Origin of the sequence: Pseudalkalibacillus sp. JSM 102089 (assembly GCF_041366475.1) — a bacterium.
In the GTDB taxonomy this organism is placed as follows: domain Bacteria; phylum Bacillota; class Bacilli; order Bacillales; family Guptibacillaceae; genus Guptibacillus; species Guptibacillus hwajinpoensis_B.
Map to the genome: position 1 here is coordinate 346030 of NZ_JBEWYW010000001.1, position 57671 is coordinate 403700.

The following is a 57671-nucleotide window of genomic DNA, read 5'->3' on the forward strand; positions in this document are numbered from 1 at the left end:
TCTAGCTCTTCACTTAAGTTAATTTTCATCGAATTTGGACTTGGTGTCGGTTCGATTGAAACAATCTTCATGCAATCGCCCCCTTCTAATCGTGATTTTATCATATGTAACAGCGCTGTACCATTACATTGAATTAAGGATCTAACTTCACTACAGAAACATTTTCTCTGTATTCTTTATAAAATGAAAGCACCTCATCCACATACTCATCACTCTGATTATAAGCGAATAAGGCACTCCTCAGTCTACCCTCACTTGCACCATTAACAGATAAGTAGCTAGCGGCAGTATAAGCAGCATCCGTCAGATTATATGGATCTGCCTTACCATCACCATTCCCGTCTTTCCCATACCCACCGTACTTTTGAATAAGATCTAAATTTGTAATATCAACTAGATCATCCTTATCCAGTTCTCCAAGACGACTACCACCATAGCTCCACCCAATCCAGGTTAATGGCATAAAGTAGAGTAAGAACCCAGCGCCTTATCATGTTTCCATGACAGGTTTCCGAGAACTCCTCCCCGAACCGTACGTACACCTCTCGATGTATACGGCTCTCCACTTATCAATCTAGTTTACCGTTATGCAAATCGACGTGGCAGGTCGTGCACAATGCTATGGTTTTGCGATTTCGTTCAATCATTCGCTTTTCCCATCGCTTCCTGCCTTTTAGGTCTTTTAGCTTTTTAATGTGATGGATTTCGAGTGGCGTATTTTTGGTACCGCACCACTCACATTCACTTGCTAATAACCTCTCGATTAAACTCGTCCTGCTGTAAATATTATTTCGTTCCGTAGGGATGATATCAAGCTCACTCCGCCTATTGAGGGAGCGACTTTTCTTAAAACCATCTTTATAGAAAAATGATACTTTAGAACCTTTAGAAGTGTTGTATCTAACTCCAAAATGACCATTTATCTTGTATTTTCGTAATATCTTTCTAACGCTGGATTTATATTTGTTAGCGAAAGTTTTGTACATGCTATATTCCATGATGTGTTTAAAGCCATCAAGTTTATAGACGTTATTCGCTAACTTATAATAATTATATAAACCTCTTATCTCTGCGTTATATGTTGATAGAATTTCAAGATCATCATTTTGAAGAAGATGAGCACGGTGTGTCGATTTCCATTCTCCAGTATGTGGGTCTATTTTTAACGCCTTGTAATCTAATAGCTTATTCCGCCAGATATCATGCGGTAGAAGTAGCTCACAGCTCATGGTTCTAGTTCTTTGCTTATGCCCACTTGCTGTAACTTTTGTAGTCAGATTATCATGACTGATTTTAACGTCATATCCGAGAAATCTAGCTCGGTCTCCCGAGTGAGTGATTAATGTTTTTTCTTGAGATAATTCGATTTTTAATTCACTTTGAAGGAAATTCGTTAAATCATCCTTAATCTTTCTACAATCCTCCTTACTACCGATAACTCCTATCAAAAAATCATCCGCATATCTTGTATATTGAATTCTTTTATATGTTTCATCCATCGGGTCTTTGTATGGTAGCTCCATCATGTGAGTCTTCAAAGCTTTTACTTCTTGTTTAGCTTCATTCTTTTCCATATCAGACATCTCAGACCAGATTTCCTTATAACCTTTTTTGGCTCTAAAGAGTCTTCTTTCCCTAGTTCTATACTCCTTAAGTCTGTGGCGAGACTCTCCTTTATCAAAATGTTTTTTGTATTTTAGGACATAGTTGTCAAATTCATTAAGATAAATATTTGAAAGAACTGGACTAATGATGCCCCCCTGAGGTGTTCCACTGAAAGTTGTATGATATTTCCAACCTTCCATGTAGCCAGCTTTTAAAAATTTCCAAATGAGATTAATAAAAGCTTCGTCGTCAATTTTTCGCTTCAAAATATTGATTAGGACATGGTGGTCTATATTATCAAAGAAACCTTTGATGTCTCCTTCAATAAACCATTTAGCACCTGTGAAGCGTTCCTTGACCTGGAAAAGAGCTGTATGACAACTTTTTTGCGGTCGAAAACCATGGGAAACATTGGAAAAGGTATTCTCAAAGATTCCTTCAAGGACTAGTCTTACAACTTCCTGTAAAAGCTTGTCTTCAAATGATGGAATCCCTAATGGACGTTTCTTTCCATTTTTCTTAGGAATATAGACCCTTTTTGATGGTTGCGGTTGATAACTTTGATCTTTCAGACGTTCTATTAGGTTTTCAATGCGTTTTAGACTCATACCATCTATCGTATTGCCGTCAACACCTTGTGTCATATTGCCTTCTTTGGCATATATCTTTGAATAGGCTAGAAGGTAAAATTCCACATTATACAGATTTCTATAGATTCTACGGAACTTATAGTTTTGACGAGTTGTCTGTTTCGCTAGATTGTCTAACACTATTTTTGGACTTCTCATAGAGCCTCACGCTCCTTTCCAATTTGATGTCAGACGAGATAAGCTGTTCCCCTTCGCCATGTGGCAAGCTTTCCTTGCCTCGGACTACTACGAGAACTCCGTTACCCTATTGGATATTCAAGCACCGAGTGCTATAGCTTTATAGCTTTCCAACTTAGGTAATCACCATTTAGTTACATATAAGAACCGGCGTGTTGTAATATCGGATACGACTTTCGTCCTTTTCCCCTTATTGGGAACGGTCAGCCTTTAGACCACCTGAATACTGTCTACCAGTTAAACAGTATCCAATAAAAGAAAGCTTTCAATTAACTTCCTTTCTTTAGCTGTATAGCGTTCACAACTACCTTCCGCTATAGATGGACGATTAATCCCCTTGGACTATCGTTCAAGCAGTTTAGCTTTTATCCTTGTTTACAACTTTTCATCTTGCCATTCAGTCGTATCGTGGTAACTCGATAACTTATGGCTTTCTCAACATGCTACACTCCCCGATATCGGTTTCCCTCACGGATAAGTTGAGTGATGACAAGCGATTGTGGTCTGGCTTGCTTCCTTGCCAAAGGAAGATTTCTTATATGACCTTATGGTCGCACCTGGTAATGTCCTATGGCACCCTTAGGACTTTCTAATGTTGACATCGTCGAGAATTTTGTTTCAACGCGATGTACCGCTGCTAAAAGCTCCCATTGAACGTCATATTCTTCAGCAGCTTCTCTGTAAAGGTCGATATATTCCTCTGGAACTTCAGATTTTTTCAGCGGTTGGGAAAAAGAATCTGGTGTTTTCTGAAGAAATATACCTATTAACACACTAATAAAGATTGTTATGATAATTAAGCTTCCTAATCGCTTCACTTCCGTTCTTCCTTCCTACCGTCTTTCCTCTGGATCTATGAATTCTTCACTAGGAAGATGGATCCATTTACTTAAATATCCGTGATCATATAACGCTTTAATGAGAATGAGCAAAATCGGTGATAATACGACTCCCGCAATTCCAAAAAGTGAAAGAGAAATAATCATAAATGAAAGAATTGTAAACGCTGATACACCTAGTGAATCTCCCGTAATTTTCGGCTCCATGATTTGTCTCACTAGCATAACCACCCCAAGTAGAATCAATAAGGATACTGCGAGAGAAGTTTGCCCAACCGCAAATAGATAGATTGCCCATGGTATGAAGATCGCCGAAACGCCAAGAAGCGGAAGAAGATCGAAAAAAGCAGATAAAAGCGCGAGTGTGAATGCATTATCCACTCTTAATATCCATAACCCGCATAGAACGAGTACAAATGTGATCGTAATAAGCTTTAGCTGCGCTTTTAAATACGCTCCGATTCCGCTTAACACGTTTTCCTTCAGGAAAAAATAAGCCGTCTTAAATGTATTTGGTGTTCGCTTCGCCGCAATTCGCTTCCACATTTCAATCTCAATACTTAAGAAATACGCGAGAACAATTCCAATAATGAAATTAATCACAAGCGTTGGAATGGACGTCACAAAAGCAAACACGCTATTTAATAAAGTCGTCAACATAATGGATGCTTTCTCAACGAGCGTTAGTGAAAAATCTTGCGCCTTCTCTAGTACATCTGGAGGTAAGGCGTTTAACTGGAGCTGCCCCCAATGCACATAGTTCATAATTTGATCCTGGAATTTCGCAACGTATCCAGGAATAAGGCTGATTAAGTTTTGCAATTGAAGAACAAAAATCGCGCCTGCTAGAAAGACTACGCTCACCACGATTAATACGAAAACAAGCGTGGAAATAGTAGTTGCAGCTGTTTTGCCTATTCCCTTCCGATTTAGAAACCGAGCGAAAGGTTCGATAACTAGAAAAATAATGTACCCTACGATAATCGGTGCCGCAATTTCAAATAAGAAACTCGAGACAAGCATAATTAAAAAAACCGTTAAAACGATAAGTCCAATATCAAAAGCTGTTCGCGCATAACGCCGATAAAAAGTTAGCATCCTGTCACCTCAATTTAGTAATCTTTCGTAAGCATATCGGTTTTGAGAAGAAATTTCCATAAGAAAAAGAAGGGAAACCCCTTCTTTTAATATTAAACTTGTATTGAATTAATTGGTCGTTCAGCAGGACGCCCAAAATAATAGCCTTGTCCAAGCGGTATTCCCATTTGCCTACAAAAATCAGCTTCTTCTTTACGTTCAATTCCTTCCGCGAGTAACGTAATCCCCTCTTCCTTTGATAGATAAATCATTTCGCTCAGTTTCTCTTGTTTTTCAGAATCTTGATCGCAATGAGAAATAACACTGCGGTCAATCTTCGCATAGTCGGGCTTCAACTGAAGGAGCATTTCTTTCGTAGCGTATCCAGTGCCTACATCATCTAGCGCCATTTTCATTCCTTCTTGCTGATATGTGCGAAAGATTTGTTTTAAATGATCTACTTCGTCAATCTTCTCAGTTTCTACTACTTCAAATACTAAATCTCTTGGATCAAGATTGTACGCTTCAACAGCTCGGAATGTTGTTCGTAAGCAATGAGCTGGATCATAAATCGAAGAAGGGAGAAAATTAATGAAGCGTTTAACGCCTTTTGAAAGATGCGACGCACTAATTTTAATAGAAGCAATTCGTGCAGCGCTGTCAAGAAAGGCTTGAAGACCAGATTGTCTAGCCATATCAAATAATTCATTTGGATAAAAAGGATAGCGCTCATTAGTCGGCCGCATCAAGAATTCATACCCTGTAATATCATTATTATCAAGTGTGATAATGGGCTGCATATGGCTAGTAAAGAGAGAATTCCTCATAACCTCTATAAAATCTGGATGTTTGAGCCTTGAATAAAATTGAGGAAACGAAAGAACTGAGCTCCTCTTTATTTCATCCACTGTTCCCGTTCCACAAAAAAACATTTGTTTTGCCGCATCATTAAAATGAGAACTGATGCGATGACAAATTTCAAGCAGGGATTCCGAATTTTCATAGGAGACTGTAAGAGAATTTAAAGATTCACTTTGGAATATCAATTCATTTAAACTTTGTCGAAGCTGCGGCACAGCTGTAACGATTTCTAAATAACCAGAAGAAGGGATATCTGGTATCACGTTGCATTTTGAGCATGTAAACATAAGGCTCTTTCTCCTATCTAAGTCATAATCTGTCTATGTAATAGCTAGTAATAACCATCGTGAATTTACACGTTTTGCCTCGTTCAAATGACTCATCAATTAAGCCAGGTCACTTTCTGAATCAAAAATGAAGCAGAGGAATAATTCCCCTGCTTCTCTTATCGGAATATATGAGCATTACTTTAATAGATTATTGTACAAATTCATGTATTTCGCTGATGAAGCTTCCCATGAGTAATTAAGACGCATCGCTCGTACGACTAATTTTCTCCAAGTGATTTCATTATGATGATAAAGGTCTAGAGCAAGATTAATTGTATCTAGCATTTCGTGAGCATTGTAGTTCGCAAAACTAAATCCATGTCCTTCACCGGTGAATTGGTTATAAGGTAGTACGGTATCTTTTAACCCGCCTGTTTCTCGAACGATCGGTAGACTACCGTATCTTAGAGCGATCAGCTGACTGATTCCGCATGGCTCAAATTGAGAAGGCATTAGGAATAAATCAGAGGCAGCATAAAGCTGTCTAGCAAACCCGTCATCGAAATAGATATTCGCGCTGAACCTGCCTGGGTAACGAGCTTCAGCCTCTCGTAGCATATGCTCGTAGTGCTCATCACCTGTTCCAAGAACGACAACCTGAACCTTTTCCTCCATAATTTGAGGAAGAACTCTAAAGAAAAGATCGATTCCTTTTTGTTCTACGAGTCTTGTGATAAGAGCCAGGACAGGTATTCCTTCTCCTACTTGTAAACCCAGCTTTTTCTGAAGATCTGTTTTGTTTTTATCTTTAAGTAAGTGTGTTGCGTGATAGGAATAACGAAGTGCTGCATCTTTAGCAGGATCATAAAGGTCTGTATCAATTCCATTAATAATCCCAACAAATTTATCTTCTCTTTTTCTCATAACGCCATCCAAGTATTCACCAAAGTAAGGTTGCTTAATTTCTTCCGCATAGGCAGGACTTACCGTTGTAATATAATCGGCATAAAGCAGTCCGCCTTTCATGAAGCTGACGTTCCCATGAAATTCCACACCTTCATTATTGAAGTGGAGTTCACTTAAGTCGAGCAAATCATGAAGGATTGTTTTTGGAAACACTCCCTGGTAACGAAGGTTATGGATGGTATATACCACTTTCATCCCTTCATAATAAGGATGATTTCGGTAATGAGCTTTTTTCAAAACAGGAATCATCCCTGTTTGCCAATCATGACAATGAAGAATGTCCGGTTGCTCTTCTAAATACGGAATGGCTTCTAATACAGCCTTACAGAAGAATGAAAAGCGTTCTCCATCATCAAAATAACCATAGCTACCGCTACGCTTAAAATAATACTCATTGTCAATGAAATAATAGGTAATTCCATCAAGCTTAAGCATTTCAATTCCGCAATACTTATCGCGCCAACCTACAGAAACTGTGATTGCTTCTTTCAGTTCAAGCTGACTTTTGTACGTTTCATTCATATCTTGATATTTAGGTAAAATTACGGATACATTCGCTCCCTGCTTTTGAAGGGCCTTTGGAAGGGCGCCTATAACATCGCCCAACCCCCCTGTTTTGATAAAGGGATGACCTTCAGAAGCGGCAAATAATACATTCATTTCAACTTCCTCCTACTAGATGACGGTGGATTTAGCAATAACTCTCGGCTGATCTTCAGAAGTCACTGTCTCATTAGGCGAAACGGAAACGTCTTTATCAAGAATCACATTCTCGATAACGGCTCCTTCACCAATTTCACACTTTTGCATGATAATGCTATTTCGAATCACAGCCCCTTTTCCAACGCGGATACCTCTAAATAAAATACTATTTTCGACTGTCCCTGATATCGTACAACCGTTTGCAATTAATGAGTTCGATACGGTGGAGCTTTCAAGGTATTTAGCCGGTGATTCGTGTTTTACCTTCGTATAAATCGGGCCCGTATTATAAAATAGTTCCTGCGTCACGTTTGGATCAAGCATCTCCATGCTATAGCGATAGTAGCTTTCAACACTATCAATAAATGTTACATATCCACCGAAATGGTGCGCATGCACATGATAGCGATCCAGACTTGCGGCAATTGCTTCATTAATTGATTGATGCTTACCTGATTCAATACTATCTTCCACGAGGGAAATGAGAAGAGAAGATTTCATCAGAAAAGTGTTTAAATAAACGTTATCTCCTGGAAGAGGCTCAACCCCAAGGTTTAAGCGATCAACGCGCTCATCATCGTTTGTATAAAGCACATTGTAATGACTTCCGCTCGTATAAGGATCATCACACGGCTTGTAGACAACAGTGATATCGGCGTTCTGAGATTCATGTTCTTCAATAATCTGATCGAAATCAACATTCCAAACGAGCTGACCATTTGTTACGAGAACGTAATGGGAAAGGCTTCTTTTGAAAAAGGAAAGGTTTTCATGAAAAGAGTGAATATCTCCCGTGCTTCTGCGCTCTTCATCTGCTGGAGGCTGAAAGAAAAGACCTCCTTGATGACGATCTAGATCCCACTCGCGTCCGGATCCTAAATGGTCAAATAAAGAACGGTATTTTTCACGAGTGAATACGGCAACTGTATTCACTCCTGCGTTTGTTAAATTCGATAATGAGAAATCAATGAGTCGATACCGCCCTGCAAATGGAACAGAGGCAAAGCTCCGATGATTGGTTAACTCACTCAGCGTGTTTTTTTCATCTACGAGGTTAATAACTCCTACTACTTTTTTCATCGTTTCATCCCCCTACTCTATTTTGGTACCGATACAATTTCGCCATCTGCAATTAACGAGATCGAACCATCGCTTGATCCGAGTGTCATGCCATCTTCTACTACCGTTCCACTTTCTACGATAGCGTTCTCAATCGTTACATTCGCGCCAATTTTCACATTTGGCATTATAATCGAATTTTTAATTGTGCTTCCAAGGCCAACATGAACACCATAGAACAATACGGAACGATACACTTCTCCATATACAACACATCCTTCATTGACAAGAGAACGCGTTACCTTTGCTTGAGGTGCGATATATTGAGGTGGTTGGTTCGGGTTAACCGAATAAATTTTCCAAGCAGGATCATTTAGAATTAAGCTTGGATCATCATCAAGTAAGTCCATATTGGCTTCCCATAAACTTTGTAACGTACCAACGTCTTTCCAATAACCGTTGAACGAATATGCGAAAACGTTCTTTTCATCTTCAATCATAGCCGGAATGATATCTTTACCAAAGTCATTTGATGAATCTGACTTTTGCTCATCTTCGGTTAAATATTTCTCAAGCGCTTTCCAGTTGAAAATGTAAATCCCCATAGAGGCAAGGTTAGTTTTCGGTTCAGCAGGCTTTTCTTGAAACTCGACAATACGATCTTCATCATCAGTGTTCATGATTCCGAAGCGACTTGCTTCATGCCATGGTACTTCAAGCACAGCAATTGTGGCATCTGCATTGCGCTGTTCATGGTAATCCAACATTTCAGAGTAGTCCATTTTATAGATGTGATCACCTGAAATAACTAAAACATACTCAGGATCATATTGTTTAATGTAGTACATGTTCTGGTAAATCGCATTCGCTGTGCCGCGATACCATTCGCCACCTTTTTGACCCATATATGGTGGTAGAACAGATACACCTCCATTTTTTCGATCAAGGTCCCAAGAACTCCCGATTCCAATATACGAATTCAATATGTAAGGCTGATATTGCGTCAGAACCCCTACCGTATCAATTCCTGAATTACTACAGTTACTGAGGGTGAAATCAATAATACGATATTTCCCTCCGAACGGGACTGCTGGCTTAGCAAGACGAGTTGTTAACTTTCCAAGTCTTGTCCCTTGACCTCCTGCAAGTAGCATAGCGACACAACGCTTTTTAGACATAGCGATTTCTCCTTTCAAGGTTGCTTTTATTTTTTTTGCCGAGAATAACAATTCCAAGTGGTGGCACTTTAAGCATTAGACTACAAGGCTGATTGTGATACGGTTTTTTATCGCTTTGTAAGATTTCTGCGTTAAGTTGACCTGAACCACCATACTTTTCTTGATCGCTATTAAACATTTCGATATAAGTACCGGAAGATGGAACACCAATGCGATAATCATAGTAAACATTAGGAGAAAAATTAATGATGGCGATATCACAATCGCCCTTCGCTTTTCCTTTTCTCATAAACGTTAGCACAGACTGTGAGTTATCGTTCGCATCAATCCATTCAAATCCTTCTGATTCATGATCAATTCGCCACATGGCCCTTGAATCCAGGTAAAAGTGGTTCAAATCTTTTACATAGGCATTCACCTTACTATGCATGTCATAGTCCAAAACCATCCAGTCTAGTTCAGATAAATCTTTCCATTCATCGTACTGACCAAATTCTCCACCCATAAAAAGCAGTTTCTTTCCTGGATGAGCCATCATGTACCCATAAAGTGTACGAAGATTGGCAAATTTCTGCCAATAATCACCTGGCATTTTATTTAACAATGACTTCTTCCCATGTACGACCTCATCATGAGAAAGAGGAAGAAGATAATTCTCTGAAAAAGCGTAAAAAAACGAAAAAGTTAATAAATTGTGATGATGCTTTCGATCATCCATATGGAGCTCCATATACTTCAGGACGTCATTCATCCATCCCATGTTCCATTTATAATTGAATCCGAGCCCACCTTCATGGATCGGAGCACTTACAAGCGGGTAGTCGGTTGATTCTTCTGCCATCATCAGCACATTCGGGTATTGTTCAAATACCGTACGATTTAGTTTCTGAATGAATTCCTTGGCTGCAGAGTTCTCGCCTTCAACGCCACCACTTTCATGGTCATGATGATAAAGTAACATCTGTGATACAGCATCCACTCTTAAACCATCTATATGGTAGTAGTCAAACCAGAACAACGCATTTGAAATAAGAAAACTGACAACTTCTGGTTTACTATAATCAAAATTATACGTTCCCCAATTATGTCGCTCAGCACGAGCAGGATCTGATGGCTCAAAAACAGGACCTCCATCAAATTGACCTAGTCCATGCGCATCTTTGCAAAAATGAGCAGGTACCCAATCAAGCAGTACACCGATGTCTTCTTGGTGACATCGATCAATAAATGCTTTTAAATCATCCGGTTGTCCAAACCGGCTTGTTACAGAAAAATAGCCGGTAATCTGATATCCCCAAGATCGATCAAAAGGATGCTCCATAACGGGCATTAGTTCAATGTGCGTGTAACCGAGTTCCTTTACGTAAGGAATGAGCTCCTCCATAAGATCCCGATAAGAATAATAGGAGCCGTCCTCTTTTCTACGCCAGGACCCTGGATGAACTTCATAAATCGACAGCGGGCTATCATAAGGAGCCGTTTTCTTTCTTTTGTTCATCCATTTTGCATCTTGCCAATCATACTCATCGACTTTTTTAACAATAGATGCTGTTTTCGGTTTTAACTCTGAATAAAATGCATACGGATCAGATTTCATTAGAATCTCGCCTGCACCTGTTTCGACAGCATACTTGTAGAGTTCGTCTTCTGATAGATCTTCTACAAATAACGACCAGAGACCGGACTCTTCGATTTTCTCCATTCGATGCGATGTGGGATCCCATTGATTAAAATTCCCTGTTACAGATACGGCTGCAGCGTGAGGAGCCCAGACTGTAAACCTGACTCCAAATCGTCCGTCTTCTTCCCTTAAATGGGCGCCCATTGAACGATAAGCCTGAAATAAATTTCCCTGATGAAATAAATACCGATCGTAATCTGTCGGCATCGATACAGTCATTGCGGCACCTCGCTCTCATTGATAAATATAGGGATTCCACCATAGTTATCCTCTACATCCTAAAGATTCGACATGTAATATGGTCATTCCTTCAAAAAAAATATTTGTCGAAAAATACATGCTTTTTTCGACAAATAACGGAATAATATTTCACAAAAAGGCTTTTTTGTATAATAGCCTATAAAAAAAAGGTTGCGGATAAACCGCAACCTTTTGAATGGAAAAGTTAATAAACGTTTCAATTGAATGAGCCACAATATAAACTAACATAGCTTTTCGAAAAAACTTTTTAGTTATGATACATTCTCTTGCATTTCGTTCATTCGAACCTGTAGCTGGTATGCCATCGAAATAGACCATGCAAGTGGAGTGTTTTTATTTGGAATATTAGTACCACCAATATAAAGTTCTGGAATTTTACCACTTTCAGGTGTAATGCTCATAGTTTTCGTCCAATATTCATTCATTTTATCTAGTTCACCTAGCTGCTCATAACATAAACCGAGCCAAGGAAATCCGAAGCACCACTCTGCTTCACTACCTTCATTGTAATAAACATCGTTTTCATAACGAATAACTCCGCGTTTTCGCTCGAGTTGTCCCGTGATACGATCTACAATTTGAATGGCTTGTTCTCTTGTTACAACATTTAAAGGATAAATTAAGGATAATAGCGCTAAATCAGCTTCTTTCGTTTCACTCTCACAAGGTAGAAGGTCATTTAGGACTTCCTGACCCTTTTCAATCATATAAGAGGGAACATTAACGAGCGTCTTTACTGCTTGTAATCCCGCAACACATGCTCCAACACTTGATGCATGAACTTCTACATTTTCTTCCCACATGCCGTTATCTGGACTTTTCCAGTATTCTAGACATTCTAAGTAGTCGACAAGCTTCTGAACGATGCGATGATCAACTTTGTCCCTTAGCATCGGCTTTCCGTTTTGAATTCCTTGTCCTATACCAAACAGCAATATTCCTACTGCATCATTTTGTGCATGACCCCATTCAACAGGAATTTCTTCAAGATCTCTTGTGTATCTGGCATGAATGTATTCATGTAAGTATTGTGGTTTCTGCTCCGTATGAATATCGATTTTCCATTCATACTTTCTCAATAATGTGAGAAGCGCATGATAAGCTTTTTCATATCGTGAACACTTTGAATTTAAATATGGCATAACCGCATAGCATACATCTCTGATCCAAACGTAGTCGTAATCATCGGATGTACTTGCAACATAAGCTCCATTAGGTAATCGCATGCTTTCAAGTACACTGTGCAGCTGCTGTTGATTCATATTTCTCACCTGCTCCTTATTTTTTACTACAATTATACCCTATTCGACAATTTTAAACCTTTTTAAGCCACAAAAAAACTGACCCGGGTAGTTTAGGGTCAGTCAAAAGTCTGATTTATTGCTGTCATATCGCTCATATCAGGTTCCATTCGATACACATAGTCTATATAGGTAAGAAGTGTGTCTCGTGCTTCTTTCACCTTCAAAAATTCAGTTTCACGTATAAACGCATGAACAAAATGCTCAATTCGCTTCGAAAGAATATCGTCTTCTGTCTTCATCATCAGAATACTTAATTCAATACAAGCACAATGATGTGTGTAATATAGAGCTTTGTCATAGTCAGTAATGTCCAATGACATGCCCCCTTTCTAGGAGCTTACGTATAGTATCCGCTCGTAAGCGCCCATTACACGAAGAAAAAGATGTCATATTACGTTCTAAGGAACGTTACTCCGTCTTTTTGTTCAATTTTCTTTTCTTTAATAAGTTTCCCCATAGCTCGCTTAAAAGCAGCTTTACTGATGTTAAACTCACTCTTTATGGCTTCTGGATTACTTTTGTCTGTAAATGGCATCTGATTGTCACGCTCTTGCATATAAGCAACTAAACGTTCAGAATCCTCAAGTCTTGCTTCTTTCACAAGTGGTCTTGTGGATACATTTACACGTCCATCTTCTCTTACAAACGTGATCCTCACTGTAAGACGCTGGCCAAGTCTCACTTGATCCTTCATCTCATCCTTATGAAGATAAGCAAGGTATCCTTCATTGGTTAAAATTGAAACACCGTCTTCAAGGAAGCGAAAAACCAGGCCTTCTACTTCATCATTTTTACATTCTGCCGGTGCTGATTTAGAAAGCTCCTGTATTTCTTCAAATTTACTTAAATCTGCAAACAGGCGCTGCTTTTTATCGAGCTTTAATCCGCAATACAATTCATCACCAATTGCTGGCCAAGTTGCCCAATCATAAGGTAGATCATCTTTTGATAACAGCATGTCCTTTTGAATACCAATATCAACAAAAACACCAAGGCTTCTTTTCACTTCTACGACCTTTAGAATCGAGAATGAATCAACTGTAACAGATGGTATTGTTTCAGTTGCTGAAAGTCTCCCCTGATGATCATGGTACAAAAATACCTCAACTTCATCATTTTCTTCATAGTTATTTTTAGCTTCTTTTTTATGAAGCATAACGTCTTCGAATCCATTTGTTAGAAAATATCCGTATTCTTGTATACGTGCGACACGTAGCGTCGCCATTTCTCCTGCATATAATTCACTTGCCAACTTGATTCACGCCTTTCTTTTTGCTTGTCTTAGTATATCACTTCCACACCCGGAATTTCCCCTTGTTTCTCATAAAAGTGTCTTTCCTGTCAATACTAATCGTGACCAATTACGAAAAGGAGATGTGCACATTGTCCACATACCGAAAACTAGAAGAAATGTTAAAAAACGCTCACGAGCTTGTTGAATTTGCCGACGAACAGCTTCAACTTGCTACCAAACAGCAATCAGCCATTACTGATAATAGCTATACTGAAACACAGCAATTACTTGAGCAAATGTCCGGAGAATTAGATAAAATGATTCACAGCGCAAATCCTGAACAGCGTGACGCCCTTAATCGAGCGCAACAGCAAATTCAGGATCGGCAAAACAATTTTATTCTCGGGTTTGAAACATGAGATCTGCATATTTGCAGATCTTTTTTAGCTATGTTTAACGTAGTTCATTTTTAGCTCATTCATGCTCTTTGATAACCATTCGATTGAGACAATAATCGATAATCAACAATTTAAGCTAACGTAGGTTATTTCTTAAGAAAATGAACCAAATTCACTGGCTAATGTTTGCGAGTGTTTTCTCCTCGCTTTTCTTGCTTTCATACGCTCTAATCCACCATCATTCACAAATCTCTCTTCTTCTGTCTCAGGCATTGCTTCAGGCACTCTTGCAGGTATACTCTCTTCATCTAGAGCAACGAAAGTTAAGAAGGACGTGGCGCACACTTTCTTTCTTCCTGTTAACACATTTTCTGCAAATATTTTCACAAACACTTCCATTGAAGTATTGTGTGTCCAACTTACATAGGCCTCTAAGCTGACTACTTCACCTTCACGAATAGGACTAAGGAAATCAATTGAGTCAGCTGATGCAGTAACTACTGCTGATCTAGCGTGCTTAGATGCAGCTATGGCAGCAATATCATCTATGTATGACATTAGCTTTCCACCAAACAAGGTTCCATGAGTATTTGTGTCAGAAGGTAGTACGAAGCTTGATTTGGTCGTTCTTGAATCACGTATTAATTTTTTTGTTAAAGCTGTATTCGACATCATATATCCACTCTTTCTAGAAAAGCCCAATTGCTGTTCCGTCTTCAGAAACATCCATGTTAAGGGCCGCTGGTTTTTTAGGTAATCCAGGCATCGTCATTACGTTCCCGGTTAATGCTACGATAAATCCGGCTCCAATGGAAGGACGGAATTCGCGAATGGTTATCGTAAAGCCAGAAGGTCTTCCGAGTAACGAAGGGTCATCCGAAAGAGAATATTGTGTTTTCGCCATACAAACAGGAAGTTTCCCCCAACCATTTTCTTCGAATTCTTTCATTTGTTTCTTAGCTTTAGAGGACAATTCTATCCCCGAAGCACCGTAAATTTCTTTAGCGATCGTTTCGATTTTCTCTGTAATTGAACAATCAAGGTCATATAGAGGCTTAAACTGATTTTCAGTTCGTTCCATTTCGTTTAATAACGTTTCTGCGAGCTCTACGCCGCCTTCTCCTCCTCGGGCCCATACATCTGTTAGCGCTACAGGGATACCATTTTCTTTACACCATTCTAAGAGAGTATTCACTTCTAAGTCCGTGTCTGTTAGAAACCGATTAATGGCGACAACATATGGTACACCAAATTTTTTAATTGAAGAGACATGCTGTGCCAGATTTGATAGCCCAGCTTCTAGCGCACCAACATCTTCTTTTTTTAGGTTATCTTTTGGTACTCCGCCATGCATTTTAAGAGCTCGAATGGTTGCTACAATTACGGTTGCTGCAGGATCAATATTGCCAGCTCTAGTTTTAATATCGAAAAACTTTTCAGCTCCGAGATCAGCCCCAAATCCTGCTTCAGTAATCACATAGTCAGAAAGCTTTTGCGCCATTTTGGTTGCTGCCACGCTGTTACATCCATGAGCAATATTAGCAAAAGGGCCACCGTGGATCAGGGCTGGAGTATTCTCCAACGTTTGAACAAGGTTCGGATTCATCGCATCTTTTAAAAGAAGTGTAATCGCTCCCTCCACACCTAAATCCCCAACAGTAATCGGTTCTTTTGACATGCTATACCCTACTACAATTGAAGAAAGACGCTTCTTTAAATCAGTTAGGTCTGAAGCAAGACATAGAATCGCCATGATTTCAGATGCTACTGTAATATCAAACCCATCTTCACGAGGTACACCTTGTGTAGGGCCTCCTAGACCTACAATGACATTACGTAATGCTCGGTCATTTAAATCCACAACGCGCTTCCAAGTGACGCGCCTTGTATCAAAACCAATTTCATTTCCTTGATGAATATGGTTATCGATAAGGGCAGATAAAGCATTATGTGCAGAAGTTATTGCATGTAAATCTCCAGTAAAATGGAGGTTAATATCTTCCATCGGCATCACTTGCGAATAACCACCTCCTGCTGCACCTCCTTTAATCCCCATACTTGGACCAAGTGAAGGTTCCCTCATAGCAACAATGGCTTTTTCACCGATTCGATTTAGTGCCTGCGCTAAACCAACTGTTACAGTGCTTTTCCCTTCCCCTGCAGGAGTAGGATTGATCGCTGTTACAAGTACGACTTTTCCAGAGGGCTTTTCATTTAAACGCTTCATCGCATTTAATGAAATCTTTGCTTTATAATGACCATAAGGTTCCCATTCATCTTCATATAATCCTAGCTGCTCGGCAATTGAAGTGATGCGAGTCATCTTAGATTCCTGTGCAATATCAATATCACTTTTGAATTTTACTTCCGGCTTCATAGAACCCCTCCATATGTAAGAATGCATCTTTCCAATTTCCATCTTACCCAACTTTATTCTTCCCGTTAAGGATTATGTTCTAATCAGTTGATAGTCTTGACATTTTTCTAATGAGACGTTATATTGTAGTTAACCATTTATCACATAGGATATTTGATTGAGACTTTGATTTCGATTTTTCGTGCACTAATCTCGTACACATCGAATATCTCTTATTCAACATCCAGTGAATGGTTGAATTTTAAAGTGCACAAAGATTGTGCTAAGCTTTTAGGAGGAACAAACATGCAAAACGGTAAAGTAAAATGGTTTAATGCAGAAAAAGGATTCGGTTTCATCGAAATCGACGGAGCTGACGATGTATTCGTACACTTCTCAGCAATCAATGATGAAGGTTTCAAAACACTTGAAGAAGGCCAAGACGTTTCTTTCGAAATCGTTGAAGGAAATCGCGGACCTCAAGCTGCTAACGTAAACAAACTCTAAAAATATAACTTTCAAAAGGAACTGATGAAATCATCAGTTCCTTTTTTTTACGTCATTTTCCGATGATCTAGAACTCTGGAGCTTGATAAACCCTATGGTTTAAAAAGCATCCTCATGGTCATACTATTCTTGAATGAAACGTAAAGGTGGGATAGTATGTCAGAACCATATTCTGATTTGCAACAAATTGAAATGTCCATTAAATCAGCTCAGCATCTCGTCGGCCAGGCAACGAAAAGCATGAATGGTAACCAGTTACAAGCGGCACAAGATGCGATTAATCAAGCGAAAGAACAGTTCCAACAAGCGCTCTCACATAAATCGGGAACGAATGAACAGTTCTATGAATTTTCTAGTGAATTAATCGAAAAATGTGAAACGCAGTTAAGAGAAGCAAACGAATAAGAGAAGCAGCACTGCGCTGCTTCTCTTATTCGTTATCAACTTCAATGGAACTACTAATTTCTGTACCCTTAAGCGCTTGTTTGGCTAATCGATGCGCCTCTTTATTCTCTTCGCGAGAAATATGCTTGTACACCGGTTGAAGTCTAAGATCACGTAGCGTATCTTCAATGCGATCCATCCATCTCGTTAAAAGTGGTTCATACACGGCCCATTCTCCTCCAAGCTGGTTAATCACCACCTGGGAATCACCTTTAATGAGGATCTCTGTATCCTCAACATCGATTGATTTTATTTCTTGAAGACCTAACCATAACGATGCATATTCGGCCTCATTATTATTTTCAAGAAAATCCATCGCTTTATTTATTCGTATGCGTTTTCTCTGCCTACCCTCATAATAATAAATAACCGCTCCGCATCCAGCCTTCTTTGTTTCTTTATCAAAACTACCGTCGAAAATAACCTCAATTGAAGCTGGTCGTTCTTGTTTTTTGGTCATGTATGTTTCCAATTCCTTAACAGACCATTTCGTTCCCCTATTATCAAGAAAGTAAAGGTCGATGGATCGACCCGTTTTAGCAATATCACGTGCCAAAAGAAGCGCTTCATTAAATGGCACTTCGTCTGACGTCATCCAGGAGGAAAGGCCTCTTGGCGTTTTGTATTTCCATTTCACAATAACATCCATGTCTATGCCCTCCCTATGTCAAATGTTTACCTAATTGCTTCAATTCTTCTCCAACTGTACATTCAGTAATACAAAACCTTTGGGCATGACATTTACCGTAATCATGTTGATTGACTCTTTTGAGCAAGCAATCCTGACAATATGTATCTAGGATTAACCCTACTTCCATCATGACTTCTTTCTTTTTCATACTTTTCACTCCTAAACACAGTCCCTTCTTAACAGTTTTCTCCTTTTACCTTAAATGTATGTCTTCTCTCTACGAACATGATTATGATAAAATACAACAAGACCAGCCCACAGGGGAGGAAAGGCACATGATTGAAGTGTATGTAGATGGAGCAAGCGCAGGTAACCCTGGTCCCTCTGGAGCAGGTGTTTTCATTAAAGCAGAAGGAAGTGTCATTCGATCTTCTCTCCCGCTTGGCACGCTCACAAACCATGAAGCAGAATTCGAAGCGTTAATTCACGCTCTTACGCTTTGTATAGATAAACAGTTCCGGACAATCTCCGTTCGCACAGATTCACAGCTAGTCAGTAGTGCAGTCGACGGCAGATATGTCAAAAACAAAGGTTATCAACCCTACTTAATTCGATGCTTGGCGTTAGTTGATCAATTCGACCTTTGTTTCATTAAATGGATTCCAAGCTCAAAAAATAAAATGGCTGACGAGCTAGCGCGAAAAGCGATTCAGCAAAACAAATGATAAAAACGTCCTTATCTTCTATCAATTCCTAATTAAAACGAGCGCCTTTTCAATCCAAGGCGCTTTTTTTATTTAAGATATGTTAACCAACCATTGTTTCTACATGCGGATTCTCAATCCGAGATGATCAAGCTCATCCTTAAACCGATCTAAATCCATATCTAACGTGCAATTAGCAAATGAATAATCATCAAGCTCAGGAATCGCTCGCTCAATTGTCACAAGTTCAAGACTTAATTTCGCGAGCTCCTCTCCATCTATAAGCTTTTTACGATAGCGATTAAATTTACTGTCTAGTTCCCTAATGTTCTCATATATCCCTTGAACGGAACCATATTGCTGAATAAGCGGTAACGCAGCCTTGTCCCCTACCCCAGCAACACCTGGAATGTTATCACTCTTATCTCCTAGTAATGCTTTCACATCAATCCACTGATCGGGTGTAATTCCATACTCTGTTTTAAAATGCTCTTCTGTGTATACCTTATCGCCTTCTTTGCGAATCGCAATAATTTGTGAAACAGAAGGATTTAGAAGCTGAAGAAGATCACGATCATTACTATAAATGTAACAATCACCTCGCCCTTCTTTTGTCCACCTATCGGAGAGTGTTCCCATTACATCATCTGCTTCAAATCCTTCTACACTCATCTGCGGGATTCCTGTTGCCTTAAACAAATTCACCGCCGTTTCATACTGCTGAATAAGCGGACCAGGTAAATCTTCCCTCGTTCCTTTATAATCTTCATAGAGCGCTTTACGTTTTACTTCATTCCGTTTCACATCCCATGTAACAACAAAATGCGTTGGTTCATACTCCTTTACAAGAGAAATGATTTTTTGTAGCTTCACCCTTAAAGCATTCGTAAATAACCCTTCAGGCGTTTGCGAAAGCTGGTCTTCAGACTTTCCATAGGCTGTCGCAAAATAACCTCTGCTTAATAAATTAAATCCATCAATTAATACTAATCGGCCCATATATTTGATCTTCCTTTCACCCTATAATCCATTTTCTTTTCTTATGGTAACATAAACGAAATAACAAAATGATCACAATAAAAGAAGGAGCCTTCTTAATGAAGGCTCCTTCTTTTATTCTTGCGGATTTTTCAGCTTTTCGGCTTCCATTTCTGCATAGGATGGCATCGCTTTTGCTTTTTGTTGTTTTGCATTATTATTACGTTGTGCATTGGGGTTTCCTTTTTTCTGTCTGCCCATCGTGACACTCCTTTAGAAGTACTTCCTCTCTAGTTTGTGCCAGATTGACGTTATTCTATTCAGTCGAATTGAAGCTCCTGTTTGTAAGAACGAAGAAACGCTACATACTGCTTGGATGCTTCTTGAAATGCTTTTTTGTCTCCTCTGTCGAGAGCTTGATCAATGGATTGTTGGTAACGTTTTTCCTGGAAAATAAACACGGCTTCATCAAGGATCAATTGGGCGTACAATTCCAACTCAAACGTTTCCTGTTCCTGTTTCTTTTTCATAGCACGTTGTTTCATATTGTCTTTATACGACTTATGATGATTGTTCATGCTAGCTCTCCCCCCTCTGAAGCTCTTTTTTCTATTATACGAGGGAATCGTCAAAATATCAATATTTTTCAGAATATTCCGATATAACTTTTTTTACGTGTTTTCTTTTCCAATGAAAATGCTATTAACTCAATGATTAAAGCGGGTAACGATCAAGATCAAAATAATTTTTCTTTAAGAGTCTTTCTTGACTCATCAATTCTTTATACGAAAAGGAGGAGGGGAGTTTTGACGTATCGATTAGCATCAATTGCTCCTCCACGTCTCCAACTAATTCATCTGTTTGATAGCACATCCCGCAATAACCGCATTGAACCGAGGGCAAATCACTAATTTCGACCGCTCTCGACCCATCAGGTAATTCCCAGTAACCTTTATCAAGCGTCTCAAAAGCTCCCTCCTGTTCACACCATTTACAGATCATACGGTTTCCTCTCCTTTATCAGTACCTTTGTATTTCTCCTGCTCTGCGTTAAATTTCTTTTCCTTCATAACATCTCTTTTATCGCGCTTATCTTTTAGCGTGCTATGTGTTGCGTCCTTTTCGTACTGAGATCTTCGACTAAACCGCTGAATACCTTCTGGAACAAGATTAAACCGCTCATCTGTCATTAAGGAATGAATGCCGATAGCAGGTTTTTTCTCCATCTCATAAACCTGGTTAAAGTACGTATCAGCAGTACCAGGCGTATAATTTTCCGGTTCAGGGTACGAAGTAATAACCCCTTCAAAGTTTCGTAAAATAACTTTATCTGCACTTTGGGAAATCATGTAATTTGGCTGAAGTGCTATTTTTCCACCGCCACCAGGGGCATCAACTACAAATGTTGGTACGGCATATCCTGACGTATGTCCCCTTAATCCTTCAATGATTTCCAATCCTTTTGAAACCGGTGCACGAAAATGCCCAATCCCCTCAGATAAATCACACTGATAAATGTAATAAGGCCTCACCCTAATTTTCACAAGGTCATGCATCAGCTTCTTCATGATCGGTACGCTATCATTGATCCCGGCAAGAATAACCGCTTGATTTCCAACAGGGACGCCCGCATCTGCCAGCATTTCACATGCCTTCTTCGATTCTTCTGTAATTTCAATACTTGTATTAAAATGCGTGTTCAGCCAGACAGGATGGTATTTCTTTAAAATGTTACATAAATCCTCTGTAATTCGCTGAGGAAACACCACTGGAGCTCTCGTTCCGATTCGAATAATTTCAACATGTGGAATCGCTCGTAAGTTCTTGAGCACATATTCTAGAATCTTATCATTGATAAGTAGCCCATCTCCTCCAGAAATAAGGACATCTCTCACTTCAGGGGTTCTTGAAATATAGCTAATGGCTTCATCAAGCTGTTTTTTTGGAACCCCCATTCCGATTTGCCCTGAAAAGCGCCTCCTAGTACAATACCTGCAGTACATCGAACACTGATTTGTAACTAGAAAAAGAACGCGATCAGGATATCTATGCGTTAATCCAGGTACTGGGGAATCCTCATCTTCATGAAGAGGATCTTCAAGATCATATTTCGTTTTGTACATCTCTTGCGAAATAGGCACTGATTGCATGCGCACTGGACAGCGCGGATCATCCGGATTCATTAAGGAAGCATAGTATGGCGTAATGTTAAGTGGAATGGTTTTCGTTGCGATCTTCACACCTTCTTCCTCGTCAGGTGTTAAGTTCACTACTTTCTTCAAGTCATCAAGCGTTCGAATCGTATTAGTAAGCTGCCAAATCCAATCATTCCATTGGTCTTCCGTAACATCCTTCCAAAGTTCAATATCCTTCCAATTCCGAGTTGGCTTATACAGTTGCATCAGCACAATACATTCCCCCTTCAGATAATCTACTCCTATACTATGCAAGTAGCGTGCCAGCTCCATTGATTCTTCAAAAAAGCCTACTTTTTAGTTTATCGTGGGATCAAGACGCTTATAAGATAAGTCTATTACGGTTACAACTTAGATCCCTACTCGTCCACTCCCTTCCTTTATTTCCACAATAAAAAGCCAGCTGTGCTCAATATTCAGCACTCTGGCTTAGTGGGTGTTTAGAAAGTTTATATTGTAATGTTTGTCTGGGGATGCCTAACTGCTCTGCAGCTTTTTTCACATTCCCCTGGCTGATATTCATGGCTTGTTTTATTAAATTATATTCCGTTTTTAATAAAACGTCGCGGAGTGGTGCCGTTACATGAGATTGATTTTCTGGAAGAAGCACCTCAAAATCGTCGACGGTTAATGTATTACCTTCTGCGAAATTCATGGCCGATTGAATCACATGCTCAAGCTCCCGAACATTTCCATGCCAGTGACGCGAAGAGAGCAGCGTTGCCGACTTCTGATCGACTCCTCTTATGTTTTTATGAAATTTATCGTTGTATTTCTTAATAAAATGGGCAATGAGATTAGAAATATCCTCTTTTCGTTCTCGAAGAGGTGGTAATCTAAGATAAATAACATTCAAACGGTAAAACAAATCAACACGAAGCCTCTTTGCCTCAAGAGCAGATTCCGGTTCTTCATTCATTGCAGCTATGATTCGGACATCCACTTTTCTCGTCTTTCCTGCTCCAACTCGGCGGATGACACCATCCTCTAAAACCCGAAGCAACTTTGCTTGTACATCAATGGGCATCGAATTAATCTCATCAAGAAAAAGAGTACCGCCATTAGCTAATTCGAATAATCCCTCACGCTCCTCAGCACCTGTAAAGCTTCCTTTGGATGTACCAAAAAGAATCGACTCAAGAATCGATGCAGGTAAGGCGGCGCAATTTTGTGCAATAAATGGTCCCACCCGCTTAGAAGCATTATGAATCGCTTGAACAATGAGTTCTTTTCCAGTGCCAGTCTCACCATAGACAAGAACTGGAGAATGAAGAACGGCAGCTTTTTGAGCTCGGTCCTTTACCTTTATAAAAACGGGATCATTCGTTAGAATGTGCTCAAATGTATAGATAGTGCCGTTGTCGAACTCCTTGACCGTCTTTCGATTTATTTTAGATTGTAATTCCATAACCTTATCAGACAATATTTTGATACGCGAAAGATCTCGAGCAATTTCCACGGCTCCTTCTAAGTGCCCATTCACAACGATAGGTAGTGTGGTATTTATCGTCGAGATCAGATGCCCCTTCATATTTCTGTAAGTTTGGTCTTTATTAAAAATTGGCTTTCTTGTCGTTAACACATGAGATAGTGTGCTCGTCTCTTTGGAGAGTGATGGAAATGCTTCTAGGTAGTGCGTCCCTAATACATCATCTACTTGCAATCCGTCGTGCTTGGCAGCAATTTCATTATAATAGATCGTCATACCTCTATTATCAACGACATGAATCCCTTCATCAATACTTTCAAGGATCGCTTCAAACATTCCATCCGTAAGTGGGATCGTTTCTCTCATAGACGTCCTCCTTTATGCCGGATTTTCATCTATCTGTGCTGATTATTCGGCACTTCTTAGAAGCGTTTTGCTCCATAGATTCATATTTTCCCAATCTTTATAGATCTTCACATTGTTTACAAGACGTCCACCATATTCATAGTGAAGCTGATGAAAAACAGCATTCATTCCAAAAGAAAGGCTCCTCGCGATCGAGTAAGCATAGTATACCTCTTGCTTTAACAATTCCGTTTCTAAAGCAAGAATTAGTTGACGCATTGTTCCACCTTTCCTATATTCAGGAAGGGTTGCACAATCCGTCATCTCGGCATTTCTATACGTACGATTCACTTCAGCTGAGGCGGCACTTTTGATTATTCCTTGATCTTCCATTACATAAAAAATCGTGTCACTCTTCATAGCTTTCTTAATGTAACTAGGATCATCCATTGGGGTTGGGTAGACCGAAAACACAGTTTGATATAATTTCGCTAGTGCTTCAGCATCACTTTCAATACCAATTCGCATAGGAGGGGTTCCTTTGAGAGAAGTAAGAGGCTTGTTTTGTACAGCCATTAATAACTTGTCTTCATCTACCCAAGACTCACTATTTCGACGCCAATTCGCTCGATACTTCGTCATGAGATGAGCATCACTACCGGAAAAATAGAAACGAATCTTTCCTTCGTAGGTATAGCCAATTGAAAGAAAGGAGGAAACATCTTCACTCTTCACTTTTACAATGCACTTTGAATATTCGCTCGTAAACACTTCTTGAATATGAGCGATAACTGCTTGAACGCTTCCATCATAAACATCAATACGAATGCGTTCATTAAATGTATCAAACGTACAGGTAAAGATATAATCGCTTCCTTTATAAAAATGCTCAACCGCTTCAATTCGCTTATCTCCCATTAACCTCCCCCTCATTACATGTCTTAAATCAGTAGTTCTTCTTTCTTTTGTAAACTCCTTCCTAAAGGTAAGCTATGTAAAAAAAACAAAGTGAAAGAACCACATGAAAAAGAACGGCATAGCCGCTCCTACTTATACTGGCCACACCATTCTAGAATGATGTGCACAAAAAGTTCTGCCGCAAGCATCATTTGATCAATTTCAATGTATTCATTTGCAAAATGCGCTACCGCGGTCTCTCCTGGACCGAAAATAATCGATGGCGTATCCCCTTCTTCTTGTAGCAATCCCCCATCTGTCCCCCAAGGTGAAGCTTCGATAACGAGTGCTTTCCCTGTGACTTCTTCGTAATGACGGCGAATTACGCCCACTAGCGGATGATCTTCATCAACTTCTCCAGGCAGCCATCTTGCTCCAAACCACTCGATCTCAACTGGATGATCCTTTAGCCAATCATCTTCAATAGCTTCCAGTGCTCTGCGCATGTCAAGCTTTGCGTCATCAAGCTCTTCTCCAGGAATCACACCCATTCTTCCCTCTAAAACTACTTGATCTGGAACAGACGATGGCCAATCTCCACCTGAAATTTTCCCTATATTAATCGGAACAGGGATCGGAATGTTTTCATATAAAGAGTCTGTAATTCGATTATTGCGCTGTTCCTCTAATAATTGGATGGCTTTAATTACCGAAACGCTTTTCTCGAGAGCAGATACTCCTTCATAACGCGTACCACCGTGTGCACCGCGCCCTGATACGGTGATACGAAACCACATTGATCCCTGCTGCTTAGGGAACACTTTCATCTTCGTCGGCTCTGGAATAAGAGCGGCATCAGCACGGTAACCTCGTTCAATTGCCGCAAGTGTACCTGTTCCCCCACTTTCTTCTTCCACTACGCTTTCAAAGATCAGATCGCCATTTAGAGGAAGCTCCAAATCTTTAAGGCATTTTAAGGCAAGAAGCATCGCCGTATTTCCGCCTTTCATATCGGTTGCCCCTCTACCGTACAGCCTGCCGTTCTTTACTTCCCCACTATAAGGTTCTAACTCCCAGTCACTTCTATTTCCAGGGGGGACAACGTCAATATGACCGTTCAAAATGAGTGAACGACCACCTCCCTTACCTTTCCACACACCTACAATATTAGGGCTTTGTGTAAAATCTGTTCGATTCGCACAAAATGCACGATGATTAAGGGTTTCGTCTCCAGGAGTAAACCGATCTATTTTCATTCCGAGTTGATGAAGTTCTGACTGAACAAGGTCTTGCACATTTGCCTCGTTTCCTTGCACGCTATCACAACGAACAAAGCGTTGAAGCATTTCTATCCCATAGTCCCGATGATGCATCATCCATTTGTTTATTTCTTCTTTCATGAGGTCCGCCTCCCCACATGATCAACATTTACATCCGCTTCAGTAGCGCCTATTACATCGTCAACAGAATAACCAGGCATCACTTCGAGAAGAAAAATCTCTCCCTGATCAATTCGCATAACAGCTCTCTCTGTAATAATCATGTGTGCACCTTCTTTTACCGTCAAAGGGAGAGAACATTCTTTGACAATTTTGGGCAGCCCATCTTTTGTTGTATGGCTCATTAATACAATCACCTTTTTAGCTTTTTGAGCGAGATCAATAGCCCCGCCCATGCCAGGCACTCGTTTTCCAGGTACGATCCAATTTGCGATATCTCCTCTTCCACTCACTTCAAGTGCGCCAAGAATCGTTAAATCGAGATGTCCCCTCCTAACCATTCCAAACGCTTCTGCACTATCAAAAAATGAAGCACCCGATTGAATGGTAACAGGATATCCCCCGGCGTTAGATAGATTTCCATCTTCCTTACCTTGCTCAGGACTCCCCCCCATTCCTAAGATGCCATTTTCCGTATGCAACATCACATCGAGGGAATTTGGAATAAAGTCAGCTACAAGCGTAGGAATACCGATCCCAAGATTAACCATCATGCCGTACGTAACTTCACGAGCAGCACGTTGTGCTATTAACTTTCTCGCTTCAGCTCCCATACCCATTTCCAATCAACTCCCTTGCTTTCAATGACGTGATCAACGAAAACACCTTGAGTGATAATTTCCTCTGGATCTAGCTCACCTGTTTGTACGATTTCAACAGATTCAGCGATAGTAACATCACCTGCTTGGGCGACAAGTGGGTTAGTGTTCCGTGCACTCTGATCGTAGATTAGGTTTCCATATGGATCAGCACGTTTGCAGGCAATAATAGATAAATCTGCCGTAAGAGCAGGTTCAATCATATATTCTTTACCGTGAACGATTGTCTTTTCCTTTCCGTGTTCAATAGATGTTCCAAGCCCTACGTCTACTAAAATACCACCAAGCCCCATCCCCCCAGCGCGAATCTTTTCTGCCAGCGTTCCTTGCGGGTAGAATTGAACGGAAAGTTCTCCGTTATGCATTTGTTTTCCTGCTTCAGGATTTGAGCCAATATGAGATGCAATAAGTGTTGAAACTCTTTTTTCAGTGACGAGCTTTCCAGGTCCGATCCACGGGAAGCCAGCATCGTTACAAATGAGCGTTATATTCTTAATACCAGAATCAAGAATCCATTGAATAAGTGTAGGAGGTGAACCTACTCCACCAAATCCACCACACATTATCGTCATGTTATCTCTTAATAGATCGAGCTCTGACAATGCGCATCTTTTACTTCTCACGGATTTCTCATCCTTTCGTCAGCTTATCGATCGTCTACTATAGATGCCTTCTATTGTAAGCTCTTTCTCCAATTCAGCTAATGCTTGATTCAGCTTATTCAGAAGGAGATGAACCTCATTTTCTTGAATGATTAGAGGTGGTGCCACAATGACTGAATCACCCGCTATCCCATTCAATCCCCCAGCAGCCGTGTAAACGAGTAAACCGGAATCATAGCATTTTCTGATAAAACGATTTGTCACTTCGTTCTGTAGCAAGAACGGCTCTTTCGTCAGTTGATCCTGAACAAATTCAATGGCTGTTAATAACCCTTTACCTCTTACATCACCAATAAAAGGATAAATCGATTGAAGCTCTTTTAATCCATTTAAGAGAAGATCTCCTTTTTCTTCGGCGTTTTTCACAAGATTATTTTCTTCTATATAGTCAAGAACAGCGAGACATATAGCAGATGAGAGTGGGTTGGCACTAAACGTATGACCGCTTAGCACAACTTTGGATCCGCGTTCAATTTCCAATATAATCCGATCAGATACAAGGGTAGCTGCCATCGGTGTATAACCTGCGCTCATACCTTTTCCGAGTGCTAAAATATCTGGTGCGACACCCCAATGTTCCATTGCATACATTTTCCCTGTTCTCCCGACCCCTGTCATAACTTCATCTGCAATAAACAAAATATCATAGCGCTCACATACGGCTTTCATTTCTTTAAAATAGGAATCAGGTGGTACAACCGCACCCCCAGCTGCACCAATGATAGGTTCACAAACAAACGCTGCAATCGTTTCTGCCCCAAGTCTTTGAATCGTTTTTTCAAATTCTAGCGCATAGTGCTTTGAACAATTCGGACAGTGCTCATTGTAGGAACATCTGTAACAATAAGGAGGAGAGAGTTCTGGATAATGTTCTAACATCGCGCTAAAGCGACTCCGACGTATGACATGACCGGACATTGAAAGGGCACCCATCGTAATCCCGTGATAGCTCATCCACCTCGATATGATTCTGTTCTTCGTTGGCCGACCCAGTTCCTGCCAATACTGAACGGCTATTTTCAAAGCGGTTTCTAATGCTTCTGATCCGCTGTTCACAAAAAACACCCAGTCCAGATCACCTGGAGCATTGCGACATAGTCTTTCAGCAAGAAGCTCTGCAGACGAACTCGTAAACTGAGAGCGATAAACAAACGATACTTGATCGACTTGCTTTACCATCGCTTCCTTAATTTCAGGAACGGCGTGGCCGATATTTGCCGTCACAGCACCTGAACAACCATCAATAAACGCATGACCATCCTCATCATATAAATAGATCCCTTTTCCATGAGAAATAAAGGCATAATCCATTCCTAATAAAGGTTTTATTAAGTGGGTTCTTTTACTTATCACCTAATCGACACCTCACTTTTTTGTCTATATGTATAGCCTATGTTGAAATGAACCAAAATTCTATCCCACATCATCTACAAAAAATTCTGACTTTGTTGTACGCTTTGGATAAGAAGAGACGGAGGGACGCCTATGGGACTATCAGTTCGAGAAGCCTTACAGCTACCTGAGATGAGTGGAATTAAATTAATTGCTGGAAAAAAAGGAATTGACCGAGATATTAAATGGTTAACAATCGTGGAAGTAATGGAAGATATGACACGGCTTCATGAAGGGGAGTTTTTAATAACGACGGCATACGGATGGCACGAGAAATCCGATTCTTATACGAAACTCATTGAAGCCCTTTCGAACAGACAGCTATCTGCCCTTGCCATTCATACTGGATTTTATCTAGACGTGGTTCCGATTGCGATCATCGAAGCAGCCAACCGAACCGGATTACCGCTTCTTGAAATTCCGAGAACGATGAATTTCTCAATGGTTACAAGAAGCATTTTGGAACAGCTCGTTAATAAACAACTTTCCATTCTTACGCAGGCTCAGCGTATTCAGGACGACTTAACGTCACTTGTTATTAAAAATGCTGGCTTTTCAGCTATCACTGATGCACTATCGAAACTACTAAACTGCACTGTTTCAATTTATCATGCGGATAATGCTCTTTTAGCAGAGACTTATCTCACGAATCAAAATGATTCTACCGATGAATTCTATCCGATCAAAACCGAAGGAAAAGCAATTGGAACAATTCATATCAAGAAACCAACACCACTCACTGCACTCGATCACCTTGCTTTAAAACATGCGGCTAATATCTTTGCGATTGAATTTCTAAAACTACGTATCATTGAAGATACTAGATCTCAGATCGAAGCTGATTTTCTTGATATTTTATTCTCCAAATCCTACGAAGACGAGAAATTGATATTAAAAAAGAGCAAAGAAATGGGCTATGATCTAACCGGTTCGAATACAATCGCAGTTCTTTCATCATCTAACCTTACAAAACTCGAGGAAGACTGTCAGCAGCAATTAATCGAAACAAGAACGAAAGGTATAATAAAGAGGAAGATGGATCATATTGTTGCGCTTCTCTTAGGTGACACGATTCCCTTCAAGGATGGAATGAGCTCTTCTATCATTGGATTCAGCATGACCAAAATAGGCATACGCCACCTTGAACTAGCCCTTAAAGAAGCTACGGTTGCACATCAATTTGCTAAATATCGAAACGAACATCGTCTATCCTTCGCTGACCTGGGTGCTTATCAGTTATTCATTCGATTAAAAGAAAATGGCGAAGATCTTTCACCCTATTATTCACCTCTTCTATCACCAATAGTTGACTATGATCGAAAGCACCAGGCTCAGCTAATGAAGACACTTGAATCTTTTCTAGAAAACAACCTTGTCATTAACCGTACAGCTGATAAATTATTTATTCATAGGCATACACTAAACTATCGAATCAAACAATTAGAAAAGCTCACCGGTATTGATATATACGCATATGATCAGCGCATGCAGCTTCAATTTGCTCTACTTGCCTATCGGACCGATTGCATTCTTCCAGCTATTTAAAAAACAGATTCCCTATCAATGATAGGGAATCTGTTTTTTATTGAGACGATAGCGAAGACCAATTTAGAAGAAAATTATCTGAATATTGGTTATCCACAGAATTTTGTGGGTAACCCACCTGCGGCACCTATACCCCCATGTATTTAAAATATACCAGGGGCGGGTATACGAAATCATCTGTTGATAAGTGTCAGAAAGCCTATATTATCAATAGTTACCAAAGTTATCAACACTTGAATTTTCAGAGGTTTCATGCGTTTATAAACAGAACATCTTCATTTCGACGATAATATAGAAATTATGCTACAATGATGTTTATGAGAAGAAGAGACGGAAAGGAAGACAGACCTATGGAGCATTTATTAAACCCTCGCGTGAAGGAAATTGAGATTTCTGGGATTCGAACTTTTTTTAATATGGTAGCTGATTATGAGAACATGATTTCATTAACAATTGGCCAACCTGATTTTGAGACACCAGCTCATATTAAGGAAGCAGCTCAAGCCGCTATTAGTGAAAACAAAACAACGTATACTCATAATGCCGGCATCCTAGAACTCCGAAAGGCAGCAGCTCATTTTCTACAATCAAAATACAATCTTAACTACCAAGCTGAATCTGAGATCATTACCACTTCAGGAGCAAGTCAGGCAATTGACGTGACACTTCGAACACTTCTCACTGAAGGTGACGAAGTGATTTTGCCAGGTCCTGTGTATCCAGGTTATGAGCCAATCATTACATTATGTGGAGCAACTCCAGTACACGTCGATACAACTAAAAACGGATTCAAAATGACGCGCGACCTAATTGAAGTTGCCCTAACAGAGCGAACAAAATGCATTATTCTGCCTTCCCCATCTAACCCTACAGGTGTTGCGATGTCTTATGATGAATTAGCCGATCTTGCTGATTTACTTAAAGCTAAAAACATTTTTGTTTTATCTGATGAAATTTATTCAGAGCTTAACTTTTCAGGTGATCATTCTTCGATCGCTCAATTTGATGGCATGCGTGATAAAACGATCGTAATCAATGGACTATCTAAATCTCACGCTATGACAGGATGGCGCATCGGCTTTCTCTTCGCCCCAGTAGAACTATGCCAGCATATCTTGAAAGTTCATCAGTATAATGTCTCCTGTGCTTCATCAGTATCTCAGTACGCCGCTCTAGAAGCGTTACAGAATGGATTGCAAGACTCGATTGAGATGCGAGTTGCTTACAAAGAACGAATGAATTATGTTTATGATCGATTAGTTGGTATGGGGTTATCTCCAATCAAGCCTGACGGTGCTTTCTATATCTTGCCTTCCATTCAGGAGTTCGGCTTATCTTCATTTGACTTTGCAATGAAACTTGCAAAAGAAGGTAATTTAGCAGTTGTACCAGGAAGCGCCTTTTCATCACTTGGCGAAGGCTATGTAAGAATTTCATTCGCTTATAAACTTGATGTACTAAAAGAAGGTATGGATCGCTTAGAAAAGTTCATCCACACCCTTAGATAGAATGAATAAACGCCAGCCCTCGTAAGGGCTGGCGTTTCGTTTATTTTGTTTCAATTCGATTTTCTTCATAAGATATCCAGTCACTATAACTTCCAGGATAAAGCTTTGCATGAACCCCTGCCTCTTGTAAAGCAAGCAGGTTAACACAAGCAGTCACACCAGAACCACAGTAAACAATGGGTTCATGACCATGCTCTTTCTCCCCTACTCTCTCTTCAGGGTCTTTCCATGTTTTATTTTCATTAAGGTTATTCTTCCAGAAGTAATTGATAGCGCCTGGAATATGACCTGCTTTAGGATCAATAGGTTCTACCTCTCCAGAATAGCGCTCGCTTGCTCTCGAATCAATAATCGTGCGCCCTTCTATCTGCGCCTGCTTCACATCATTCATAGAAACAATCATCGATTTATCAAGACTAATAGGATACGATGAAGGAGTTACTTGACGAACTTTCGTCTCAAGTTTATGCCCCTCCCCTCTCCAAGCTTGGAGACCCCCATCAAGAACAGCACGCGCTTTATGTCCAGCAAATCCGAGTAGAAACCATAATCTTGCTGCCATAGCACCATACTCATGGTCGTATAGAATCACTTTCGAATCCTGCTCAATCCCTAGCCTTTCAACGAGCGTCTGGAGCTGTTCTTGATCAGGTAAAGGATGTCTTCCACCATGCTCTCCAACTTCACCAGATAAATCTTTTTCGAGATCAGCATACTGTGCTCCTGGAATGTGGCCTTTTAAATAGGAATCATAACCGTTTTCTGGATTGCCAAGTTCAAATTGACAGTCCACAATCACTAATTGCTCATCATACAAATGATCTGATAGCCATTCAATTGAAACAAGATTCTTCATTTCCTATTCTCCCTCCGACAGTAGCTTTGTTTGAATTTCGAAAGCATTATTTCGCTTTGTTTCAAGGAAATCTTTTGAAATATCGCTTGTTAGCATCGTTGTTCTGGCCTTGACATATGATGTAACTTCTTGCATCATTTCGTCTTTTACCTCTCCAGTTAATTGATCAAAGAAATTCGTAGCCGTCTCTTCAATCACTTTATGTTCTGTTTTCAAATAGTTATTAACAGGTAGTTGAAACTCACTTTTCAACTCATCATGAAGCTTATCTCTTCCACTCTGTTCGAAAAATTGCTTCGAAGATTTAAAGGAGCTACGAGAGTGCTTTAATACATGGTCAACTGCTATCCATGCGGTAAGAGACTCATCAAACTCCGGGGTTTCCATGTCCCGATTAGGTAGACTGCTGTAATGAAAATCAGATAGCATTTCTCGAATAAGCTTTTGTATTTCTTTCTCACTCTTTTGAATTTCTCGCTTCATAAATCGATCGATTCGAAGAGAAGCTGCCCTTAGCTCCTGTAATAAATCTTGTTCAATATCCTCAACCAGCGTTTCTGAAGCACGTTGCAGTCCTTCACGCCCTTGAATAGTCGATGGGTTAAAGGCTTCCTTAAAGAAATCATTAAATCGATAAAAAAGACGCTGAGGAATATAATGAACAAGTTCTGTTAATTCTTGTTTGATCAGCTTTTCAGATGCATTGTTGGAATAGTGATTAATCTTCCTATTTACTTCGTCACTCTGATTGCGAAGCTCTGTGATCTGCTGTTCTTTTTCACTCGCGTTTAATTCAAAGTTCTCGATCCAGCGCTCGATTTCGCTCATCACACTTGTTAATTCAGTTAAGCTGGACTCCACTGCCATTTTTGAAAGATCTTTGCGAATAAAATGATAGAAACGTGATTCAAACCGCTTAAGACCGCCTTTTTGTCTTAATTTTTCTGGTAACGCAGCAAGAAACTTAGCCTCTTTTTCACTTACATTCTCTTCAGAAGCAAGCATTCCTGCAAGACTTGAGACAGGATAAAGTGCAGGATAACGAATACCGTACTGCTGTAACTGATTTGTGACATGATCAAGTACGATTTCGAGCTCTCCTTCGTTTGCAGCAAGATCAGATGCATTAAGAAGAAAGAACATTTTATCCATCTCAAACACGTCTTTCACTCGTCCTAGCTGAATGAGGAACTCTCGATCTGCTTTTGAAAATGCATGATTGTAATAGGTGACGTAAAGAATAGCATCGGCTGCTTTCATATATTGAAACGCTACACCCGTATGTCGTGCGTTAATGGAATCAGCTCCTGGAGTGTCTACAAGCGTTATTCCCTCTCGTGTTAAAGTACAATCATAATATAGCGAGATAGAAGCAACAAAGGCCGCTTTTGATTCATTTACGACCATATCTTCATAGTCATCCAGTGTGACTTCACGTTCCTTACCGAGGTATGCTAACTCAGCTTCACCTTCAAGTACAGCTCTTAAGAAAAGAGCATGAGGTTTCGTTGCAGAAGACTCTCGCTTAAACAATTTCCCCTGTGAAATGATTTGCAGACAATCCCTTAATGAAAAAGCTTGCTCACCAAAATAAGAAAGGGAATGATTCAAATCCTCCAAAAGTTCTTCTTCCGATTTATAATAAATCATCGCCGTTTTATGAGCATGGTCTTTTGTTACCGGGCAAATACGATTAAGCGTAGCCGTTGTTGGATTTGGAGAAGAAGGCAGTATTTTTTCGCCAATGAGCGCATTGGCAAAAGAGGATTTCCCAGCGCTAAAGGCACCAAACAATGCGACCGTAAATGACTTTTCTGATAATTTATTTGCACGCTTGATCAAGTTTTGTCTCGTATAGTCAAAACCAGGAAGATCCTCTAATTCATCTGCCATTCTTTGAAGGGCCATACTAGTCGCTTCGGGATCAGGAAGAGAAGTTTGATTTTCTGGTGAAACAACCTCTTCAGGCTCCTGTTGCTTACGCTGTTGCCCACTATCGCTTTTGGTCGACTCTACGACAGTAACATCCTCCGTGTGCGTGTACCTTTTCTTAAATTCGTCTCCCGCACGTCGAGCCTCTTCATCACGGCTCCCATCCAAAATAGACCAAAGCTCTTCAATATTCTCACTAGCAGCTTCCAGCTCTGATAAGAATGTTTCCGCATCCTCTTCTCCAACTTGAGATTTGAATGACTGCTTAAGCTCTTCAGCCTGCCTATCGTGGTCGAAATTGACTTGATCAACAAGCTTGTCCTTCCTTTGTTCTGCTTGCTGCTTGACCTGTGTCTTCAAGCGATAAGCGATATTCTCAGTATAATGAAGAACTGCTTCTCCTGTTGCACCGTTTCCTTTGTTAGCTTCTTCTTGTATCACTGAAAAATCAACTTCATATGGTTGATCAATGAGAGAAGATGATACGTCTTTTAATTCAGCTGTCGAAACTAGCTGTTGTAATAGCTGCTGATAATGCCACTCTAGTTGTGACTTTACCTGTTCTTTTAAACCCGCAATGAAAGTTTCGTACCTCGCCGTTCGTTCTTGCTGAGTTTTCTTATCACGAAATACAAATCCTACTTTAAAGTCAGGTTGAAGAGATTCAAGATACGCTCGTCCTGCTTCTCTCACTTCATACGGCATTAAAATTGCACTTTTTTGGATAGCCGCCGCTTCAGTCTGAAATTCCTGATCAATTAAATCAACGCGTTCCTTTGAAAATGCAAGCTTGTTTTTCATCTGCTCATAAGCTTCTTCTACTTCGTCGTTATGAGGATCTACGTGATTCAGATCATCCAATAGCTCTCTTGCTGCATTAAAAATCCGCTTCACTTTGGCTTCATCTGTTTTTCTTGAAAGTCCGTCAATGTATGTTTTCAACTGATGAAACTGATTATGGGGGTGATCGTAATCGCGTAATGAGATAAAGAAAAAGGATTCAAGAGACATCCCCCACGTTTCAAAAGACTCGACCACTGACTTCTGAAATGAAGAGAATGAAATTTCAGATTCATGATGCTTATCAATTTGGTTCACAATTAAGATGATTTTTTTATTTTGACGATAAAGTTCCCGGATGAATTGATAGTTCACTTCAGATTGAACATGATTGTAATCCATCACATAGAAAACTACATCAGCTAAATACATCGAAGATTCCGTCGAAAGCCTATGCGCTTCATCTGTCGAATCAATACCAGGAGTATCAATGAAAATAACGTCTTCTTCTAAAGAAGATGGAGCAGACAATTCAACGCGCTCGACCTCTTCTCCGTTCAAGCAATACCCTTTTACTTGATCAATATCATACGGCGCTTTAAAAATCATTTTCTTTCCATTTAAGAAATGAACGGAAGCGCCTGGTTCACCTGAACGGATACGAACCGTATTAGCACTCGCCGGTATGGGACTTGACGGTAAAAGGTTAGATTGAAATAACGCATTTATTAATGAAGATTTCCCTGCAGAAAAATGGCCCGAGAAAAGGAAGTGCTGTTCACCACTCAACAACTTGTCGATTAGTTGTTTGATTTTCGATGCTTCCGAAGCCTCTAACTCTTCTTCAATTAGTGCAAGACGTTCAAACAGCACGTCCTCTTTTAATTTTGTGTGTGACTGGTGATCATGCTTCATAGTATCCCGCTGCCTTTCCGTAAATAGTGTCTCTCTTAGAATAACGCTTTCAGTAGATTTTTCCCAGCAATATAAAAAATAAACTCTAGGATGAACACGGTAAAACCATCACGAAAAGAATATATGGCTAATATCAAAAGCCCATCTTCCAAGGGTCAGTAGCAAAAATCAACATAAAAAAAGCCGGGATTTCTCCCGACTTCTACATATATCTTATTTATTTCCTTTGTCGTTGAACTTACGACGCTTGTTAGCGCCACCGCTGTTGCGGTCTCCGCGATATCCGCCACCGCTTCCACCTTTACGGCCTCCGCGATCATTACTGCGGTTACGGTTGCGGTTTCCACCGCCACTGCCGCCACGGCCATGAGCCTTTTTAGCACGAAGTGGTGCAATTTCAGTAATTTTGACCGGAGTTGTATCCGGCTCTTTTGTTAGCAACTTAAGAGCTGCAGAAAGAAGCGTTACTGAATCGTGATCATCAAGAAGTTGTTCAGCTGATGAACGGTATACTGAGTGATCCTGCTCTTCAATTGTGCTTTGAAGCTGTTGAATCGCCATTTGCTGCTGGCCTTCCATTGCTTCAGCAAAGCTTGGGATCGTACGTTTTTGCATAGACTTCTTCGTAATTTTCTCAATTACTTTAAGGTGATCGTACTCACGTGGAGTAATAAACGTCGAAGCAAGACCTGACTTACCTGCACGGCCAGTACGACCGATTCTGTGAACGTAGCTTTCAGGATCTTGAGGAATGTCAAAGTTATAAACGTGTGTAACACCACTGATGTCTAGACCACGTGCAGCAACGTCTGTCGCTACCATGATATCGATTGTGCTGTCTTTAAACTGTTTAATAACCTGATCACGTTTACCCTGTGGAAGGTCACCGTGAATTCCTTCAGCCATATATCCACGTTTCTTAAGACCTTCAGATACTTCATCAACGCGTTTCTTAGTTCTTGCAAACACAATTGCAAGCTCAGGAGACTGAGTATCAAGAAGGCGACAAAGAATATCGAATTTCTTAGAATCACGAACTTCATAGTAATGCTGTTCAATTGATGGAACAGTCATTTCTTTTGATTTCGTTCTAACTGTTTCAGGGTTGCTCATGAATTTCTCTGCAAGAATCGCGATACGTTTCGGCATTGTAGCAGAGAACAGAAGCGTTTGACGCTTATCTGGAACACCTTTAAGAATTTTCTCGATATCTTCAATGAAGCCCATGTTAAGCATTTCATCTGCTTCATCAAGGACAACAAAAGATACTTCTTGAAGACGGATTGTTTTACGTTCCATATGGTCGATAAGACGCCCTGGAGTCGCAACAACTAGTTGAGGTCTCTTTTTAAGTGCTTTGATTTGGTGAACGATGCTTTGTCCACCATATATAGGAAGGGCACGCACGCCTTTTGCTTGACCAATACGGTTCAATTCTTCTGCAACCTGTACAGCAAGCTCACGTGTTGGCGCAAGAATGATTCCCTGTACATGAGATAGAGAAGTGTCGATCTTTTCAATCATTGGGATACCAAAAGCAGCCGTTTTACCAGTACCAGTTTGAGCCTGACCGATAACGTCTTTGCCTTCAAGCGCTAGAGGAATCGTACCTGCTTGAATTGGTGTTGTTTCTTCGAATCCCATTTGATTAACTGCTTCTAGCAGCGTATTACTTAAACCTAGATCTTGAAATTTTTTCAACTTTTAAAAACTCCTTTTTACTTTTAAAATGCATTAAATGCTATAGACGGGAGAAAAATCTCCTGATAGTGTTCAAAAAAAGCATTTCCCTAATGTTGGAAAACGCTCGGAACAAGCAACTCTTCTTTCACATATAGCCAAAGATAACAGTACCATTAATATGCGCAAATTTCAACTGCGCACACTAAAAATATTTTAACAACACCTTCTTGTTATGACAAACGACTAACAAACTTAGCATGAAGGGATGAGGTTATCTCACCTTCTTTTCCGTTCCCAATCTGCCGGCCATCCACCTCAACAATTGGTCTTGCTTCTTGGGTTGTACTAGAAATAAAAACTTCATCACTTTCAAGCAGCTCCTGCTTTGTAAACGCTTCTTCCTTTATTTGAATACCTAGTTCAGAAGCAACCGAAAGGATAACTCGTCTCGTAATCCCTTCTAAAATAAAGTTGTTTGCTGGATGAGTATAAAGGATGTTATTTTTCACTATAAACACATTCGTAGAACTTCCTTCAGTTACCAAGTCGCCACGATGAAAAATTGCTTCGTCAACGTTCTGCTCCGTTGCAGATTGTTTAGCCAATACATTCCCAAGTAAATTCAAGCTTTTAATATCACATCTTAACCATCTAATATCTTCCATAAAGATCGCTTTCCCTAGTGCGCGTGATGGTTCTTTCTCATATTCTTTCGTATAAGCGACAAGCACAGGGTCTGATTTTGCCGGGAAAGGATGATTTCGTGGAGCTACACCTCGTGTTACTTGCATGTAGACGTGCCCGCTATGTAGCCGATTAGCAGCCGCAAGCTGCTCGATTTTTTCCTGGATTTCTTTTTGAGTAAACGGTAAAGAAATCTTGATCTCGCTCGCGCTTCGTTCTAAACGTTCCAGGTGAGCTTCCAACTCAAAAAAGCTTCCGTTATAAATACGGATTACTTCGTAAACACCATCTCCAAATTGATAACCACGATCTTCAATATCAATGGTTGCCTGCTCTCTTGTAATCAAATCCTGATTAAATAATATCAATACGCTCACTCCTACCTTCTATTTTCTCCTTCTCTACCTTAACATATTTTAAGTACTGACTATGAACACATTTATCTGAATAGTTTTACTTATTACATTTTATGCCAAATAGTAGTTTAGTAGTTTACAAAACCTTCCTAATAAACTAAAATTTGTACTCGTAAGATGATTTTTCTAAAAATTAGGAGGGTTTTGAATGAAAAGATTTTTACCTCTCGTGATGCTGCTATTTGTATTTGTAGCTGCTTGTAGTAACAATGGTGCTTCCAATGAGAACGATTCTAACGCTACTACTAATTCCGAAAGCTCAGAAGAAACAAGCAGTGCAAATGAATCAGATGTAAAAAGTGATCTGCTCGATTTTCAATTGAACTTAATTCAAACTGTAAACAAAAGCGATTCACCAATTTATGAATTTGAAGCAGCTAAAGTCGCTGAAGAAAAGCCTTCTGATGAAGAGCTTGCAACGATGAAGTCTGATGCAGAATCAGCTGCAAAGACCGTTGCTGAAGATGTGCGTGCAATCGAAATTCCTGCTGAACTTGAAACGTACAAGAGTGATATTGAAGCTGCTTTAGAAGAGTTAGCAAAATCATATGAAACAAGAGCAGCGAATCTTTCAGATGACCCGGAAGCAACGTATGAAGAATCAGACGCTCAATTCGCTTCTTTCGAAGAAAAAATGGCTACTGTCTACGAAGATGCTGGACTGACAGCTCCTAGTTTCTCAGCTGACTTAGTCGATTAATCGGAAAAACCGTTACATATTGTAACGGTTTTTTTATTAGCTATGTGCGAGAAGCCTTCAAAACATAACCATTATTCACGAACAATACTTTTAATTAGAATCCATAAACTGTCATCCCACCGTCTACGAACAACGTTTGTCCTGTTATGTAGTTTGCAGCTTCAGAGGATAAGAACACAGCTGCCCCGACGAGATCTTTTAGTTCACCTACTCTGTTCATTGGCGTTCGATCAAGGATCTCCTTAAGATATTGTTTGTCTTCTAATAATTTTTCCGTAAGCGGCGTCTTAAAATACCACGGTCCAATCGCATTTACGGAAATGCTATCCTCTGCCCATTCAAGCGCAAGGTTTTTGGTCATTTGAATCATTCCTGCTTTCGTAGCTGCATAGACGCCCCCTGTCCTTAGAGCCATGTGACCGCCTACTGAAGAGATATTAATCATTCTCCCTCCACCATTTTCTTTCATCACTTCAGCACACTTTTGCGACATAAAAAAAGCGCCTTGCAAGTTCGTTTGAAAGATTTGCACCCATTCTTGTTCAGTCACTTCACTTGCTCTCGAACGAATGTTCATCCCAGCATTGTTGATCAGTACATCCATTTTCCCTGCTTCGTTTTTGATTTGTCGGACCGCTTGTTCGATTTCATTATATTGTGTTATATCAGCTTGAATTGGGTATGCCTTTCTTCCGACATCACGAATAAGGCCTGCCGTTTCTTTGAGATCAGCTTCTGTTCGAGCAATAATGGCAACGTCCGCTCCTGCTTCGGCCGCTCCGATAGCTAGTGCTCTCCCTATCCCCTTCCCTGCTCCAGTAACAACGACAACTTGATTCGATAAATGAAATGATGGTAAGTAAGTCAATCATTTTCCTCCTTTAATAAATACCCATTTGACGAAGAATTACATTAAAGAGGTTTCTCTAAAAAAAGAAAACTCCTGCAAGTTATATGTTCACATAATAAAATTATAGTAATCCTTCACGGCATTTAGAAAAATATGTATAGGAAACAAACATCCATGATACAATTGGATAAAAAAGGGGGATTGCAGGTGCGTCAGGATACACTCGGATATGCGATGCGTGAACTTCGATTGTACCTTGGACTCTCACAGGCCGATTTATCGGAAGGCATCTGTACACAGGCATTAATTAGTCAAATTGAAAATAATGATGTCTCACCATCTGCAGAATTACTGTACCAACTTGCTTCCAGACTCGGTGTTGATATTAATTACTTTTTTCATATGAAGGAAACCCCTCGACTTGATTACGTTAATGAAGTCATCCGACAAGTCAGAAGGCACATTAAGCGACGCGAATATAGTGAAGTAGCTGATATTCTTGAAGCAGAAGAATCGAACCCCCTTTTTCGAACAATCAAAAACCAGCAGTTTTATCTCTGGCATAAAGCTATTTGTACGTATTATCTTGAACATAATGCCTCTACTGCCCTTCTACTTCTCCATGAAGCCCTTCATCTTACTACGACAACGTCTAAAAATTTCTCGGAACGTGAAATCGAAATTCTAATTAGTATGGCCATTTTGCATAGTGAGGAAAAAGAGTGGGAATGTGCTCTGCCGTTATTTCATAAAGCTCTTTATCACGTTCGCTTTTTCCCCATTATTAAGGATGAAACGATCGAAATTCGCCTTTATTATAATTATTCAAAAGCGCTATCCACCTGCAGAAACTATGAGAAAGCTCTCTCGATTGCTAGGGAAGGATTTCTGCTTTGCAGGGAGAAGCAGCGCCTCTATCTTTTTGGCGAACTTAGTTACCAGTGCGGTAAGCTCCATTATTTGCTTGGGAATCAAGAGCTGGCAATTGAATATCTGAACACAGCATCTACGATCTTTGAACTTGACCAAAATAATAACTTTAAAACTCATGTTGAGAATTATGCTAAAAAAATAGGTATTGTTCACGAAGCCTAACTATTTATGCTTTGTTTTCTCAATTAAGATGACAATAAAATTGAAGAGAGACACGAAGAACAGGCCAGCCGTGATAAACAATGTGAGTTCTTCCATTGTACGTCCTCCTTTCAAAGAGGTTAAGGGCTATTCATTCGACAAATGATAACTTGGAAAGATACCAACACACTTCAGACCCCTTTTCTTTAATTAATGACAATAAGGTAAATCTTCATCTTGCACCACATAAGCAGAGGCCTGTACCATTAGTGATGAATCATTTGGTGCGATCGCGTACCCACTCACTACAACGAGAGACAGAAGAAGTAAAGCTGCCCATTTCTTCATTTTGTCACCCCTCCCTTCATTACATTTATATTACAACGCATCCAATATTTATGCATTTGCTATATGTGCTTCTCTACTAAATGCCAAAAGCCCCGTTCTTAAGAGAACGGGGCTTTTGGGTGAATCAAATAAACATTCTTATATTTTATGACGATTGAATTCATTTAATACATTGCTAATCGCATCCTGGTAACGTTCGCGACTCCAAGAATTATAAGAAGGATGAGGAACATCCATTATGACCGTCCATTTTTCACTTGAAACATTAGCTAGCTGAAAGAACTTTTGAGCAAATCGTCCACAAGGAATGATCGTCAGTTCTCGATTAGAAATCGCCTTCAGTCGATTTCTAAACTTTTCTAATATAAGCTGCTGCACAGCTAGTAACTCATTATCTTTATAAGGAGTCTTTTGATTAGATGTGCGGATTTTACTTAAGTGTTCAAGTAATTCACTGTTAGCATTTCGATCACTCTCAGCATATGGTTTCGATTGCATCGGAATATTACATACGTTAAGTAATCCCACAACGTCAAGCGATGGTCTTTCCATACTTTCTTCCTGATGTTTCTTCAGCAAGAGACCGAGAGGATGTGAATACTCCGGACCAAATAGCTTTTTCGACATTGTAGCTCCTGAAGGTCCTGCGACCGGCACACCATTTTCCACTTCAGAAACATGAGGAGACTCTAGTATGAAGATGAGCTTTGATTTTGGCGTCATCACTTCCGAGACCTCATACTGTTTAGCGAGGGCTACGTATTGCTTTTCAAACTTTTCTACCGTATCCATAAATGGTTCCCTACCTTTATTGATTAAATGCCACATTGTTTTCTTCTAAATAAGAGACAATCCGATCCCCCATTAAATGATACCCATCTTCATTTGGATGAAAGGCATCTTCATATAGAAGGTTCTCATCACTCTCAAGGAAGAGATCGGCAACTGGAACAAATGTAACTTCAGGATAATTTGAAACAGTTAATTGACTACCATTATTCCAATCGTCTACGATTTCATTCATTTCTGGAATATCCCCAAAAGCTTTTGAGAACGGATTGAATAAACCTGTAAAATAAATTGGTGCATCACCATTTAAACTTCTAAGCTTATCTAATATCGTCGTCAAATTTTCTAAATAAATCTTTTCTTGAAGAGAAAAATATTGTTGATCAAGATTCATGAAATGATTTTTAACAACCCCAAATAAATCATTTCCACCGATCGTTAAGAAAATATAATCCGCTTTTTTGACACCGTTTTGGACTTCATTCTCTTCCAACCTTTTTATGAGATCTTTCGTTTCACTACCAGTTATCGCATAGTTATCTAGTGTAACCTTTGCATTCTGTTCATTTTCAAAATAAGAATCACTTACGTAACCGATATATCCCTTTTTTTCTTGGTCACCGACGCCTTTTGTTAAGGAATCACCAAGACCAACAATCCGGACATTATCTGGTACTTTCTGAGGAATGGGTTCTTCATCTTGAAAGGTTTCCTTTATTTCATCACTCACAGGGAGTGAATCCGTTAGCTCTGGATCATCCTTAAAATAGACATAAGTTAAGGCGCCCGCTACCACAAATACTAGAAGCATTAACGAAATGAGGATTAGTTTCATAAATCGATTCATTGTCATTTTCCTTTACTCTAACGATTGTACCTATTATTCTATCAAACGGAAGTTCACTCGTATATGAACTATTCAAATGGGATTTCTTCTAATAACTCATCCTGCTTCAACCGATATTGAATTTGCCTCGCCATCAGTTCGTATCCTTGATCATTTGGATGAAAGCCATCATCAAAAAACAAGTTCTCATCTACAGAATTAAACAATTCATACACGGGTACAAAGGTTGTGTCATCATCTTTAAGAACCGTATCTTCACTTGCCCCATTCCACCTTTGCACAATTTGATCAATTTCCGTTACCGATTGAAAATTCTCTAATAGAGGATTATAAAGACCAATAAATAAAATCGGCGCGTCGGAATTAATACTTCTAATTCGTTGCATAATGGCACTTAGACGTTCTACATAGTTTGTTTGTTCTTGTTGAAAAACATCCATTTGTAAATCTAGAAAATGTTCTTTCACAACTTTCATTAGATCATTTCCACCAATACTCATGACGATCACATCTGCTTCAGAAAGGGAATCCTGCACATCGTCTTCGTTTAACATCTTATATAATTTTGGCGTCTGCCTTCCATGAACAGCGTAGTTTTCAACAAGTACAGACGTATCTGTTTCATTCTTTATATTTGCAGCAAGTCGACCAATGTACCCTTGCCCTGTCGAGTCACCGCTACCCTTCGTCAATGAGTCGCCCAATCCCACCATTCTTATATCGGGATCTTCAGGCTGTTCTACTTCTTCAGGTTTTGATGAATCTGACTTTTCTTTAGAGACTTCAGGTACTATATCCGTTTTCTCTCGATCATTTTTATTCGCGATTGATGAGATGACCGTTTCATTCGGAGCTTCATTCATAACCATCATGGATGCTGCTTGCTTTATTTCATTCAAACGCTGACTACGGTGTTCCATAATTGGCTTAACACTGAGTAAAATACCCGCAGCAAGAATGAGGAATAAAAACAGCCATATTCTCTGTTTTTTCATTCCAAAAACCTCCTCATTACACTTCCTTTTATACCCTTATTCTATGCTGATGTAACGTGAATTACGAGATGGTTTACATATTTAAGTGGGTTTATTGCCATTATTTCGCTTTATAACCTTTTTCTTTTTGCAAGTTGGCGCTACTTCTTTATAATAGTACGAGAAGACTCGTACGGAAAAGGAGGAAATACACTTGAAAATGACAATTACAAAACCCGCTTTGAACTGGTTTAAACGAGAAATGGATCTTGAAAAAGGTGACAACCTCCGCTTTTTTGTACGTGTAGGTGGATGCAGCACTGTTCAAGATGGCTTTTCCCTTGGTATGACTGTGGAAGAACCAACGGAACCTGCTCTTACAGTTGAAGAAGAAGGCATTACCTTTTTTGTAGAACAAAAAGATATCTGGTTCTTTGAGGATCAAGATTTCGCCGTGAAATTCAGCCGAAAAAAAGAGGAAATAGAATTTGTGCACGGAAATTGATTGAGAAAAACGCGAAAGCGAGAAGCTTTCGCGTTTTTTATTTCACTTTTTTGTTAATCTAAATCGGTGAATGTGCGCTACAAGACCCTCTGCTTCAAGAATACGGATCTGTTCATCCCCTAACAGGTCGAAGTGCGGAAATTCTTCACGGTCGTGCATCCATTCTCTTTTTAAACCATACTGTTCTCCCCATCGGGCAAGCTTTTCTTTATTACGACACCCTGCTTTCGTCACAGAGTGATACTGTGGAAAGCGAGGATCATACCAAAAATGAGTCAATAAAGCGACCTTTCCGTTCGAAACGGCTGCTTTCCATTCTGCTAGCTCTCGCTTGGACAGACCAAAAGCCATTATTCGGCTCCAGTAGAAACAGATTGTTTCTTCGCTTGTTCATACGCCTGATGCCATTCCGGAAATTTCCTCCGTATTGAGACAGGTCGGAACGTATCTCGCTTTACACACGTATGCATCGATTCGCCCGTAACGCAAATCTCGCCCTCTCCGTTTATGACTTCATAGCCGTAATTCACACGAAGCCCATCATAATGCTCGACCCAAGTTCTTACATTCACTTTATCCCCATACCTTACAGGTCGTTTGTAGCTTGCTTTAATATCTACAACGGGAGAAAGAATCCCCTCTTTTTCCATATCAGCATAACGAAATCCTAAATCATTAATTAGCGACGTTCGTCCGAGCTCAAACCATATCAGATAGTTAGCATGATATACGACTCCCATTTGATCTGTTTCAGCATACCGAACATCAATAGACGTAGTTGCTATGTACATAATCTTTCCTCTCCTAACTTCAACGTGGTGTCTATGTTATTTTACCATAATCCACCCTTGAAGCATGAATGAGAAGAACTGAGTGACTTATTGTCACTCAGTTCTTTAAATCGCTATTGCTTTGTTTCGTCTTGCACTTCATTTTCCAGCGCCTGAATACTATGTTTTCGGCGCTGATTTTTATCTTGAATAGCTTTTTTCTGCAAATCGCTATCCGTCAATTCTAACGACGCTTCAGAATCATGAATATTCTCTTTCGTATCCTGAATTATTTTAGATAATTTCTCTGCATTATCGCTGCGATCGTCTCGTTTAGATACCATCATAAGCCCTCCCGAATTAAGTAGGTACGAGCTTATTATGACTAATCATCTTAATAGGTATTCCTATTTCAATTAAGATTGAAGGCTTTTGGGAAGCGCCCCTTCTAGCTTGCCTTCATAGTACAACATATCCTTACGCACTTCTGCACTGCATCCATTGGAAAGCAAAATATTCTCAGCCGCAGTAAATACCTGTTTCAACATTCTGATCCCCATTCGATAGTCTACAACAACATTGCTCTGAATTCGGTCCTCATAGGAAGACAGCTCGACGAGAAGCCGATACGTACATTCTAATAATTGTATCGGAACATCGTTTGGTGAATGGTTGCCTCCCTCATCTAAAAACGATTGAAATTCACGGTCGTCTTCATCACACATCAGAAAGAAAGTACCTGGTACGTCATGTAATTCGTGGTCAATATCAGAAATCGTAAGACTCATAACAGCAAGCCTGGCAGCGAAACCACCTATAATGGATGCAGTCCCACACCCATAAGGTGGTCCAGATTCCTCAAGCATGCGGTATATATCACTGCCTAACCTATCTTTTTTATCCACTACTATCACCCCTCTTATATGCCCATACCCTTTCTTCCTTTACTAAAATCTTCTAAATGGCTTCTTCAAAAATAATCGGACTCATATAGTTGACACTCTTTCTAGAGATCTCTATCAAATTCTGCCAGTATTCTTTCACACTTTCCTGATGATCTCCTTGATCAAAACTAATTTGGAGCCATGATAATTCCTCAAGAAGCCTTACAGAAGAACCAACCCAGATCTTTCTACCTTCTATTTGAATGACAAAAGGCTCATCAAATCGAAAAGGAAGATAAATTCCAGATTGATTTGGGTGAAGAATCAGATGTTGAAAAATCGTCCCTTTAAAAAGACGCGCGTAAATAAGAAGAACGCGATCGTTTTTAGCAGCCGCTTTTTTTAATTTTTGAAGGGTTTGTACTTCTCCTAACTCAAGGCTCGCAATTGTGCGACTCCAATTTAATTCTTCTCGATATGGCACAAGATAGCCCATTTGCTGCATTTTGATTTCAAGCTCTTTTACAAGAAGCTCTTTATTTGGTTCTTCTTCAGCCCCCATCACTGAAATGGGTTCAATCCTTGCTGTAATTGTCATAATGTTCCCCCCGAAAACGTTTGTCTCCTAATCTTTCGTCATCTCTCCACACTTTTGGACAACTTTACAAGAAATGAAAAGAAGTTGTTAAAATTGAAATAAACCAGAAAGAGTTTTCCTTTCTGGTCGTCATCAGCCTATTTCCCTTTTGGAGGGGCGTAGTCAGGTTCAGCGTTGCCTTTAGTTTGCATTTGCTTTCCTTTGTTCCCTTCAGCTTCTGGATTGACAGAAGCGAGGTGATTTGGCTTAAAAGATTTTGGGAATTTCTTTGGGTTACTCATTTGTATCTCCTCCTTTAGGTAATAGGCTGTGCAACTAAAAGAGAAATATCTATACCCTTACAAATTTTTTGCGTGCTTTTGCTCAAATTTGTCTTCAATACGTTCAATCGCTTGTTTATCATTCATTAATTCAAGCTTATTTTGCATAACAAGTTCTTTAAAAGAAACTTTTTTAGATTTCCTCATGTTAGTCTCCTTTCCTCTTCAACAGTATTTAAAACCATTATTCCCGATTAATCAAAACTTATTACAAAAATCCGATTTTTTCGTTTATTTTATTGATTTCTGCCCATGAACGTTGCTATTTTCACCTCATTTACGCAATGTCGTCATCATTCTAGCTATGATGTCAACAAATTAAACCACAATAAAAAAGGATGGCAAGAGCCATCCTTTTCTAAATTAATTTGCAATTTTGTCGCGAAGCACCATTTGAAGAATGCCGCCGTGGCGATAGTAGTCAATTTCAACTTCACTATCGAAACGAGCAAGTACTTTAAATGTTTGGGTTTCGCCATCTGGAGATGTTGCCGTTACGTTAACTTCATCACGTGGTTTCACGTTTTCTGTGATTTCAACAGCAAACGTTTCTTTACCAGTAAGGTTATACGTATCTGCAGTCTCACCATCTCTAAATTGAAGTGGAAGCACACCCATCAACACAAGGTTACTACGGTGAATTCTCTCGTAGCTTTCTGCAATTACCGTTTTAATTCCTAGAAGGTTTGTTCCTTTGGCAGCCCAGTCACGTGAGCTTCCCATGCCGTAGTCTTTACCAGCAAGAACCACTAGACCTGTTCCTTCTTCTTTGTATTTCATTGCTGCATCATAAATTGGCATAACTTCATCCGTGTTCCAGAATGTTGTCCAGCCGCCTTCAGTGCCTGGAGCTACTTCGTTACGAATACGAATGTTACCAAACGTACCGCGCATCATAACTTCGTGGTTACCACGACGTGATCCGTAAGAGTTAAAGTCAATTGGACGAACGCCGTTATTTTGTAGATATTGCCCTGCAGGCATATCTTTAGCAATCGCACCAGCTGGTGAAATGTGGTCCGTAGTAACGGAATCCCCAAACTTCGCGATCGCTCTCAGGTCCTTAAGCTCGTGAATGTCTTCAGGATCTTTAGAAAGATTCTCGAAGAATGGAGGGTTCTGAATATAAGTAGACTCATCGTCCCAGTTATAAAGATCTCCTTCACTAGTGCTTAGTTCGTTCCAGCGTTTGTTTTCGTCGAATACTGTTTTGTACTGACGCTTAAACATTTCCGGTGTTACTGTTTCAGCAACGGCTTGCTTGATTTCTTCTGCTGATGGCCATAGATCTTTCAAGAATATATCGTTGCCGTCTTTGTCTTTACCGAATGAATCTGAATGAAGATCAAAGTCTACTGTTCCAGCAAGAGCATAAGCAACTACAAGCGGTGGTGAAGCAAGATAGTTTGCTTTTACTAGTGGGTGGATACGTCCTTCAAAGTTACGGTTACCTGAAAGTACAGAAGTTACCGTAAGATCGCTCTTCGCAATCGCATCTTCAATCTCTTCTTTAAGTGGACCTGAGTTACCGATACAAGTCGTACAGCCATAACCAACTAGGTGGAAACCAAGGTCTCTAAGGTAAGGCATAAGTCCAGACTTATCAAGATAGTCTGTTACAACTTTTGATCCTGGAGCAAGGCTAGTTTTCACGTATTCAGGAACTTGTAGTCCTTTTTCAACAGCTTTCTTCGCAAGAAGAGCCGCACCAAGCATAACGGAAGGGTTTGAAGTATTTGTACAGCTTGTAATCGCTGCGATCGCAACTGCACCTGTTTTCATCGTTACTTCTTTTCCATCGTTAAATTTAACAACAGCTTCCTTGTCGAATTCTTTCTTATCCATACCTAGACCCTGGTTACCTTGAGGGGCAACGACTGCTTTATTGAACTCTTTTTTCATATCGGAAAGAAGAATTAAATCTTGTGGACGCTTAGGACCAGCAAGACTTGGCTCTACCGTTCCAAGATCAAGTTCAACAACGCTTGAGAATTCAGGATCTTCTGATTCTGGCGTGTAAAACAATCCGTTAGCAATTGAGTATTCACGCACAAGGTTAATATGCTCTTCAGAGCGACCAGTTAGGCGCATGTATTCAAGCGCTTCTTCATCAACTGGGAAAAAGCTACATGTAGAACCTTGTTCTGGTGCCATATTGGAAATTGTTGCACGGTCAGCAAGCGGCATACCTGATAGACCCGGTCCGAAGAACTCAACAAATTTCCCAACAACTTTTTTCTCACGAAGAAGCTGAGTCACTTTTAGCGCAAGATCCGTTGCTGTTGTTCCGCTCGGAAGTTCTCCAGTAAGCTTCACACCGATTACTTCAGGAACCGGGAAGTAAGAAGGCTGACCAAGCATTCCTGCTTCAGCTTCAATACCACCTACACCCCATCCAAGTACACCAAGACCGTTGATCATGGTTGTATGGGAGTCAGTGCCGAATAATGTATCTGGATAGGCAACATTCTCGCCATCAACAGTATTTTCTTGAACAACGTTCGCAACGTACTCAAGGTTTACCTGGTGAACGATACCAGTTGCTGGTGGAACGGCACGATAGTTATCAAATGCATCTTGGGCCCATTTAAGGAACTTATAACGCTCAAGGTTACGTTCAAATTCTTTATTCATATTAAATTCAAGTGCATCTTCAGATGCGTATTTATCAACCTGTACCGAGTGGTCAATAACAAGATCAACTGGGATTTCAGGGTTGATTTTGTCAGGGTCGCCGCCGATATCAGCCATTGCTTTACGAAGTGACGCAAGGTCAACAACAGCAGGTACGCCTGTAAAATCTTGAAGAATGACACGTGAAGGTTTAAATGGTACGTCAATATCTTTGTTTTGCTCGCTAGTTCCCCATTTAGCGAGGTTTTCAATATGCTCTTCTTTAATGACTTTACCGTCATACTGACGTAATACGGATTCGAGCAAAATTTTGATCGTATAAGGGAGCTTGCTTACCTTAGCGATGCCTGCTTCTTCTAGCGCCTGAAGACGATAGAAGGAATATGATTTACCATTGGCATCAAATGTTGCTTTGGAATTATAAAGTTCGTGATTTGCCATATGTAGTTCCCTCCTCCAAATTGCATAACAAAGCGGATGTCGAAAAAACGTTTTCAACTTCCCTTTATCCAGTTTAGTAAATTTCTAAACATAAGTAAATAACAAGATTGTTATTGCTATTGATAAGTCTAACTTATCACTACATATTTTCTCCCTTATAGGAAAAATTAGATGAAGGGAGGTGATGAATATGGGTAAGCGAAAAGCAAACGGTGTGCGTCCAGGAATGAATGATGCCGATGCTCAAGGGAACGGCGCAGGCTATGACAATGAATATGCAAACGAGCATATGACACAAGAGCAGCGTCAATATAATAAAAAGACAAAGAAACGCCAATAGGCTTGAAACCCGTCATCAGGTGATGACGGGTTTTCATTCTTATTCTTGATTCATTTCTGCTTCAATCGATTGCAAATCCTGCTGAAATTGAAGTAATTGCGCACGCTGATGTTCTGTTGCACTCATTAATGCACTCTCAATCTGCTCTTTCGCTTCACCCACTTCTTGTTGCAAATGCTTCAGGTCTTTACCGTATCCACTACTACTCACCACAATTTCTTTCTTGGCATCAACAGCTTGTTCGTAACCTTGTTGCGCTGCTTGGAAACTCTGTTGTTTGTCTTTATTGTAAGGCATTTAACCAACCTCCTTTTCTTAAGCTTTCATCATAGTGTAACCAGGACAAAGCGTCCTATTCGACAAGAATAAGCACTATCATTTTGACCATACTAAAGCGTAAGGAGGGATTCATATGACTGAGAGCAATACGTTCAAAGACATTCGAAAAAACGCTCCTAAAGGGCATACTGGCCAACCAGAGCCAATGAAAGGCTCCCATAAAGTAAAAAACAGAAACCACACTAGACAAAAGAATGGTGAAGGGTTTTAAATTTCAATTAGAAAAGACGGCCGAAGTGGCCGTCTTTTTATTTTGGTATTTGAATCAAGCATTGCAAAATGTCGTCTTCTTCCTCGATTGTTACCGTCCTTAGGTCAATCAGTATTTTTCCATCTTGAATTCTTGTAATGATTGGTGTGTTACTAAGACGAAGAAATTCTTCTAGTTCATTTACGCTGTATTGATCGGTTTGGAGGGCGATGACATAAGTAGGTAGCTCGACTGAAGGCATTGTACCTCCCCCAACTTGTGAAGTTCCCTCCACTACCTCAATACGATAATGAGACGCTTTTCTTTCAAGTCTTTGCTGAAAGAGTTCTGAGCGCTCTCGAATCTCTTCCGCACTTTTTGTAATGTCTCTTATAGCTGGTATGTTAGCAGCCTCTTCATACATGTGTTGCTGTAACGTTGCCTCAAGCGCAGCAAGCGTGAACTTATCGACGCGCAATACTCGAGCGAGCTGATGCTTCTTCAACCGATTGATCAGATCTTTTCTCCCAGCAATCATTCCTGCCTGTGGTCCACCCAGAAGTTTATCCCCGCTAAAGGAAACGAGGTCAGCACCCGAAGCAAGCGTTTCTTGCACCGTAGGCTCTTCGCCAATCCCATAGTCTCGATAATCAAAAAGCGCCCCACTCCCTAAATCCTCATAAAAAACCACCTGGTTTTTCGTCGCTATGGAGGCTAGCTCTTCTCGTGCTACTTCAGCTGTAAACCCGACGATTGAAAAATTGCTGCGATGTACTTTCATCAGCATAGCCGTTTCTTCGTTGATCGCTGCTTCATAATCAAACGAATGTGTTTTATTTGTCGTCCCTACTTCTTTAAGCTTAGCACCACTTTCCTCCATAATTGATGAAACGCGAAAAGATCCGCCAATTTCAACAAGCTCCCCTCGAGAAACGACCACTTCCTTTTCTTTCGCAAGAGCACTTAATATAAGAAAGACTGCAGCTGCATTGTTATTCACAACCATAGCAGCCTCTGCACCTGTTGCTTTACAAATAGCATCTTCGACGATTGTGTGACGGGATCCGCGCTTTCCTTTCTGCAGATTATATTCAAGTGTCGAATAACTTTTAGCTACGTGAATCAAATGATCAATAGCCAAGTCACTTAAACGCGCTCTGCCAAGATTTGTATGAAGAACGACACCAGTCGCGTTGATCACCGGCTTTAAGTTAAACTCTTTGGAAGATCCAATTTTCGCCATCACGCTCTGCATGATTTCATATTGAAAGGCTTCTCTCCCCTCCGAGTCTCCCGTATATGTATCTCTCAACAAAGAGTCCCGCAAGTCATTCACTTCTTGTTGAATCAGGTGTTTTAATACATTGTGAGGTAACTCGTTTCCAACACTTTCATTAAGTAATGCTTCTTGGATTTGATGAATCGGCGGAAGTTCTTTCAATAATTTCAAAACTCTCATCTCCTATAGCGACACGAAAGGCACCCCGGGGGTGCCCATCTAGAACGTTGTATTTTCTATATCTATAATAAATGCTTCGATATCAGGATAGTGACCAGTTTCTTTCTTCGAATGCATTCGCTTGTCATTCACCGTAACTTCAAACACGCCTCCTGAACCAGGGATTAGCTCAAGTGAACCAATTTCGTGTCTGAAATGATTAAATAATTGTTCCGCGAAACTCGCGGCTTTAGGTGCATAGTTTCACTGCATGCAGAATTCGATTGTGACATTATACTTCATTAAAACTGCCTCCTCTTAATTAATTTTAAGTTGTTCATACTATATCATTTCAAATATGCGATGAAAAGATTTATACTCTTGGAAGGAGGTGGTCATATGTCGAGCCAAGAAAAAATCCGTTTAACGTCTCTTTCGACAAAAGGTGGTTGAGGATGCAAAATCGGTCCCGAGGACCTGACGCAAGTTTTGCGTCAATTACCTAACAAGAAAAAAGATCCAAATTTACTTGTCGGTGTGGAAACTTCCGACGATGCAGGCGTATACCGCCTAACTGATGAACTCGCCATGATTCAAACGGTAGACTTCTTTACACCTATCGTTGATGATCCATATATGTTTGGACAAATTGCCGCAGCCAATTCACTCAGTGATGTGTACGCAATGGGCGGAGTACCTAAGACCGTTCTTAACATTGTAGGGTTCCCTATTAAGAATTTAGATCCTTCTATACTTGCAGAAATCTTAAAAGGTGCTGCAGATAAAGTAGATGAATCTGGCGCCGTCACTGCTGGGGGACATTCCATTGATGATCAGGAGCCGAAATTCGGATTATCCGTAACCGGACTTGTCCATCCAGATGAAATTCTAATGAATGTCGGCGCTAAGCCTGGCGACGTTATCGTGCTAACAAAGCCAATTGGTGTGGGAATTCAAACGACTGCAATCAAGCCCGAAAAGCTTACTGCCCAACAGCTTCAGCACGTATCTGAAACGATGGCTGAGCTAAACAAAACAGCAGCAGAACAGCTATCGGGATTATCTCCAAATGCTGTTACGGATGTGACTGGATTTGGTTTACTTGGACACGCTTATGAAATGGCAACTGGTAGCAACGTTAGTATTCAGATTGATTACAACAACGTACCTATATTACCTGGTACGGTCGAGTTAGCGGAGCAAGGCTATATTCCGGGTGGATCAAAAGCCAATCACCGCTGGATAGCTGAATCTGTCAAATACGAAAACCTAACAGAGCTTGAGCAATTCATTTTATGTGATGCGGTAACTTCTGGCGGCCTATTAATTAGCCTGCCTGAGCATGAAGCAAATGAATATGTATCACGTATGAATGGTAAAGGGAAATCAGCTCACATTGTCGGTCATGTAAATGAAAAAGATTCATTTGCGATCACCGCAAGCAAATAAAAAAAGGAAGTTGGGGAGTCCCCAACTTCCTTTTTTACATTTCATACAGCATATCTTCTAACTCCTCAGTGAGCGCTTCAGGTTGATCATCGAAAACAACCCGACCTTCTTTTAAAGCCACAATTCTAGTCGCGTACCTTTTGGCTAGCTTCACATCATGTACATTAATAATCGTTAGCAAGTTGCGTTCTTGATGCAACCGTTGAATAAGCTGAAAAATCCGATTGGCGGTACCAGGATCAAGACTTGCTACAGGCTCATCTCCAAGAAAAACATCGGGAGTTTGAACAAGAGCACGCGCAATCCCTACTCGCTGCCTCTGCCCCCCACTCAGTAAATCCACGCGCTTATTTAGATGAGGAAGCAATTCAACCTGATCAATAACGTCCACCGCTAACTTCTTTTCTTCCTCATTAAACAATCCTGCCAGGTTACGAAAAGTTGAACGAGAACCAAATAATCCGGTATATACGTTTTGCAGAACCGTTAAACGCGGGATGAGCTGATGATGCTGAAAGATCATTCCCATGGTCTTCCTTTTACTTCTAAGTCCCTCTCGATCCAGTTGACGGAACGTACTACCGTTGTATCGAATATCACCCTCAGTTAAAGCCTGGAGGCCATTTAATGTCCTTATGAGTGTCGACTTACCAGAGCCAGTTTTTCCAAGAATACAGACAAACTCACCTTTCTGAAAAGTGAGCGTCACGTCGTCTAGTGCAAAGGTATCAGCATTTCGATAACGCACTGAACCGTTTTCTACCGATAATAACGCTTCTTCACATAACATACTGTCTCACCCTGCTTCCGAGAAAATCGACGACGATGACAATCACCATAATCAACATGACATCAACCGCAACTGTTGAGTATTGAAATGTTTTAAAATGAACAAACAGCTGTTGTCCAATTCCCCCGCCACCGACGAGCCCGAGCATAAGTGACGTTCGGATAGCGACTTCGAAGCGATAGAAGTAATGTGATAAAACGTTTGGCCAGATTTGAGGGAAAACGGAAAAAAGAGCACCTGTAAGTGGACGAGCCCCTACCGCTTTCATCGCTTCCTGAGGGCCTTTATCAGCCGCTTCAATTAACTCTGCAATTAATTTAGAAAGCACGCTTGCATTATGTACAATAATGGCAATTGTTGCAGCAAAAGGCCCAGGCCCTACAACTGTAAGGAACATCAAGCCTAGTACAATTTCTGGAATAGATCGCACAAAACTTAACACAATTCGAACTGCTCCATAGAAGGGCCCAGCCGTGTTTTTTGCTGCCAATAAGCTAACAGGTAGTGCAATAAGCAAACCAGCAAAGCTTCCTAGAAACGCCATGCCTAGCGTCACTAGACTTGCTTTTAGCATGGTCGGAAGCACCGAAGTATTTAGCGGAAACCAATTGGAAAGAAAGTCCAACATGTTGCTAAATTGACTGAATTTCCTTACGTCGAATTCCGTAACCCCAATGCTCCACACCATTAATAGGATAACCCCTATGAAGAGGATAAGATGCTTCCATTTAAACCAGGCCATTTTACTCGTCTAATAACCCTTGTTTGTCAGCAGCGCTTCTAATACTCTCATAATCGTCATTGCTAGCCTTCGTAAATCCGGACGCACCAAATGCATTTAAAATCGTTTCATCTTCAATCGATAAAAATGCGTTCTGAAGCTTATCAATCGTCTCATCATCCGTACCTTTTGAAACAGCCCACGGATATTGGAATAGCTTTTCTGACTCCCAAATGACTTTTAATTGATCTCCATCAATTTTTCCTGACTCAAGAAGCTGATTGTAAATAGCACTATCAATCGCACCAGCGTCAACCTGTTTGTTTTGAACAGACAAAGCCGTTGCATCATGTGAACCGGTGTACGCTACCGAAGCAAAGTCGTTCTTGTCTTGATCCTCAAAAACTCCTCTGTCTTGAAGCTCGATTGATGGAATGAGGGATCCTGAAGTAGAATTCGGATCACCAAACGCAAAGCTTCTTGCTTCACTATCTTCAAGGTAGTCTTCTAACGTATCCCACTCGTTCTCAGCATTTGTGATGATATAAGAATGATAGAACGGCTCACCGTCAATTAGCTGTGTAACAATAGCTTTTGCACCACTCTTCTCATGAGCAATCACGTAAGTAAGCGGGCCAAAATAGGCCATATCGATTTGATCATAATTCATCGCTTCTACAACACCGTTATAGTCAGGAAACGTTGTGATTTCAACTTCTTGATCTAACTTCTCGGAAAGTTCAACTTGAAGTTTCGTCATCGCTTCTTCAATCTCACCTTCCGTTTGAACAGGAATAACCCCAATTGTAAAAGCCTTATCTTCTGACTCACTGTTTTTCTCTTCTGAAGCATTTTCGCTATTATTTGAGCTACATGCGGCAAGTATTCCTAGCATAAGCACCAGAGTAAACATCATAAATCTCTTCATTTTTTCCACTCCTCAGCATCGATCTATTTCTCTAATCTCCAATATCTTTCTTGGTCTTTTCTTATTGTATAGCTCTCTTCATCAAGTCGCTCAAGAATCGGCACTAGATATTTACGGCTAACATTCAGAATGTCTTTAGCCTGTTGTAGAGTGAAGGATTTATCAGTGCCTTCCTTTAAATCTCGCACAATGCGACTCCAATTTTCTTTGTGAACATATAAGTCATCTGTTAATTTCACCGCGATTTCCTCTTCTAATAAGAAATTCTTCAATTCAGCGTGATGGGAATCTGGAATTTGTTGATCCTCGATCAAGCGATCGATCGGCGAAACATTCACACCCTGTTCAAGTAACTTCTTTAACACCTGGGTCATACGTGTTTTCCAGGCATCAGGCATCATGGGTTCAAAACCAGTCATTGATAGAAATGGCCCTGTTTGCATCATACCTTCCTTCAGCTCTGTTTGAAGGGCAACTTCAATTACTTTTTTAGGGTAAGTTTTTTTCAAATCTTGAACGACCTC

The 57671-nt window shown here is 40.2% G+C and carries 65 protein-coding genes (2 of these 65 only partly in view); 12 read left to right on the forward strand and 53 right to left on the reverse strand.

The features are described from left to right. The 13 genes from ABVF21_RS01635 to ABVF21_RS01695 all read right to left on the reverse strand — a co-directional run. A protein-coding gene (locus ABVF21_RS01635) for a conserved virulence factor C family protein (protein WP_371017347.1) crosses the window boundary here: on the reverse strand, positions 1-71 show its beginning. The gene continues 1057 nt to the left of window position 1, outside the view; only the first 71 of its 1128 coding nucleotides appear in the window; the start codon lies at positions 69-71; the stop codon falls past the left edge of the window. 62 nt (positions 72-133) lie between these two features. After that, positions 134-463 carry a hypothetical protein gene (locus ABVF21_RS01640; RefSeq protein WP_371017348.1) on the reverse strand — a complete coding sequence of 110 codons (330 nt, stop codon included), beginning with the start codon at positions 461-463 and terminating at the stop codon, positions 134-136. Between the two features lie 106 nt (positions 464-569). Further along, a complete protein-coding gene (locus tag ABVF21_RS01645) occupies positions 570-2393 on the reverse strand; it encodes a reverse transcriptase domain-containing protein (protein WP_371017349.1) in 1824 nt (607 codons plus the stop codon). A 584-nt stretch (positions 2394-2977) separates the two neighbouring features. Continuing rightward, positions 2978-3250 carry a hypothetical protein gene (locus ABVF21_RS01650; RefSeq protein ID WP_371017350.1) on the reverse strand — a complete coding sequence of 91 codons (273 nt, stop codon included), beginning with the start codon at positions 3248-3250 and terminating at the stop codon, positions 2978-2980. Positions 3251-3265: 15 nt separating this feature from the next. Beyond that, on the reverse strand, positions 3266-4369 hold the full coding sequence (gene ytvI, locus ABVF21_RS01655) for a sporulation integral membrane protein YtvI (protein WP_303531494.1): 1104 nt from the start codon (positions 4367-4369) through the stop codon (positions 3266-3268). Between the two features lie 92 nt (positions 4370-4461). Next, positions 4462-5496, reverse strand: coding sequence for an EAL domain-containing protein (locus ABVF21_RS01660; RefSeq protein WP_303531491.1), 1035 nt, complete (start codon positions 5494-5496; stop codon positions 4462-4464). 177 nt (positions 5497-5673) lie between these two features. Then, complete coding sequence (gene glgA, locus ABVF21_RS01665; protein ID WP_303531488.1) at positions 5674-7104, reverse strand: glycogen synthase GlgA; 1431 nt, start codon at positions 7102-7104, stop codon at positions 5674-5676. Between the two features lie 15 nt (positions 7105-7119). Beyond that, positions 7120-8226, reverse strand: a complete 1107-nt coding sequence (glgD, locus tag ABVF21_RS01670; RefSeq protein WP_283152168.1) for a glucose-1-phosphate adenylyltransferase subunit GlgD — start codon at positions 8224-8226, stop codon at positions 7120-7122. A gap of 17 nt (positions 8227-8243) precedes the next feature. Beyond that, positions 8244-9383 carry a glucose-1-phosphate adenylyltransferase gene (locus tag ABVF21_RS01675; protein WP_194221554.1) on the reverse strand — a complete coding sequence of 380 codons (1140 nt, stop codon included), beginning with the start codon at positions 9381-9383 and terminating at the stop codon, positions 8244-8246. Then, positions 9376-11283, reverse strand: coding sequence for a 1,4-alpha-glucan branching protein GlgB (gene glgB, locus ABVF21_RS01680; RefSeq protein ID WP_283152169.1), 1908 nt, complete (start codon positions 11281-11283; stop codon positions 9376-9378). Before glgB ends, ABVF21_RS01675 begins: the two co-directional genes overlap by 8 nt. 293 nt (positions 11284-11576) lie before the next feature. Next, positions 11577-12587, reverse strand: a complete 1011-nt coding sequence (locus tag ABVF21_RS01685) for a glycoside hydrolase family 15 protein (protein WP_303531483.1) — start codon at positions 12585-12587, stop codon at positions 11577-11579. 98 nt (positions 12588-12685) lie between these two features. Then, on the reverse strand, positions 12686-12943 hold the full coding sequence (locus ABVF21_RS01690; protein WP_303531481.1) for a YhdB family protein: 258 nt from the start codon (positions 12941-12943) through the stop codon (positions 12686-12688). Between the two features lie 77 nt (positions 12944-13020). Beyond that, a complete protein-coding gene (locus tag ABVF21_RS01695; protein WP_303531479.1) occupies positions 13021-13881 on the reverse strand; it encodes a CvfB family protein in 861 nt (286 codons plus the stop codon). Between the two features lie 131 nt (positions 13882-14012). Between ABVF21_RS01695 and ABVF21_RS01700 the strand changes: the two genes are divergently transcribed. Next, complete coding sequence (locus tag ABVF21_RS01700; RefSeq protein WP_303531477.1) at positions 14013-14282, forward strand: DUF2524 family protein; 270 nt, start codon at positions 14013-14015, stop codon at positions 14280-14282. A gap of 132 nt (positions 14283-14414) precedes the next feature. Here the strand turns inward: ABVF21_RS01700 and ABVF21_RS01705 are convergent, their stop codons facing one another. Further along, complete coding sequence (locus ABVF21_RS01705) at positions 14415-14933, reverse strand: acyl-CoA thioesterase (RefSeq protein WP_194221549.1); 519 nt, start codon at positions 14931-14933, stop codon at positions 14415-14417. Positions 14934-14949: 16 nt separating this feature from the next. Beyond that, a complete protein-coding gene (locus ABVF21_RS01710) occupies positions 14950-16638 on the reverse strand; it encodes a formate--tetrahydrofolate ligase (protein WP_371017351.1) in 1689 nt (562 codons plus the stop codon). 285 nt (positions 16639-16923) lie between these two features. Here ABVF21_RS01710 and cspD point away from each other — a divergent pair, with 285 nt between their 5' ends. Next, positions 16924-17124, forward strand: a complete 201-nt coding sequence (gene cspD, locus ABVF21_RS01715; RefSeq protein WP_194221547.1) for a cold-shock protein CspD — start codon at positions 16924-16926, stop codon at positions 17122-17124. Between the two features lie 156 nt (positions 17125-17280). Continuing rightward, positions 17281-17529 (forward strand): DUF2564 family protein, encoded by a 249-nt coding sequence (locus tag ABVF21_RS01720; protein ID WP_194221546.1) that lies wholly within the window; start codon positions 17281-17283, stop codon positions 17527-17529. A 25-nt stretch (positions 17530-17554) separates the two neighbouring features. On the opposite strand, the gene ABVF21_RS01725 is transcribed toward ABVF21_RS01720, so the two are convergent. Both ABVF21_RS01725 and ABVF21_RS01730 read right to left on the reverse strand, forming a co-directional pair. Beyond that, positions 17555-18217, reverse strand: a complete 663-nt coding sequence (locus ABVF21_RS01725; RefSeq protein WP_303531469.1) for a DUF771 domain-containing protein — start codon at positions 18215-18217, stop codon at positions 17555-17557. 13 nt (positions 18218-18230) lie between these two features. After that, positions 18231-18407, reverse strand: a complete 177-nt coding sequence (locus ABVF21_RS01730) for a zinc-finger domain-containing protein (protein ID WP_194221544.1) — start codon at positions 18405-18407, stop codon at positions 18231-18233. Between the two features lie 127 nt (positions 18408-18534). Between ABVF21_RS01730 and ABVF21_RS01735 the strand changes: the two genes are divergently transcribed. Then, on the forward strand, positions 18535-18924 hold the full coding sequence (locus ABVF21_RS01735) for a reverse transcriptase-like protein (protein WP_303531467.1): 390 nt from the start codon (positions 18535-18537) through the stop codon (positions 18922-18924). A gap of 99 nt (positions 18925-19023) precedes the next feature. Here ABVF21_RS01735 and ABVF21_RS01740 read toward each other — a convergent pair whose 3' ends face one another. The 11 genes from ABVF21_RS01740 to ABVF21_RS01790 all read right to left on the reverse strand — a co-directional run bounded on the left by ABVF21_RS01740 (position 19024) and on the right by ABVF21_RS01790 (position 28860). Next, entirely contained in the window at positions 19024-19902 is an 879-nt protein-coding gene (locus tag ABVF21_RS01740) for a 5'-3' exonuclease (protein ID WP_303531465.1), read from the reverse strand. A gap of 114 nt (positions 19903-20016) precedes the next feature. Next, positions 20017-20142: a hypothetical protein gene (locus ABVF21_RS01745; RefSeq protein WP_255622402.1), complete on the reverse strand. Its 126-nt coding sequence runs from the start codon at positions 20140-20142 to the stop codon at positions 20017-20019. A gap of 59 nt (positions 20143-20201) precedes the next feature. After that, on the reverse strand, positions 20202-20459 hold the full coding sequence (locus ABVF21_RS01750; protein WP_303531463.1) for an IDEAL domain-containing protein: 258 nt from the start codon (positions 20457-20459) through the stop codon (positions 20202-20204). A 136-nt stretch (positions 20460-20595) separates the two neighbouring features. Beyond that, a complete protein-coding gene (locus ABVF21_RS01755; protein WP_303531462.1) occupies positions 20596-20883 on the reverse strand; it encodes a YokU family protein in 288 nt (95 codons plus the stop codon). Continuing rightward, positions 20880-22289, reverse strand: coding sequence for a lysine 2,3-aminomutase (gene ablA / locus ABVF21_RS01760; RefSeq protein ID WP_303531461.1), 1410 nt, complete (start codon positions 22287-22289; stop codon positions 20880-20882). The genes ABVF21_RS01755 and ablA overlap by 4 nt, the downstream gene beginning before the upstream one ends. 196 nt (positions 22290-22485) lie before the next feature. Further along, a complete protein-coding gene (locus tag ABVF21_RS01765) occupies positions 22486-23871 on the reverse strand; it encodes a sigma-54 interaction domain-containing protein (RefSeq protein ID WP_303531460.1) in 1386 nt (461 codons plus the stop codon). A gap of 42 nt (positions 23872-23913) precedes the next feature. After that, positions 23914-24768, reverse strand: coding sequence for a putative beta-lysine N-acetyltransferase (gene ablB, locus ABVF21_RS01770; RefSeq protein ID WP_303531459.1), 855 nt, complete (start codon positions 24766-24768; stop codon positions 23914-23916). Between the two features lie 128 nt (positions 24769-24896). Next, positions 24897-26147, reverse strand: coding sequence for a peptidase (locus tag ABVF21_RS01775; protein ID WP_371017352.1), 1251 nt, complete (start codon positions 26145-26147; stop codon positions 24897-24899). Then, entirely contained in the window at positions 26144-26806 is a 663-nt protein-coding gene (locus tag ABVF21_RS01780) for a 3-oxoacid CoA-transferase subunit B (RefSeq protein ID WP_303531455.1), read from the reverse strand. Before ABVF21_RS01780 ends, ABVF21_RS01775 begins: the two co-directional genes overlap by 4 nt. Beyond that, positions 26776-27468, reverse strand: coding sequence for a CoA transferase subunit A (locus tag ABVF21_RS01785; protein ID WP_303531453.1), 693 nt, complete (start codon positions 27466-27468; stop codon positions 26776-26778). Before ABVF21_RS01785 ends, ABVF21_RS01780 begins: the two co-directional genes overlap by 31 nt. Before the next feature lie 18 nt (positions 27469-27486). Next, positions 27487-28860: an aspartate aminotransferase family protein gene (locus tag ABVF21_RS01790; RefSeq protein WP_371017353.1), complete on the reverse strand. Its 1374-nt coding sequence runs from the start codon at positions 28858-28860 to the stop codon at positions 27487-27489. A 132-nt stretch (positions 28861-28992) separates the two neighbouring features. Here ABVF21_RS01790 and ABVF21_RS01795 point away from each other — a divergent pair, with 132 nt between their 5' ends. Both ABVF21_RS01795 and ABVF21_RS01800 read left to right on the forward strand, forming a co-directional pair. Then, positions 28993-30444 (forward strand): PucR family transcriptional regulator, encoded by a 1452-nt coding sequence (locus ABVF21_RS01795; protein ID WP_371017354.1) that lies wholly within the window; start codon positions 28993-28995, stop codon positions 30442-30444. Between the two features lie 350 nt (positions 30445-30794). After that, positions 30795-31952, forward strand: a complete 1158-nt coding sequence (locus ABVF21_RS01800; RefSeq protein ID WP_303531448.1) for an aminotransferase A — start codon at positions 30795-30797, stop codon at positions 31950-31952. A gap of 40 nt (positions 31953-31992) precedes the next feature. Here ABVF21_RS01800 and ABVF21_RS01805 read toward each other — a convergent pair whose 3' ends face one another. The 4 genes from ABVF21_RS01805 to dat form a co-directional block, all read right to left on the reverse strand. Beyond that, entirely contained in the window at positions 31993-32808 is an 816-nt protein-coding gene (locus ABVF21_RS01805) for a sulfurtransferase (protein WP_303531446.1), read from the reverse strand. 3 nt (positions 32809-32811) lie between these two features. Next, the gene (locus tag ABVF21_RS01810) at positions 32812-36435 is read right to left on the reverse strand and encodes a dynamin family protein (protein ID WP_371017355.1); all 3624 of its coding nucleotides are present in this window, start codon (positions 36433-36435) and stop codon (positions 32812-32814) included. Positions 36436-36648: 213 nt separating this feature from the next. Further along, on the reverse strand, positions 36649-38136 hold the full coding sequence (locus tag ABVF21_RS01815; protein ID WP_242057383.1) for a DEAD/DEAH box helicase: 1488 nt from the start codon (positions 38134-38136) through the stop codon (positions 36649-36651). A 212-nt stretch (positions 38137-38348) separates the two neighbouring features. After that, entirely contained in the window at positions 38349-39170 is an 822-nt protein-coding gene (dat, locus tag ABVF21_RS01820) for a D-amino-acid transaminase (protein ID WP_371017356.1), read from the reverse strand. 196 nt (positions 39171-39366) lie between these two features. Between dat and ABVF21_RS01825 the strand changes: the two genes are divergently transcribed. Continuing rightward, positions 39367-39918, forward strand: a complete 552-nt coding sequence (locus ABVF21_RS01825) for a hypothetical protein (protein WP_194221529.1) — start codon at positions 39367-39369, stop codon at positions 39916-39918. Positions 39919-40012: 94 nt separating this feature from the next. On the opposite strand, the gene ABVF21_RS01830 is transcribed toward ABVF21_RS01825, so the two are convergent. Beyond that, positions 40013-40786, reverse strand: a complete 774-nt coding sequence (locus ABVF21_RS01830) for an SDR family NAD(P)-dependent oxidoreductase (protein WP_371017357.1) — start codon at positions 40784-40786, stop codon at positions 40013-40015. Positions 40787-40975: 189 nt separating this feature from the next. Between ABVF21_RS01830 and ABVF21_RS01835 the strand changes: the two genes are divergently transcribed. Next, positions 40976-41863, forward strand: coding sequence for a helix-turn-helix domain-containing protein (locus tag ABVF21_RS01835; protein ID WP_371017358.1), 888 nt, complete (start codon positions 40976-40978; stop codon positions 41861-41863). Here the strand turns inward: ABVF21_RS01835 and ABVF21_RS22785 are convergent, their stop codons facing one another. The 5 genes from ABVF21_RS22785 to ABVF21_RS01855 form a co-directional block, all read right to left on the reverse strand. Next, entirely contained in the window at positions 41864-41959 is a 96-nt protein-coding gene (locus tag ABVF21_RS22785) for a putative holin-like toxin (RefSeq protein ID WP_425589651.1), read from the reverse strand. A 93-nt stretch (positions 41960-42052) separates the two neighbouring features. Continuing rightward, entirely contained in the window at positions 42053-42190 is a 138-nt protein-coding gene (locus tag ABVF21_RS01840) for a hypothetical protein (protein WP_303531436.1), read from the reverse strand. A 138-nt stretch (positions 42191-42328) separates the two neighbouring features. Further along, positions 42329-42982 (reverse strand): uracil-DNA glycosylase family protein, encoded by a 654-nt coding sequence (locus ABVF21_RS01845; RefSeq protein ID WP_303531435.1) that lies wholly within the window; start codon positions 42980-42982, stop codon positions 42329-42331. A gap of 16 nt (positions 42983-42998) precedes the next feature. Continuing rightward, positions 42999-43826, reverse strand: a complete 828-nt coding sequence (locus tag ABVF21_RS01850; protein ID WP_303531434.1) for an SGNH/GDSL hydrolase family protein — start codon at positions 43824-43826, stop codon at positions 42999-43001. A gap of 68 nt (positions 43827-43894) precedes the next feature. Continuing rightward, positions 43895-44821, reverse strand: coding sequence for an SGNH/GDSL hydrolase family protein (locus ABVF21_RS01855; RefSeq protein WP_303531431.1), 927 nt, complete (start codon positions 44819-44821; stop codon positions 43895-43897). A 193-nt stretch (positions 44822-45014) separates the two neighbouring features. On the opposite strand from ABVF21_RS01855, the gene ABVF21_RS01860 reads away from it, so the two are divergent. Beyond that, positions 45015-45305: a HesB/YadR/YfhF family protein gene (locus ABVF21_RS01860; protein WP_303531430.1), complete on the forward strand. Its 291-nt coding sequence runs from the start codon at positions 45015-45017 to the stop codon at positions 45303-45305. 42 nt (positions 45306-45347) lie between these two features. Here the strand turns inward: ABVF21_RS01860 and ABVF21_RS01865 are convergent, their stop codons facing one another. From ABVF21_RS01865 to acnA, 8 genes are all read right to left on the reverse strand, one after another. After that, the gene (locus ABVF21_RS01865) at positions 45348-45656 is read right to left on the reverse strand and encodes a hypothetical protein (RefSeq protein WP_371017359.1); all 309 of its coding nucleotides are present in this window, start codon (positions 45654-45656) and stop codon (positions 45348-45350) included. Beyond that, entirely contained in the window at positions 45656-46096 is a 441-nt protein-coding gene (locus tag ABVF21_RS01870; RefSeq protein ID WP_303531428.1) for an acyl-CoA thioesterase, read from the reverse strand. The genes ABVF21_RS01865 and ABVF21_RS01870 overlap by 1 nt, the downstream gene beginning before the upstream one ends. Positions 46097-46209: 113 nt before the next feature. Then, on the reverse strand, positions 46210-46419 hold the full coding sequence (locus ABVF21_RS01875) for a small acid-soluble spore protein Tlp (protein WP_303531426.1): 210 nt from the start codon (positions 46417-46419) through the stop codon (positions 46210-46212). Between the two features lie 72 nt (positions 46420-46491). Continuing rightward, positions 46492-46980, reverse strand: coding sequence for a hypothetical protein (locus ABVF21_RS01880; RefSeq protein ID WP_194221518.1), 489 nt, complete (start codon positions 46978-46980; stop codon positions 46492-46494). 52 nt (positions 46981-47032) lie between these two features. Continuing rightward, complete coding sequence (locus ABVF21_RS01885; protein ID WP_303531424.1) at positions 47033-47557, reverse strand: hypothetical protein; 525 nt, start codon at positions 47555-47557, stop codon at positions 47033-47035. A gap of 137 nt (positions 47558-47694) precedes the next feature. Further along, on the reverse strand, positions 47695-47838 hold the full coding sequence (gene sspN, locus ABVF21_RS01890) for a small acid-soluble spore protein N (protein WP_098443515.1): 144 nt from the start codon (positions 47836-47838) through the stop codon (positions 47695-47697). A 57-nt stretch (positions 47839-47895) separates the two neighbouring features. Further along, complete coding sequence (locus ABVF21_RS01895; protein ID WP_194221516.1) at positions 47896-48024, reverse strand: FbpB family small basic protein; 129 nt, start codon at positions 48022-48024, stop codon at positions 47896-47898. Positions 48025-48240: 216 nt separating this feature from the next. After that, positions 48241-50952 (reverse strand): aconitate hydratase AcnA, encoded by a 2712-nt coding sequence (gene acnA, locus ABVF21_RS01900; RefSeq protein ID WP_303531420.1) that lies wholly within the window; start codon positions 50950-50952, stop codon positions 48241-48243. A gap of 190 nt (positions 50953-51142) precedes the next feature. Here acnA and sspO point away from each other — a divergent pair, with 190 nt between their 5' ends. Beyond that, on the forward strand, positions 51143-51292 hold the full coding sequence (sspO, locus tag ABVF21_RS01905; protein ID WP_194221514.1) for a small acid-soluble spore protein O: 150 nt from the start codon (positions 51143-51145) through the stop codon (positions 51290-51292). 39 nt (positions 51293-51331) lie between these two features. Here sspO and ABVF21_RS01910 read toward each other — a convergent pair whose 3' ends face one another. Beyond that, positions 51332-51589 carry a hypothetical protein gene (locus tag ABVF21_RS01910; protein WP_194221513.1) on the reverse strand — a complete coding sequence of 86 codons (258 nt, stop codon included), beginning with the start codon at positions 51587-51589 and terminating at the stop codon, positions 51332-51334. 115 nt (positions 51590-51704) lie between these two features. Here ABVF21_RS01910 and ABVF21_RS01915 point away from each other — a divergent pair, with 115 nt between their 5' ends. After that, entirely contained in the window at positions 51705-51842 is a 138-nt protein-coding gene (locus tag ABVF21_RS01915) for a small acid-soluble spore protein P (RefSeq protein WP_098443510.1), read from the forward strand. Positions 51843-51879: 37 nt separating this feature from the next. Here the strand turns inward: ABVF21_RS01915 and selA are convergent, their stop codons facing one another. Both selA and ABVF21_RS01925 read right to left on the reverse strand, forming a co-directional pair. Further along, on the reverse strand, positions 51880-53280 hold the full coding sequence (gene selA, locus ABVF21_RS01920; protein ID WP_371017360.1) for an L-seryl-tRNA(Sec) selenium transferase: 1401 nt from the start codon (positions 53278-53280) through the stop codon (positions 51880-51882). A 39-nt stretch (positions 53281-53319) separates the two neighbouring features. Then, on the reverse strand, positions 53320-53562 hold the full coding sequence (locus ABVF21_RS01925; RefSeq protein ID WP_371017361.1) for an Rdx family protein: 243 nt from the start codon (positions 53560-53562) through the stop codon (positions 53320-53322). A 96-nt stretch (positions 53563-53658) separates the two neighbouring features. Here ABVF21_RS01925 and selD point away from each other — a divergent pair, with 96 nt between their 5' ends. Next, on the forward strand, positions 53659-54708 hold the full coding sequence (selD, locus tag ABVF21_RS01930; protein WP_303531413.1) for a selenide, water dikinase SelD: 1050 nt from the start codon (positions 53659-53661) through the stop codon (positions 54706-54708). A gap of 34 nt (positions 54709-54742) precedes the next feature. Here the strand turns inward: selD and phnC are convergent, their stop codons facing one another. The 4 genes in view from phnC to selB are tightly spaced (at most 55 nt apart) and all read right to left on the reverse strand, a layout consistent with a single transcriptional unit that may run on beyond the window. After that, positions 54743-55498, reverse strand: a complete 756-nt coding sequence (gene phnC / locus ABVF21_RS01935) for a phosphonate ABC transporter ATP-binding protein (RefSeq protein ID WP_303531412.1) — start codon at positions 55496-55498, stop codon at positions 54743-54745. Then, positions 55488-56186 (reverse strand): phosphonate ABC transporter, permease protein PhnE, encoded by a 699-nt coding sequence (phnE, locus tag ABVF21_RS01940; RefSeq protein ID WP_303531409.1) that lies wholly within the window; start codon positions 56184-56186, stop codon positions 55488-55490. Before phnE ends, phnC begins: the two co-directional genes overlap by 11 nt. 55 nt (positions 56187-56241) lie before the next feature. Beyond that, positions 56242-57147: a phosphate/phosphite/phosphonate ABC transporter substrate-binding protein gene (gene phnD / locus ABVF21_RS01945; protein WP_303531406.1), complete on the reverse strand. Its 906-nt coding sequence runs from the start codon at positions 57145-57147 to the stop codon at positions 56242-56244. Positions 57148-57170: 23 nt separating this feature from the next. Continuing rightward, positions 57171-57671: the final stretch of a selenocysteine-specific translation elongation factor gene (selB, locus tag ABVF21_RS01950; protein WP_371017362.1), read on the reverse strand. It continues 1380 nt past the right edge of the window; the window shows 501 of its 1881 coding nt (coding positions 1381-1881); its start codon lies off the right edge, out of view; the stop codon is at positions 57171-57173.

What these genes read in the sequence shown, in the direction of transcription:
- ABVF21_RS01660 (WP_303531491.1), bottom strand. Translation starts at nt 5,496, where the DNA reads ATGTTTACATGCTCAAAATGCAACGTGATACCAGATATCCCTTCTTCT.
- ytvI (WP_303531494.1), bottom strand. Translation starts at nt 4,369, where the DNA reads ATGCTAACTTTTTATCGGCGTTATGCGCGAACAGCTTTTGATATTGGA.
- ABVF21_RS01765 (WP_303531460.1), bottom strand. Translation starts at nt 23,871, where the DNA reads ATGAGAGAAACGATCCCACTTACGGATGGAATGTTTGAAGCGATCCTT.
- ABVF21_RS01705 (WP_194221549.1), bottom strand. Translation starts at nt 14,933, where the DNA reads ATGTCGAATACAGCTTTAACAAAAAAATTAATACGTGATTCAAGAACG.
- glgA (WP_303531488.1), bottom strand. Translation starts at nt 7,104, where the DNA reads ATGAATGTATTATTTGCCGCTTCTGAAGGTCATCCCTTTATCAAAACA.
- ABVF21_RS01885 (WP_303531424.1), bottom strand. Translation starts at nt 47,557, where the DNA reads ATGACAATTACAGCAAGGATTGAACCCATTTCAGTGATGGGGGCTGAA.
- ABVF21_RS01780 (WP_303531455.1), bottom strand. Translation starts at nt 26,806, where the DNA reads ATGGGTATGGGAGCTGAAGCGAGAAAGTTAATAGCACAACGTGCTGCT.
- ABVF21_RS22785 (WP_425589651.1), bottom strand. Translation starts at nt 41,959, where the DNA reads ATGGAAGAACTCACATTGTTTATCACGGCTGGCCTGTTCTTCGTGTCT.
- ABVF21_RS01740 (WP_303531465.1), bottom strand. Translation starts at nt 19,902, where the DNA reads ATGGGCCGATTAGTATTAATTGATGGATTTAATTTATTAAGCAGAGGT.
- ABVF21_RS01710 (WP_371017351.1), bottom strand. Translation starts at nt 16,638, where the DNA reads ATGAAGCCGGAAGTAAAATTCAAAAGTGATATTGATATTGCACAGGAA.
- ablB (WP_303531459.1), bottom strand. Translation starts at nt 24,768, where the DNA reads ATGGGAGATAAGCGAATTGAAGCGGTTGAGCATTTTTATAAAGGAAGC.
- ABVF21_RS01810 (WP_371017355.1), bottom strand. Translation starts at nt 36,435, where the DNA reads ATGAAGCATGATCACCAGTCACACACAAAATTAAAAGAGGACGTGCTG.
- ABVF21_RS01640 (WP_371017348.1), bottom strand. Translation starts at nt 463, where the DNA reads ATGCCATTAACCTGGATTGGGTGGAGCTATGGTGGTAGTCGTCTTGGA.
- ABVF21_RS01735 (WP_303531467.1), top strand. Translation starts at nt 18,535, where the DNA reads ATGATTGAAGTGTATGTAGATGGAGCAAGCGCAGGTAACCCTGGTCCC.
- ABVF21_RS01755 (WP_303531462.1), bottom strand. Translation starts at nt 20,883, where the DNA reads ATGATCTGTAAATGGTGTGAACAGGAGGGAGCTTTTGAGACGCTTGAT.
- ABVF21_RS01675 (WP_194221554.1), bottom strand. Translation starts at nt 9,383, where the DNA reads ATGTCTAAAAAGCGTTGTGTCGCTATGCTACTTGCAGGAGGTCAAGGG.
- ABVF21_RS01745 (WP_255622402.1), bottom strand. Translation starts at nt 20,142, where the DNA reads ATGGGCAGACAGAAAAAAGGAAACCCCAATGCACAACGTAATAATAAT.
- ABVF21_RS01915 (WP_098443510.1), top strand. Translation starts at nt 51,705, where the DNA reads ATGACTGAGAGCAATACGTTCAAAGACATTCGAAAAAACGCTCCTAAA.
- ABVF21_RS01850 (WP_303531434.1), bottom strand. Translation starts at nt 43,826, where the DNA reads ATGAATCGATTTATGAAACTAATCCTCATTTCGTTAATGCTTCTAGTA.
- ABVF21_RS01805 (WP_303531446.1), bottom strand. Translation starts at nt 32,808, where the DNA reads ATGAAGAATCTTGTTTCAATTGAATGGCTATCAGATCATTTGTATGAT.
- ABVF21_RS01895 (WP_194221516.1), bottom strand. Translation starts at nt 48,024, where the DNA reads ATGAGGAAATCTAAAAAAGTTTCTTTTAAAGAACTTGTTATGCAAAAT.
- phnE (WP_303531409.1), bottom strand. Translation starts at nt 56,186, where the DNA reads ATGGTGTGGAGCATTGGGGTTACGGAATTCGACGTAAGGAAATTCAGT.
- ABVF21_RS01775 (WP_371017352.1), bottom strand. Translation starts at nt 26,147, where the DNA reads ATGAAAGAAGAAATAAACAAATGGATGATGCATCATCGGGACTATGGG.
- cspD (WP_194221547.1), top strand. Translation starts at nt 16,924, where the DNA reads ATGCAAAACGGTAAAGTAAAATGGTTTAATGCAGAAAAAGGATTCGGT.
- phnD (WP_303531406.1), bottom strand. Translation starts at nt 57,147, where the DNA reads ATGAAGAGATTTATGATGTTTACTCTGGTGCTTATGCTAGGAATACTT.
- ABVF21_RS01825 (WP_194221529.1), top strand. Translation starts at nt 39,367, where the DNA reads ATGAAAAGATTTTTACCTCTCGTGATGCTGCTATTTGTATTTGTAGCT.
- ABVF21_RS01870 (WP_303531428.1), bottom strand. Translation starts at nt 46,096, where the DNA reads ATGTACATAGCAACTACGTCTATTGATGTTCGGTATGCTGAAACAGAT.
- ABVF21_RS01725 (WP_303531469.1), bottom strand. Translation starts at nt 18,217, where the DNA reads ATGGATGTTATTGTGAAATGGAAATACAAAACGCCAAGAGGCCTTTCC.
- sspN (WP_098443515.1), bottom strand. Translation starts at nt 47,838, where the DNA reads ATGAGTAACCCAAAGAAATTCCCAAAATCTTTTAAGCCAAATCACCTC.
- ABVF21_RS01875 (WP_303531426.1), bottom strand. Translation starts at nt 46,419, where the DNA reads ATGGTATCTAAACGAGACGATCGCAGCGATAATGCAGAGAAATTATCT.
- selA (WP_371017360.1), bottom strand. Translation starts at nt 53,280, where the DNA reads ATGAGAGTTTTGAAATTATTGAAAGAACTTCCGCCGATTCATCAAATC.
- ABVF21_RS01750 (WP_303531463.1), bottom strand. Translation starts at nt 20,459, where the DNA reads ATGAACAATCATCATAAGTCGTATAAAGACAATATGAAACAACGTGCT.
- ABVF21_RS01910 (WP_194221513.1), bottom strand. Translation starts at nt 51,589, where the DNA reads ATGCCTTACAATAAAGACAAACAACAGAGTTTCCAAGCAGCGCAACAA.
- ABVF21_RS01865 (WP_371017359.1), bottom strand. Translation starts at nt 45,656, where the DNA reads ATGGCTTTTGGTCTGTCCAAGCGAGAGCTAGCAGAATGGAAAGCAGCC.
- ABVF21_RS01855 (WP_303531431.1), bottom strand. Translation starts at nt 44,821, where the DNA reads ATGAAAAAACAGAGAATATGGCTGTTTTTATTCCTCATTCTTGCTGCG.
- ABVF21_RS01685 (WP_303531483.1), bottom strand. Translation starts at nt 12,587, where the DNA reads ATGAATCAACAGCAGCTGCACAGTGTACTTGAAAGCATGCGATTACCT.
- ABVF21_RS01720 (WP_194221546.1), top strand. Translation starts at nt 17,281, where the DNA reads ATGTCAGAACCATATTCTGATTTGCAACAAATTGAAATGTCCATTAAA.
- ABVF21_RS01845 (WP_303531435.1), bottom strand. Translation starts at nt 42,982, where the DNA reads ATGGATACGGTAGAAAAGTTTGAAAAGCAATACGTAGCCCTCGCTAAA.
- sspO (WP_194221514.1), top strand. Translation starts at nt 51,143, where the DNA reads ATGGGTAAGCGAAAAGCAAACGGTGTGCGTCCAGGAATGAATGATGCC.
- glgB (WP_283152169.1), bottom strand. Translation starts at nt 11,283, where the DNA reads ATGACTGTATCGATGCCGACAGATTACGATCGGTATTTATTTCATCAG.
- ABVF21_RS01840 (WP_303531436.1), bottom strand. Translation starts at nt 42,190, where the DNA reads ATGAAGAAATGGGCAGCTTTACTTCTTCTGTCTCTCGTTGTAGTGAGT.
- ABVF21_RS01800 (WP_303531448.1), top strand. Translation starts at nt 30,795, where the DNA reads ATGGAGCATTTATTAAACCCTCGCGTGAAGGAAATTGAGATTTCTGGG.
- ABVF21_RS01645 (WP_371017349.1), bottom strand. Translation starts at nt 2,393, where the DNA reads ATGAGAAGTCCAAAAATAGTGTTAGACAATCTAGCGAAACAGACAACT.
- ABVF21_RS01730 (WP_194221544.1), bottom strand. Translation starts at nt 18,407, where the DNA reads ATGAAAAAGAAAGAAGTCATGATGGAAGTAGGGTTAATCCTAGATACA.
- glgD (WP_283152168.1), bottom strand. Translation starts at nt 8,226, where the DNA reads ATGAAAAAAGTAGTAGGAGTTATTAACCTCGTAGATGAAAAAAACACG.
- ABVF21_RS01795 (WP_371017354.1), top strand. Translation starts at nt 28,993, where the DNA reads ATGGGACTATCAGTTCGAGAAGCCTTACAGCTACCTGAGATGAGTGGA.
- phnC (WP_303531412.1), bottom strand. Translation starts at nt 55,498, where the DNA reads ATGTTATGTGAAGAAGCGTTATTATCGGTAGAAAACGGTTCAGTGCGT.
- acnA (WP_303531420.1), bottom strand. Translation starts at nt 50,952, where the DNA reads ATGGCAAATCACGAACTTTATAATTCCAAAGCAACATTTGATGCCAAT.